Origin of the sequence: Defluviitalea raffinosedens (assembly GCF_016908775.1) — a bacterium.
Lineage (GTDB): Bacteria > Bacillota > Clostridia > Lachnospirales > Defluviitaleaceae > Defluviitalea > Defluviitalea raffinosedens.
Map to the genome: position 1 here is coordinate 1 of NZ_JAFBEP010000006.1, position 57,671 is coordinate 57,671.

The following is a 57,671-nucleotide window of genomic DNA, read 5'->3' on the forward strand; positions in this document are numbered from 1 at the left end:
TACTTTTGCCCTTTTGCCATTGTAGACACTTCCTTCCCTTTTTATATTTTAAGGTGTTCGGCTTTTTGTGTCTACACTAATATACTAACACCACAGCCAACTCTTCAGCATTTGGATTAGGAACAAGTCCTGCATCACTAAATACAAATATACCATTTGATCCAAAATCACAATCAGGAACAACCATTACAAAAAATGAAGACACTAATTTTGTATTTGGAGCAGTTTTTAATATTTGAAGAGATGGTCTAAGTACATTAGCAGTAGAGTTCACAGCACCAGCTACCATTCCATCGGCGATACCTTTTTTAACCATCATTACTCCAAAATAAAGAGGATCTTTAAGAAGTTTTTCGGCCTGTTCTCTAGTCAATCCTTTGCTTTTTCTTAATTCTACTAAAGTATCAACAAAATCGTTCATACGATCATAATGTTCTGGATCGACAATGTTTGCACCAGAAATATTCAAGCCTTCTGCTTTTTCTAATATCGCTGCTTCATTTCCAACTAAGATGATATTGGCTAATTCTTCTTGTAAAATAATTTGAGCAGCTTCCAAAGTCCTTCTTTCTAACGATTCTGGTAAAACTATGGTTTTTTTGCAAGCTTTTGCTTTTTGCTTAATAGATTGTAAAAAGTCCACAATATTACTCCTTTCAATATTATTCTTTTATCTATTATAAACAACTTGCTTATTGTATACAATAGTCTTATGCAAAGTTTAGCATTTTTTTGTTTTTACATCCCCATTGACATGCGTTATTATGCATAGATAATAAAAATATAAGTAAAAACATTAAAAACAATAAAATGAGGAGTATTTCAATGAAAATTGTAGGCTTAATTACTGAATATAATCCTTTTCATAATGGACATTTATACCATCTTCAAAAATCTAAAGAAGCTACCGGGGCACAATATACCATTGTAGTTATGAGCGGTAATTATGTACAACGAGGTGAACCGGCAATCGTTGATAAATGGACCAGAACCAAAATGGCTTTAATATGTGGTGCTGACCTGGTTATTGAACTGCCGGTTGTATATGCAACTGCCAGCGCAGAATTCTTTGCATTTGGCGCTGTATCCATCCTTCATAATTCTGGCATTGTAGATTCCATTTGCTTTGGAAGTGAACATGGAGATTTAATGTTATTGTCACAAATAGCTAATTTTTTATACGATGAATCTGAGGATTTTCAAAAAAATCTCAAGATCTTTTTGTCTCAGGGCTTTCCTTTTCCAACGGCAAGAACCAAAGCTTTATTTAGTCTTTTAAGTCAAAATAATTCCCTTAAAAAAAGTGAGGATGAATTAAAAGAATTCTTAACCTCTCCGAATAACATTTTAGGAATTGAATATATTAAGGCACTCAAAAATCTGGGCAGCTCGATTAAACCTTACACCATTCAGCGAAAAGGCGCTTCGTATCATTCAAAAGACATTGAGTCTTCTATTGCATCGGCAACAGCCATCAGAAATGCTTTTAAAAATGAATCTGTTCATGACTTAAGTCAAGCTATGCCTAAAGAATGTTTTGATTTATTTATGAGAACTGTAGATTCTGGGACAGCCCCCATTTACTTTGATGATTTTTCACCAGACCTTCAGTATATACTGAGAACGACAACTCAGGAAAATTTACGTAGTATTAGAGAAATCTCTGAGGGATTGGAAAATAGAATTATAGAATATGCTTCTGGCAATTTCTTAATCAGTGAACTCACTAAAGCTGTCAAAACAAAAAGATATACTCTGACCAGAATTCAAAGAGCCCTAATGAATGTTATTCTTCAAATCTCTTCCAAAGATTTCTGGACATTTCAAAATAACGGAGGCCCTCAATACATACGAATATTAGGCTTTAGGGAAAGTGCACGTCCATTATTAAAAAAATTAAAACAGCGCTCCAGTCTTCCTGTTGTTTCAAATTTTAAAAAATCTTATTATAAACTGGATGGACTTCCTAAGAAAATGCTTGAAATAGAATCCATGGCTACAGATCTATACAGGCTTCATACACCTAATCCTTCCCAAAGATTAATTGGAACGGAATTTTCTACTCCATTAATTATTTTGGAGCAATAAAAAAACATATATATAAACAAGTTTAACATATTTATTTATTATAGTATGTGAAAATGCTATGGGGGAAATTCTATGGGATCTACAAAAAATGCTTTAAAAAGGTCTAAGCTTTTTTTTATTGCTATTGTAATTTTTACTGTTGGAGGAATTATTCTTTTTCCTCAAGAAGTATTTAATGCTTCAAAAAAAGGACTCTTGCTGTGGTTTAATACAGTATTTCCTTCTTTATTTCCCTTTATGATAGGTACTTATTTGCTGATTGAATTAGGGATCGTTCGTTTTATTGGAGTATTGTTTGAGCCCATTATGCGTCCTTTATTCAATGTTCCGGGAGTTGGAGCTTTTGCATGGATTATGGGGCTGACCTCAGGCTATCCAGTGGGTGCTAAAATTACAGCCGATTTACGGGCTAAAGGACAAATCACTCAAGTAGAGGCCCAACGCCTAATTGCTTTTTCAAATAACAGCGGCCCCCTGTTTATCTTAGGAGCCGTATCCGTAGGGATGTTGTCCAATCCTGAGGTAGGAATGTTTCTTTTAGGAATCCATTATTTGTCTTCTCTTTCAGTAGGTCTTTTGTTTAGATTTTACAAAAGAGAGGCTACATGTAAAAGCAATAGCTATAAACATCTTTTTAAAAGAGCCATAGAACAGCTTATTCAAGATCAAAAAATGCAATCTAAAAAAATAGGTTTTATTTTAAAAGAAAGCATTATTCATTCTATGGATTTAGTTACTCAAATAGGGGGATTTATTATATTATTTTCTGTAGTGGCCGAATTGTTAAAAATTTTTTCTATAATGGATTTGCTTAGCAAATTATTGCATCCGGTTTTCTTATTTTTAGGTTTTGACAAAAGCTTAATAAATGGGTGGATTCTTGCAATCATAGAAATAACAAATGGAATAAATATGATGGGTTCATCCTCTACACCCTTGATTCAACAATTGATTTTAATCAACTCAGTCATAGCATGGGGAGGTATATCCATCCTGATGCAAACTGTCAGTGTCATCAGTCATTCAGATATCAATGTTTCAGTATATGCTTTGGCCAAATTCATCCAAGCCATTTTCGCTATGATCTATACGATGCTTCTGTACCCCCAGATTAAAAATTTTCAAACCTATTCAGTTTTTAATACTTTTCAATACTTTCATCCGCACAATCCTTTATTGCAAACTTGGACCTACGTTTGCAGCAGTTTATGTATTTTATTCATCATACTAAACTTTATTATAAGAAAAAAAGCGTGCAATAAACGCACGCATTACTAATTACTTTTGTGTATTTCCTTTAAGTTCCTGACGATTTTCATAAATAGTGTTAATGGTTTGGCCTAAAGAATTTTCTAATTCAGATGTTTCCTTATGAATCTTTTCTAAAGCCTGTTTAATGTTATTTTCTACTAAAGACAAAATTTCATCTGCATAATCTATAGCGCCTAAACGCATTTGCTTTGAATTTTCTTTAGCATGTTCAATAATTTCTTCTGCCTGCTCATAAGCTCTCTTAGTAATCTCATTTTCATCAACTAACTTAGCTATTCTTTCGTCTGCTTCTTTCATGATACTTTCTGCTTCTTTCTGAGCATCAATAAGAATTTTATTCCTTTCTTCGATGACCCATTTGGATTGCTTAATTTCATTAGGCAACTTTAAGCGGATATCTGTAATAATTTCTAAAAGTTCATCTTTATCTACCATTACTTTCCCTGTAAAAGGAACAGCACTGCTGCTGTCTAAAATATCCTCCATCACATCTAATAATTGTAAAATACTATCCATATTCCCCCACCTCACATATATTTTGTCCGCAAATATTCTGCAACTTTCGGTGGAACTAAAGCATCGACATTTCCACCAAATCGTGCAATTTCTTTAACAACACTGGAACTTAAAAATGAATACTGTACATTGGTTGCAAGAAAAATTGTTTCAATATCACTGTTTAAATATTGGTTTGCCTGTGCCAATTGGAGCTCATATTCAAAGTCAGTAACAGCTCTTAATCCCCTTATAATGACATTGGCATTTTTTTGTTTTGCAAATTCAACCAAAAGTCCTGAAAAAGATTCTATGCTAATATTGGGCAAATCATCTGTTACATTTTCTAAAAGCTGAATACGTTCTTCAAGAGTCAAAAGTGGTTGCTTCCTGACATTACACAGTACCCCAACAATCAAATAATCGACAACTTTTGAAGCTCTTTTTATAACATCAAGATGTCCATAAGTAACTGGGTCAAAAGTACCGGGATAGATTCCGATTTTCATATTTAGTCCTCCAACAATCTTAAGAATGTCATTGTAGTAGTCTTATAATTTTTTTCTTTCCATAATTGGAACTTGTCCAAATTTGAAATACTTTTTTCTGATGCATGTTCAATAATAATATAACCTGAATCATTTAATAATCCATAATCAGCAATTTTCATTATTGTCTCATCTATAACATCTTCAGCGTAAGGAGGATCCATAAAAATGATATCAAAGCATTCATTCCGCTCTTTTAAAAGATCTAATCCTGCATTTACACTGCACTGATATACGATTCCTAAATGATTTAATTTTGTATGTAAAAGATTTTCTTCAATTATTTTTTTACATACTGGAGATTTATCAATAAATACAGCCTTTTTTGCTCCTCTACTTAAGGCTTCAATCCCTATGGCACCTGTCCCGCTGTATAAATCAAGAAAAGAGCAATCAAATAAATCGGGAGCAATAATATTAAATAAAGATTCTTTTATTTTATCTGTCGTAGGGCGTGTTTCGAATCCTTTTGGAACTTTTAACTTATGTCCCTTCGCACTGCCTGCAATAACTCTCAATATGGTCCCTCCAATAATCAACTGATCGTAGTTGATTTGATTTACAAATATCAACAAAAAAATCATTTTTACTTATAATTATAATTTTATAATAAACTGAATAAATGTCAATTATGATGTACATAATATTATTGAATCCCCTTAATATTCTTCTTTTATTTCTCCTCTCCCTTAAAATGCACTGATTATTTATTAATCGGTGTATTTTTTATTGTATATATTGAAAAAGGAATGACAAATGTCATTCCTTTTTCAATATTTTATCTTAAATTTATTGATTAAAGAGTTGTACTACCTGCCATTTGTTGTTCTTGTTGTTCAATCATTTTTTTAACCATGTATCCACCGATAGAACCAGCCTGAGCAGCTGTTAAGTCACCATTATATCCTTGCTTTAAAGGTACTCCAATTTCATTTGCAACTTCATATTTGAATTGATCTAAAGCTGCTCTTGCTTGAGGAACTACTTTTCTATTTCTGCTTGCCATGATATAATCCTCCTTTTAAATTTAGAGATGATGTTGTACCAATATATGTGGTACACTAGTATTATGTGCAATTTTTTGTCGAATATAATTGTTAAAATTTAGAACTATTACAAGGATATCTCTTTTATTTTTTCAGAAAAAAGTTGATGAATCCTGCTCTTTAATAATTGATGTTCTTCCTTTTCCAAATTAGGATCCATATTTAATACTTCAATACATGCTTCCTGAGCTTTTTTTAAAATAGAAATATCTTTATATAAATTAGCAATTTTCAAATCCGGAAGCCCGTGTTGCCTTGTCCCAAAAAATTCTCCTGGTCCCCTGATTTTTAAATCGGTTTCTGAAATTTCAAATCCATTATTCGTCTTTTTCATGACTTTCATACGTTCCATTGTAACTTTACTTTTAGAATCTGTTATTAAAATACAATAAGATTTAAATTGACCTCTACCAACTCTCCCTCGCAGCTGATGAAGCTGTGCCAGTCCAAATCGTTCCGCATTTTCAATGAGCATGATGGTTGCATTGGGTACATTGACGCCAACTTCGATTACTGTGGTGGATACCAATATGTGTATTTCTCCTTTTAAAAATTCTTCCATTACTTTTTGCTTTTCTTTAGGTTTCATTTTGCCGTGCAAATAACTTATATTATATTCTTCAAACTCATGTTTTATTTGATCTGTGTACGAAATAACTGACTGAAGTTCTTGATCATCAGATTCTTCAACCATGGGACAAATGATATATGCCTGTCTTCCACTCATCAATTCTTTCTTGATGAACTGGTAAACCCGATGTCTGTAAGAAGAGTTCACACTGTATGTATCAATTTTTTGCCTTCCGGGAGGCAATTCATCAATAATAGAAATATCTAAGTCACCATACAGTATAAGGGCTAAAGTTCTTGGAATTGGAGTGGCTGTCATCACAAGAACATCCGGATTGCTTCCTTTTTCTGAAAGTATTGTTCTTTGTCTTACACCAAAACGATGCTGCTCATCTGTAATCACTAATCCCAATGCTTTAAACGCAACATTTTCTTGAATAAGGGCATGGGTTCCAAAAACAATATCAATTTCTCCCTCTTTGATTTGCTTTAAAATATTTTCTTTTTGCTTTTTTGTGAGAGAACCTGTAAGCAAACCTGTTCTGATATTAAATTGATTTAAGATAGGTGCCAAACCTTGGTAATGCTGTGTTGCCAGAACTTCCGTAGGCGCCATCATAACCCCTTGGTAATTATTTTTAACAGCTATGAACAAGGCAATTGCAGCAACTATGGTTTTCCCTGAGCCAACATCTCCTTGTACCAGTCGATTCATTACCTTTTCACTGATCATATCTTTTTTTATTTCTTCAACTACTCTTTTTTGAGCACTGGTGAGTTCAAACGGCAAACTCCTGATAAATTCACCTAATTCACTTATGGATTTAAAAGCAATACCTTTTCTTTTTTGATCCATTTGATTTTTAATACTCATGAGACCCATCTGAAGCAAAAAAAGTTCTTCAAAAACTAAACGGTTTCTGGCAATAAAATAACTTTGATCAGATTCTGGAAAGTGTATATTGTTCATCGAATAATTGTAGTCAGCTAATTGGTATTTTTTACGAATCCATAAAGGTAAAAATTCTATCAACTGATTTTGAGTTTCATCCAATGCATTACGAATGAGCTGTCTTATTATCTTTTGAGATAACTTATATGTGCTGGGATAAATAGGAATAATGGGCCTTGCAAAAATATTTTGATCCTCTGCCACCTTCTCATAATCTGGTGATTCCATTTGAATTTGACCATATTTAAACGTCACTTTTCCAGAGAAAAGATAGGTATCATTTAATTGAAACTGCTTTTTCAAATAAGGTTGTCCAAACCAAACAGCAAATAAACTGCCGCTATCATCTCTTAAATTGACTTTTGTAAGAATTTGACGACCTTTTTTAAGGTTTTGAGGCAGTGTACCTATTTTAGCTAATATTGTATTCACTTCATTATATTCAATTTCACTAATTTTTCTTATTTTAGATCTGTCTTCATATTCTCTTGGAAAATGATATAAAAGATCACCAACTGTATATATATTTAATTTATTAAGCTTTTTTAAGGTCTGTTCTCCCACTCCCTTTATAGATTCTACAGGATCTGAAAGATTCATAAAAAACTCCTTTCATTAAGAAAAGGCTAAAGAAATGAATATAAATCTCTAGCCTTTTATACAGTATAAATTTTAAAATGTAACCTCTGCTTAGATCATCTATTATTCAACTGAAAAAATATAATAGTAAAGAGGTTGACCACCAAAATGCACTTCTACTTCACAATCAGGATAATTTTCTTCAATATATTCTTTAGCTTTAATGGCCTCTTCTTCTTTAACATCTTCTCCATAGTATATACTTACGATTTCACTGTCTTCGTCCACAATTTTATCAATCAATTCATATACTGCTTCTTCTAAGTTATCAGAAACTACTTCAATATTTCCTTCATCCATTCCAAGTATATTTCCCTTTTTAATCTCTCGATCCCCAATAACGGTATCTCTGACTGCAAAAGTAATTTGGCCAGTCTTAACATAAGACATACTCTCATTCATGGATTCTAAAGTTTCTTCGATCGAATGATCAGGCTCATATCCAATCATCGCAGCTATTCCCTGAGGAATCGTTTTAGAGGGGACAACAAAAATTTCTTTGTCTTTAGACAATTGTTGAGCTTGTTCTGCAGCTAAAATAATATTTTTATTATTAGGAAGTATAATTACTTTTTCTGCATTTACCTTTTCAACAGCAGTTAAAATGTCTTCTGTACTAGGGTTCATAGTTTGCCCACCCTGAATAATATAGTCAACACCTAGACCTTTAAAAATCTCCTGAATGCCTTCACCGATTGAAACAGCTATAAAACCTATTGGTTTCTTTTCTTGAGGTTTTGATTCTTTGATTTCTTCAACTATAACTTTATTACTATGCTGTTCGCGCATATTATCAATTTTCATATTCGTTAATGAACCAAAAGTCAATCCTTTTTCAATCGCTTGTCCCGGGTGGTCTGTATGTACATGTACTTTGATCACCTCATCGTCCTCAACGACTACTATGGAGTCACCGATTGAATTCAAGAATTCTCTTAGTTCACTAATTTGTGACGGATTATTTTCGGAACGATTAATAATAAACTCTGTACAATAACCGAATGTAATATCTTCATTACTTATGGTAGACAAAGCACTGTAAGAACCTTTACTGATTCCTGCAGAAACACTTTCCTCCAAATGAATATCCTCTTTGCTGCTTAGAGCTTTTAAAGCACCTTCGATAATGTAAAGAAGCCCTCTTCCTCCTGCATCAACTACTCCTGCTTGTTTTAAAACCGGAAGCATGTCTGGCGTTTTTTTCAAAACAGTATGGGCGTAGGAAAGTACTTCTTTCAAAAATTCTTCTATATTATCTGTTTCCAATGATAATTGCAATGCTTTTTCAGTTGCTTCTCTGGCCACAGTTAAAATTGTGCCTTCTTTTGGTTTCATAACTGCCTTATAAGCAGTTTTAACGCCTTCTTCAAAAGCCTCTGCCAAGGCAACAGTGTCTATGGTACTATGAGTTTGAAGTCCTTTAGAAAAACCCCTAAAAAGTTGGGATAAAATAACTCCTGAATTACCTCTTGCACCTCTTAAAGAACCAGAAGCGGCTGCCTTTGCAATTTCAAATACATCATTTGAATCAGACTTTTCAACTTCTCTGGCTGCCGCTAATACCGTTAGAGACATATTTGTTCCTGTATCTCCATCTGGAACTGGGAAGACGTTCAATTCATCTACAATTTGCTTGTTTTGTTCTAAATAATTTGCTCCTGCTATGATCATTCTTTTTAGCGTAGAACCATCTATAGATAAAATACTCACTTTGCTGCCTCCTTTGTATCCATTAATTGTCTACTCGAACACCTTCGACAAATATATTGATTTTTTCTACTTTTAGTCCAATAAATTCTTCAACTTTATATTTAACGGTATTAATTAAATTGTCTGCCACAGCAGAAATCTTAGTACCGTATTCAACGATAATATGAAAATCAATTGTTACACCATTTTCGTTAATATATACCTTAATACCTTTAGTGAGGCTCTCTTTTCTTAACAACTGTACTAAGCCATCAGTAACGTTTTTTGTTGCCATTCCTACGATTCCATAGCATTCCATTGCTGTTAATCCGGCAATACGCGCAATGACTTCCTCTTCTATAAATATATTTCCATATTCATTCATTAAACTACCAACCATAGCGTAACCTCCTGCATCATCATTTTTTCATCACAATATCACTATAGAGTATGCTATTATATATTATATCATCTTTTCTAGTTTTTCAAAATAAAATTGTCAATAATAAATATATAATAAAAATATATTTTCCCTTGCATTATGATATAGTATCTGATAAAATAGTTTTGTTGTGTCACGGTGATGGAATTCAAAGGAGGTGTTGTGTGATGGCAAAATGCGATATCTGTCAAAAAGGTATTCACTTTGGTATTCAAGTGAGCCACTCTCATAGAAGATCCAATAAACAATGGAAACCAAATATTAAAAGAGTAAAAGCTGTAGTGAATGGAGCAAATAAGACATTAAATGTATGTACAAGATGCTTACGTTCTAATGCAGTTGTTCGTGCAAATTAAAAAAACAAAGTTCTTTTTAGAACTTTGTTTTTTTATTGCATAGAAAACCCATAAAGAAGCTAGTCTTCTTATTTCAAAAAACGCTCAATCCCATTCTTATCTTAACTAGATTTTATACCGCATAATTTTTTTAATATGGAACCAAGAAATTTTGGCATTTTGACTACCATGATTTTCACTTCTTCCACCTCCGTTAAAATTTTATGATAAAAAAATATAACCTAGCAAAATAAGTATTATAGACAAAATAATAATAAATGTAGTCCCAGGAAGAAGAAAAACAAGAAGCATGCCAATTCCCATTGCAATAAATATTAGCCCCAATACTCTTTTTTTCATTTCCTTCTCCTTAATCAATAATATTGCTTATTATAGTCTATTCCATATATTTTTAATGTGTGCAAAGCAAAACGGACTCAACATATGATCTGTCGAGTCCGTTTTTTAATTGTCCTTGGCCTGAATGATTAACAACAATCCAGATTGGAGCCTTATACGGGCTTTTGAAGAAAGCATTACGTTACTTATACCATAGGAGCTGCCAGCAACTAATGTTGCATCTTTAAGTGTATAATAAAGTCCCTCAGTACATACTCCCTTTACTTCCATCGTAAAAGGTATTAAAGATACAATATCATTTTTATTCCCATAGATTATTACTTCCCGATCTGTTAAGTAAATTTGATTATGCTCATTTATAAGTGTTGCTGCTACATTTTGCTTTAGCGCTGAATAAAGCAAATGAACATTTCCCAAGGTATGGTCAAAGCGAGTTCCTATTCCGCCAACAATCCATATATGAGAAGGTCTTTTTGCAATTGCATATTCCAAAGCAATTTCAGTATCTGTTTTATCTTTTTCTGAAGGAAAGGTCTCAAAAGGAACATTCTGATCTTTAAAGAATAATATAGTTTCCTCAGAAGCTGAATCAAAATCTCCAATAATGAGATCTGGAGTTAAATTTAATATTCTTGCGTGTTCCATTCCTCGGTCTGCACAAATAATAAAATCAGCCTCATCAACGTATTTTTTATAAAATAAATAATCTTTTATTTCTCCGCCGGCCAAAATTAATATATTCATTATTACTCTCCAAATTTACTAAATACTTTTATAAATTCTTGTATCGTTTCAACAGGATTAGGTGTATCATAGACTGCTGAGCCGGCTACTAAAATATTTGTTCCTGCTTTAATAATTTCTTCTGCATTATCTAAATTGGCTCCTCCATCTATTTCTATTTCTACAGGCAACTGATTTTCTTGAATATACTTAGACAATTCTCTAATTTTATCTAAACATTGAGGAATGAATGTTTGTCCCCCAAATCCAGGATTAACAGTCATAATAAGAACCATATCTATATCAGGGAGTATATATTTTAAGACACTTAAATCTGTTGCCGGATTTAAAGCAACGCCTGCTTTCATTCCTAATTTCTTAATCTGTTGAACGGTTCTATGAAGATGTGTGCATGCTTCAGCATGAACAGTCAAGATATCAGCCCCTGCTTCATGAAAGCTCTCCAAATACTGATCCGGATTGGAGATCATTAAGTGAACATCAAACGGAAGCTTCGTATGTTTTCTTAAACTTTTGATGACAGGGGGTCCTAAAGTTATATTAGGCACAAAATGTCCATCCATCACATCAATATGAACAAGGTGTGCTCCCCCTTTATCCAGTATTTGTACTGCATCTTTTAATTGAGAAAAGTCTGCCGATAATATGGAAGGAGCCAATTTTATCATGTCTTACCATCTCCTTTGCTTTGCTGATTCAAGTTCGTTATAAATGAATCTATAGCGCTCGTATCTTCCTTGATCAATCATACCTTCATTTAGCTTTTGCTTAATCATACATTGAGGCTCGTGAATATGACTGCATTCAGAAAATTTGCAGTAATCCCTGTATAAATTAAATTCTTTAAAATACTTTTGAAGTACATCAGGAGAAATATGCTCTAGGGAAAGAGAGCTAAAACCCGGTGTGTCTAAAACAAAACCTCCCTCGCTTAAAGCAAGGAGTTCTACATGACGTGTCGTGTGTTTCCCTCTCTTTACTTTTTGGCTAATATCTCCTGTTTTCAGTTTTAAGTTGGCATCTACTTTATTTAATAATGATGACTTACCTACTCCGGAAGGACCTGCAAAAACAGAGGTTTTACTCATTAATTCTCTTTTTAATTCTTCAATTCCTATATTTGAAACCGTACTTGTTAAAATGACTTTGTAACCTGCTCTTTCATATACAGACTTAATCTCTTCATAATCTTTTTCAATATCTAAATCGATTTTATTGATACATATACAGATATCTAAATTTTGCTCTTCAATCAATACTAAGAATCTGTCTAAAAGTTGGAGATTGGGATCCGGACTTTTTGCAGCAAAAACAATAATCGCTTGATCTATATTTGCAACTGGCGGACGAATTAAGAGATTTTTTCTTGGTAATATTTCAATAATACTTCCAGTCAACTGACTCTCATCAGGAATAATTTTTACGATATCACCTATGTAAGGAGTAATGTTAGTATTTCTAAATTTACCCCTTGCCTTACATTCATATATTTTGTCTTCTGCTTTAACATAGTAAAATCCGGCAATCCCTTTAACAATAGTTCCAGTGATCATATTACCTCCTTCATATTACTCAAAATCAATGGATTCTCTATAATATATATCATCATTCATATATACCTCAATATACCCTGTCCCTTCACCGGTTACAGCAATATCTAAAGGAAAATCCGAAATTGAATGAGTTTGCTCATAAATAAAATTATTTTCTCCATTTAATCTTACTCTAACGTGGAATGTATCAGTATTCGAATCAAGGGGAGCCAATATGGTAATATGTTTTTCCACTGGCCCAGTTGATGGAGATTCATTTGGATGTTGACTTTCTGATGGTTCTTGCTGTTCTTCTTTTCCTTCACTGACAACGAAACCAACTTTATAACCTTCTTTTACGGTTTCTCCAGCTTGTATGCTTTGACTCACTACATATCCCTTTGCAACATCACTGTGAGGTATATATGTAATCTGTCCAATGCCAAGTCCTGAATTTATTAATTGATTCTTTGCAGCTTGTTCAGTTAAATTGAGAAGATTAGGAACAATGACTGTTTTTATTTCAGGTCCTAAACTCACAGTTAATATAACCATTTCACCAGCTTTCAGCATAGTGCCTGCTTTTGGCTCTTGAGAGATCACAATATTTTCATCTACTGAATCATTATATTGAGCATCTCTTCTTATATACAGACCTAAATCTTCTAACATACTTTTCGCATAAGCATAATCTCTATTTTCTACATCAGGTACTTCAACGGTTTGTACACCTTTGCTGACTACTACTTCAACTTCTGAGTTTAAATTGATAATCGTACCTTCTTCCGGATCCTGCATGATGATTTTTCCTTCAGGAATCTCGTCATGATAAGCTTCATCGCTTACTTTCAGAATCAATTCTTTTTCTTCCAATAGTGCTTTAGCCTCTTCAATATCCAGATTAACAAGAGAAGGCACTGCAACCACTTTCGGTTCTAAATAACTTTGAATAAATTTAATGCCTATTGCACTTATAACAAAAATAAGAATAAAAGCTGTAAAAACAGCTCCTGCTGTAACCCATTTTTCTCTGGGATCTTTTTCTTCAGGAACTTGTTCCTTCTTATCCACTTCTTCCTTATTTTCATTAATACTATTTTTCTTATCGCCTCTTAGCAATTTCATATCTTGTTCAGACATTTGAATAGTCGGTGAATTTTCTATATCAGGTATTTTTACAAAACTACCGTTAGGATGTTGTAAAGATTGTTCCATGTCTTTAATCATTTCATCAATATTCCTGTATCTGTTTTCAGGCTTCTTTTGGGTAGCTTTTATAATAATATCTTCGAGACTTGTAGATAACTCAGTGTTATAACTTCTTGGTGAGGGAATATCTTCATTTATATGTTTTAGGGCAACCGTAACAGGACTTTCTCCTTCGAAGGGAAGCATTTTGGTCCCCATTTCATACATGACAATCCCTAAAGAGTAAATATCACTTGTCTTATCTATATAACCACCTCTGGCTTGTTCCGGTGAAAAATAATGTACAGAACCAATTGCATTTCCTGTGGTAACAACTGTTGATGAGTCTACCGCTCTGGCAATACCAAAATCTGCAACTTTTAATACCCCTTCATCTGTAATCAATATGTTTTGTGGTTTTATATCTCTATGGATAATATTTTTTTTATGGGCATGTTGTAACGCTGATGCGATATCCATTGCCACACTAAGAACTCTTTCTGACGTAAAAGGTGCTTCTTCCTCAATAATTTGCTTTAAAGTTTTACCATGAATGTATTCCATTACAATATAATGAATATGATCTTCATATCCAACATCATAAATACTTACGATATTAGGATGAGATAAACTGGCAGCCGATTGTGCTTCCACTCTAAAACGAGAAACAAATTCTTCATCAGAAGCAAATTCCTCTCTTAATACTTTTATTGCTACATATCGATGGAGTTTATTACATTTTGCTTTATAGACGATGGACATACCGCCAGCTCCGATTTTTTCGATGATTTCGTATCGATTGCTCAATATTGTACCACGTTGTAGCATTGCTTCACCTTCCTTTCGTCCCCCTAATAATAATGACGGAAATGTTATCTAGTCCTCCGTTTTCATTGGCTTTATCCACTAAAGTCTGCGCAATTTCATCCAAATTATCTTTAATTTTAACAATATGTATAATTTCTTCATTATTTAACATGTTGGATAAACCATCTGAACACATAAGAATAATACTTTCTTCTTCGATTTTTGATGTATATACATCAACATCCACAGTGGGATTTGTACCAACAGCTCGAGTAATCGCATGTCGCTTAGGATGATTAAGAGCTTCTTCTTCGGAAATCGTGCCCTTACGGACCATTTCCTCAACAAAAGAGTGATCTAATGTAAGCTGATGTATTTCGTCTTTACCAATAATATAAAGCCTGCTATCCCCAACATGGGCAACATGTATGATGTCCTCCATCAAAACAGCTACAAGAAAAGTTGTTCCCATACCTTTATAAAGTTCATTTTGCATAGCCTTCTCAAATACTATATTATTAGTATGTGCAATAGCATTTGTCAAAAATTCTTGAATATTGTCATTGGATATTACATCGTTTCTATGCTCATGGACGTAATCACAAAAACTCTGAATTGCTAAAGAACTGGCATATTCACCTGCCCGATGTCCTCCCATTCCATCTGCAACGATATAAAGGTTCGGAAGGCAACCAAATTGACTGTCATAAATAAATATGGCATCTTCATTATTTTCTCTATGTTTTCCTTTATCACACCTTCCGGCAGAAATCATACCTTCTCACCTCATTTCTTCTCCAAATATCTCCTTCTAAGCTGACCACAAGCAGCATCAATATCACTGCCAAGTTTTCTTCGAACGGTAGTTTGAATGCCATAAGACTGCAATGTATCCTGAAAATCCTTTACTGAACTTGATGTGCTTTCTTTAAGACTCGACTCTTTAACCGGATTCATAGGTATCAAGTTAACATGACAAAGCATTCCTTTTAATCTTTCACCTAATTCCCGGGCATGCTCTATTCTATCATTCACATGATCTATCAGTGCATATTCAAAGGTAATTCTTCTGTTGGTCATTTCGATATAGTGATGGCATGCTTCAAGAATCTCTTCAATAGAATATTTCTTTGCAATCGGCATCATTTTTTCTCGAATAGTATCATTTGGAGCATGGAGTGAGACTGCCAATGTAATCTGAAGCTTTTTACTGGCCAGTTCATACATTTTATCAACCAAACCACAAGTAGATAACGTAATATGTCTTTGTCCTATGTTTTGTCCCTTTGGATGATTGATTAATTCGATAAACAAGAGAATATTATCTAAATTATCCAGTGGTTCTCCGCTGCCCATGATTACTATGTTTGATACCTTTTCATTACTGTCTTTTTGAATTTGATAAATTTGCTCTAACATTTCGCCGGCTGTTAAATTTCGAATGAGTCCATCTAAAGTTGAAGCACAAAAAGCACAGCCCATTCTGCACCCTACTTGTGATGAAATACAGGCTGTATTACCATAGGTATAATGCATCAAAACACTCTCTATTATATTATTATCTTTTAATGCAAACAAGTATTTTGTCGTTTTATCAATATTTGAAACTGCTTTCTGTTCCAGCTTAAGTTTGTTCCATTCAAAATTTCTTTTTAATTTTTCTCTCAAATCTTTTGGAAGATTCATCATTTCATCAATTTGGTCAACATTTTTTTGATGAATCCATTGAAAGATTTGAACGGCACGAAAACTTTTTTCATCGAATTCTTCCATTATGTTTGATAACTCATCTATTCTTAATGATAAAAGATCTCTACTTTTCATTTTCTTTACCTCTTTCGCTTCAATCGGGCAATAAAAAAGCCATCGCAGTTGTGAACATTCGGAAACAATTGAATATACCCCTTTTTGGATGTATCACAATAAAGCGTTTCAGGAATATAGGGTTCAACAGTATCCAAATCAAAATCAAAGTTTTGGATAAACCAGTTGATATTTTCTAAGTTTTCCTTTTCTGAAATAGTGCATGTACTATATATTAAAACGCCTCCAGGTTTAACATATTGTGAACACACAGATAATATTTTTCTTTGAATACTAACCAATTCATCAATATCCTTACTGGACTTTTTCCACTTTATATCCGGCTTTTTGCGAATAATACCAAGTCCTGAGCACGGAGCATCTATCATCACTCTGTCCATTTGGCATACTTTTTCCTTATCCAAAATTGTTGCATCATAAAGTTCTGTTGTAATGATCTCAATACCCAGTCTTTTAGCAGAATTTCTTATTAAAGTCAATTTATGTTCATGAATGTCCCTGGCAAAAATTTGTCCCTGATTATTCATTAATTCTCCGCAATGGGTCGCTTTGCCTCCAGGTGCTGCACACACATCAAGAATCTTTTCTCCCGGCTTTGGATCAAGAATATGTCCAACTAACATGGAACTTTCATCCTGTACTTGAAATAATCCCTGATTAAATGAAGCCAAATCATTAATTGCAGAAGTCTGCGAAATATGAATAGCTTCCGGTAAGAAAACACCAGGGGATACCTTAACATTCTCTTTTGCCAATAACTCCATCAATGTATCTTTATTGGTCCGTAAAAGATTACATCGGACAGTAATTTGGGGATTTTTATTGGAGGCACTGCATAATTCTTCAATAAAATCAATAGAATAATATTCCAGCCAGTACCTTATAATCCATTTGGGGTAAGAATATTTTACACATATATATTCTATGGGATTTTTGCTTCGATCAGGGTAAGAAATATTATTCATATTTCTTGCTATAGTCCTTAAAACGCCGTTAACAAAACCAGATAACCCGCCTAATCCTCTTTTTTTTGCAATTTTTACTGCTTCGTTACAGGCAGCTGAAACTGGCACTTTTGACATAAATAAAATCTGATAAACTCCCACTCGGAGAATGCTTAAAATCAAAGGCTTCATTTTATTTGTTTTTGTAATGGAAAACTGGTTGATCACATAATCAATGTGACTCATATGTCTAACCGTTCCATTGACCATTTCTGTAATAAAGGCTTTATCCAATGTATTTAAATGAGTATACTGAGAAAAATGTTCTTGGAGAGAAAAATTGCTATATGCCTGATCGTCATTGATTTCACATAGGATCTTTACAGCAATTTCTCTGGGGTTTAATTTTGTCATTTAATTCCTTCCTTTATTTAAAATGTTCTTTTAATATTTCTTCAATAAAGAGACTTAAACTTTTTAAAAAGGCGTTACTAAGTAACGCCTTTTTAAAAGCTTTAATCATCTCTTCGTCCACCAAATACGGTTATAAGATGCAATAAGTTCGCTATGGCAACAGCTGCTGATGCAACATAGGTAAGAGCTGCTGCGCTAAGTACTTTTTTCGCAGGACCAATTTCATTAGCTGCTAAAAATCCTTCATTTTCTAATATGCTTATTGCTCTTCTTGAAGCATTAAATTCAACCGGTAAAGTTATTAATTGGAAAAGAACAATTCCCGAAAATAAAAGTATTCCTAAATTGACTAGGAATGAAGAAAAAATAAGCCCTAACACAATTAAAGGCATCGCCATTTGGGAACCGATATTGACAACAGGAACAATGGTATTTCTTATGGTTAAAAACATATATCCCTTATTATGCTGAATGGCATGACCTACTTCATGGGCTGCTACGCCTATAGCAGCAATACTATGACTATTATATACGGTACTTGATAATCTTAAGGTTTTACTTCTTGGATCATAATGGTCCGTTAATTGTCCGGGAATCATCTCAACTTGAACGTCATAAATTCCGGCAGAATGCAATATAGCTCTTGCTGCTTCTGCCCCGGTATAACCGCTTATGCTTGCAACCCTCAAATATTTATTAAACGTAGTATTAACCTTTGATTGAGCATACATGGTCAATAATATAGCCGGGACAACAAGAAAAATATATGAAGGCTCGATATACATTCCTGGTAACATGTCATCACTCCTTATTATTTACATCAATATATCTTATTATAACATCCTCAATCTCTTGCACATTTATAGTCGTATTGAAACATGGACCATTGGGAAGCTGATTTAAAATACCATAAATAGGTATAGTGTTTACATCAAGAATTCCATTCACCAAATCTCTTTCACAGGCAACAGCGATAACATATTTGGGATGCGTTTCCACTACCGCTTTTCTCGCCAAAGTCCCTCCCGTAGCAATGGCTATTTTGCAATTGAATTGCTCTTTTAAGTGTTTTAAATCAACTATTTTACATTGGTTGCATTCTTTACAAGCTAAAAGATTAGATGTAATTTTAATACCGCATTGTGAATTCTGAACGCAATGAGGTATTAAAATCAGTATGTCCTCAGAAGTTCCTCTTAGCTTCATGGAATCAACACAAATATTATTCATATAAATAAAAAATTGATTAACAATACTTTTATTTGCATGAAAAAAGTTTACTATAGCTAAAGCCAGAGGATACATCCATCTAAGAGTAGAAAGCAACATTTGGGGAGAAAATATAAATACCTTCCCTCTTTTATAAACTGCAATCAGAAAAATAGATGCTGAAATAAAAATGATGCCTATTATTAAAAAGAATAAAGTTAATAAGGAAAACAGTAATTTATAAAAATAAATCGGAATAAGCTTATAAGCAGTTAATAAAATAATGCAAATACCTAAGAAAAAAATGGTAGTTGCCACAAGTATTTTAGTAAATTGCTTTACCCATATATCCACAGAAACCTCCTAGAAATGGGACCCCAAAATAATATTTTGTTCTATGTCATGGCCTCTTAAATATTCTTCTACTGTCATTCGCTTGCCATTGGGCGCCTGTATTTCAGTAATAAGAAGACTAGAATCTCCCGTTTTAACGATCAAACCTTTATTCTTTATAACTTCTACAATTTCTCCTATGGCATTAAATTCATAAATTTTATCGTAAACCTCAGCTTTCCATATCTTAATCATCTGGTCTTTATAAAATGTGTAAGCACTGGGCCAAGGAGATAATCCTCTGATCAAATTAACGATTTTATATGAAGGCTGGGACCAATCAATTAATCCATTTTCTTTTTTCAGCATTGGTGCATATGTAGCTTCGTTTTCATCTTGCTTTTCTCTCTTTATGTTTCCTCTGATCAGTTCATTCAATGTTTCTTTTAAAAGTTCTGCGCCGACAGGGGCCATGATATTATGAAGATCTCCTGCCGTATATTCAGGTTCTATGAAAATTTCTTTCTTTAAAATCATATCTCCTGTATCCATTCCTTCGTCCATAAACATCGTCGTTACACCGGTAATCTTTTCTCCATTGATTATTGCCCACTGAATAGGTGCAGCTCCACGATATTTAGGAAGTAAAGAACCATGAACATTTATGCAACCGTATGTTGGGATGTCTAAAATCTCTTTCGGAAGAATTTGCCCAAAGGCGATGACAACAATCAAATCCGGTGCGATAGATCGGAGAACTTCAATAAATTCAGGACTTCTTACTTTTTCTGGCTGAAATACCGGAATATTATATTTTTCTGCTAACTCCTTTACTGGAGGAGCAACCATCTTTTTCCCTCTTCCTTTGGGTCTGTCAGGCTGAGTTACTACAGCAGCGATATAATATTTTTCATCAATTAGTTTTTGCAGACAAGGAACAGCAAAATCTGGTGTTCCCATAAAAACAACTTTCATTTTTTTCCTCCTTTTTGCTATTCATTCACATAGCGAATCACTTTATCAGTAAACAATACTCCGTTTAAATGATCTATTTCATGGCAAAAAGCTACTGCAAGAAGACCTTCGCCTTCCAGAATAATTTCTTCGCCATGTCTGTTTAAAGCTTTTACTTTTACTCTTTGGGGACGTTTAACCTCTCCTGATAAACCTGGAATGCTTAAGCATCCTTCTGCACCAATTTGCTCTCCTTCTTCTTCGATAATTTCCGGATTAATCAATTCAATGATTCCGTCTCCTACATCTATAACAACTATTCTTTTTAAAACACCTACCTGAGGTGCTGCAAGCCCTACGCCTTCTGCATGATACATTGTTTCTGCCATATCGTCTAATAAAGTTAATATTGATGGGGTAATTTCTTTTACTTCTTTAGATTTTTTCCTTAAAATTTCGTCCCCATCTTTTCTAATTTGTCTTAACGCCATTACATTTCCTCCTTATTCTATCATAATAATTTTCTTCTTTTCAGTTTCAATTTAATACATCATCAATGGATCTATGTCTGATTGAATCTGTATTTCTTGGGTATTTAAAATACTTCTAAATTTGCTGATGCAGTAAAAACTATATTTCATTAGAAGATCTCTGTCATCACATTTTACAATAATTCTCCAGCGGTATTTATTTTTTATCTTGGATAAAATTGCAGGGACAGGTCCGAACAACTCAAATTTATCCTTCTTATTCAAGTATTTCATAATTTCCATAAGCTTATAAGCACTGGAAATAACAAGTTTTTCGTTAGTACCGGTTATAAGGATCAAAAAAATATGTGTAAAAGGAGGATAATTAAGTTGCTTTCTTAACTCTATCTCCTTTTGATAAAAGGACATATAATCATGATCTTTTGCTGTTTCAATGCTGTAATGACTAGGATCATAGGTTTGAACCAGTACTCTTCCGGGAAGTTCTCCTCTCCCGGCTCTTCCGCTTACTTGTGTAATAAGCTGAAAAGTTCTTTCTGCAGAACGAAAATCCTGAAGATGGAGAGTTAAATCTGCAGCCAGGATTCCAACCAACGTCACATTGGGAAAATCATGTCCCTTCGCAATCATTTGTGTTCCGATCAAGATATCTGCCTTATGAGATTTAAACTGATCCAATATTTTTTCATATCCATATTTACCTTTTGCTGTGTCTAAGTCCATCCTTAACACCCTGGCATCAGGAAAGTGTTTTTTTACCTCACTCTCTACTCTTTCCGTTCCCACACCAAAATATCGTATATGGGATGAACCACACTGGGGACATATAGATGGAACCTTCAGTTTATCTCCACAATAATGGCATTGAATAGAGCGATTATATGCATGGTAGGTGTATGAAATGCTACAATTCTTGCATTTCAATACATATCCACATTTTCTGCAGGAAACAAAATTTGAAAAACCTCTTCTATTTAAAAATAGTATAGTCTGTTCTTTATTTTTAAGGTTTTTTTCAATTTCTTCCTTTAAAGCAACACTAAAAATAGATCTGTTGCCTAATTCCAGTTCTTTCCTCATATCGATGATCTCTACTGACGGAAGTTTACTTTCATTTGCACGATGACTTAAAGTTAAGAGTTCCATCTTTCCCTGTTCACATTCAAAATATGACTCCAAAGATGGCGTTGCAGAAGCTACCACACATACGCCTCCAACCATTTCGCATCTTTTTCTTGCAACATCCCGGGCATGAAATTTGGGAGATATTTCTGATTTATAGGTATTTTCATGTTCCTCATCCAATATAATAAGTTTTAATGATGTAAAAGGAGTAAATACAGCCGATCTTGGCCCGATCATAACTGATACTTTGCCTTCTTTTGCCTTTTTCCACTGGTCATATCTTTCCCTTAAAGAAAGTTTACTGTGAGTAACAGCAACCTGGTCTCCAAAACGTCCTTTAAATCTTTCAACCGTTTGAGGAGTCAATGATATCTCCGGGACAAGTACAATGGACTGTCCGCCTCTTTTGATCACTTCTTCTATCAATTGAAGATATATTTCTGTTTTTCCGCTTCCTGTGATTCCATGAATGAGAATTGAATCTCCTTTTGAATGATCCAATTTACTTATGATATATTGTATCACATTTTTCTGTTCTTGAGTAGGAAGAAGAGGCTTTGCTGATTTAAAATCCATATGACTATATGGATCTTTATGAATTTCTACTTCCTCAATTTGAACAATGTTTTTATTCGCTAAAGACAGTATTGAAGAATTTGAGACTTGAAGAGCTTTTTTGAGTTCATTTACCGGTATCCAATCATTGATCATCAGCATGGATAATATTCTTGCTTGTGCATGATAGTTTTTCTTACTTTGATAGAGCTCTACAATATCTTCTAACTCTTCTAAATCCAAATCTTTATTAATAGAAATATATTTAATCGTATAACTCAATTCCTTAATCTTATCTTCTTCTTGTATCTCAATAATTCCTTCTTTAGAGAGTTTTTTGATATATTTGCTTGATTCTTTTCCAAATATATCATAAACATCTTCTAAGAGAATATATTTTTGCCGGCTCATTAAAAAAGAAAGGATTTCTGTTTCTTCTTTACTTCTTCTTTTAAAATCCAACAAACCAGTTTCTCTCAACTGAGGAGCTATTCTTATAAAATATTCACTTTTGATTTTCATGCTGGAAGGCATTATAGTACGGAGGCAGTCAATCATCCTGCAGCCATAGTACTCTTTCATCCACTTTGCCAACTCGAGTAAATGTTCATCAAAAAATGGTACTTGATCTACTATGGAATAAATTTCTTTCAATTTATTAGAATCAATGGATGTTGTATTGCATAGTCCAATTACGAAACCTTCAACTTTTTTATTACCCTTTCCAAAAGGAACCAAAACTCTTATGCCTATCTCAATTTCATTTTCCATAGTTTCAGGAATGATGTAATGAAATATTTTATCCAGGCTTTCATGAGAAATTCCTATGATCACTTCTGCAATCATTTTTTCACCCTTTACTTTAACAAAAACACCCTTATGGGTGTTTTTGTAAATCCAATACTTCATCTAAAATTTTATGCGCTAACTCAATTTTAGTCATCAGAGGAAGCATCCTTTGCTCACCAGATTTTTTTACAATTTCAATTTGATTGGTATCATGTCCAAAACCAACATGATCTTTGAGTATATTATTAATGCAAATCATATCCAGATTCTTTTTTTCTAATTTTTCTTTTCCATATTTCAACTCATGATCACTTTCTGCCGCAAATCCTACTAAAATCTGATGTTTCTTTTTCTTGCCAAGTTCTTTTAATATATCCGGGTTAGAAACAAATTCAATTGTCATTGCTTTATCGCTTTTTTTAATCTTAGTAGGCTGCACTGTTTTAGGTCTATAATCACTGGGTGCAGCAGCTTTGATTACAATATCACAAGAGTCAAAGTATTCCAGTACTTTATGATACATTTCCTCTGTCGTTGTAACATGTATAACATTACAACTTGGTGGCGGTGTCAAATGAGTTGGCCCGGTAATTAAAGTCACATTTGCACCTCTTTTTATAGCTGCTTCTGCGATGGCATACCCCATTTTTCCAGTACTATGATTGCTGATATACCTTACAGGATCAATGGATTCTCGAGTTGGTCCCGCTGTAACAATCAGATTTTTTCCTTTATAATCCATCTGTCTTGAATTAAGAATTTGCTGAACTTCTTCAATAATTACATCAACATCTGCCAATTTTCCTATTCCTACATCTCCACAAGCCAGCCTTCCTTCTGAAGGATTGATGAAATAGTATCCTAATTCCTTTAAAGTTCTTATATTTTTTTGAACAATCTTATTGAGATACATAGCTGTATTCATAGCAGGAGCAAACACTACAGGCGCTTTTGTAGCCATAATGGTGGTTGAAAGCATATCGTCCGCTATGCCGTTGGCCACTTTACCAATAATATTTGCTGTTGCAGGGGCTATTAAAAATAAGTCTGCTTTTTGAGCCAAAGAAATATGTTCAATATCCCAGCTAGAAGGCTTCTCAAACATATCCGTTATCACCGGCTGATTTGACAGAGACTGAAATACTAAAGGTCTAACAAACTCTTGAGCTGATTTAGTCATTACAACCTGAACATTTATATCCTGTTTGATTAGACGACTGACGATCTCGCAAGATTTATAAGCAGCAATTCCACCTGTGACGCCCAGGATAACTGTTTTTTTACTCATATTGATCTCTCCTTGCGCATTTGTCATTGGAGTAAAGACAATTCTTAAGAATAAAATCGCCCTTTGGGGCGATTTCAGGTATATTATTGCTCATAATCACTATATTGGTCATTGTCAATTACATTATTAGTATTAACCATTTCGTTTTGGTTTTCAATATTTGCTGAAAGATCAACTTGATTCGTTTTAGTTTTAATAGTAACTTTTCCTTGATACAATTCTTCAACAGCAATTGAAACAGGCTTATTCACCTTTGTATTCACTAAAACTTTATCACCATCAACAATTTGTCGAGCTCTTTTAGCAGCTGCAATAACGATGGAATAACGGCTGGGTTTATATTCATCAGAACTGTTCTGTTTTATTTTTTCCCTTAACTGGATATAAGATGGGTAAAGCATTAAAATCCCTCCATTTTAATTTTCTCTATTAAATCTAAATTTCTATTTGCTTTCAAATGTTCCGCCTCTACAATAGTATGAATCTTTTCTGCTGCATCCTTTATTGAATCATTGACTACCAAATAGTCATATTTCTCAATCATATCTAATTCTTCCAAAGCTCTTTTAAGACGCTTTTCAATAATTTCTTCCTTCTCTGTACCACGACCCACGAGTCTATTTTTTAATTCAGTTAAACTGGGTGGAACTATAAAAATCAAAACAGCCTCAGGATTCGATTCCTTTACTTTTAGAGCCCCCTGCACTTCGATCTCCAATATTACATCCTTTCCTTCTCTCAACATTTTTTCAACATAAGATTTTGGCGTACCATAGTAGTTCTCGCAAAATTCTGCCCACTCAATTAACTCTCCCTTATGTATCATTTCTTCAAATTCCTGTTTAGACTTGAAAAAATAATGAACGCCATCTTCTTCTCCTACTCTTGGGGAACGAGTAGTTACTGAGATCGATAAAGCATATTTGTCATATTTAATCATTTCTTTTACAATGGTGCCCTTTCCTGATCCTGAAGGCCCAGAAATAATTACAACAATCCCCTTATTATTATTCATTTCTAATCCCCTTTATTATTCATCGATTTCATCTTGTAAGCTATCTTGTTCTTTAAATGATAATCTATGAGCTACTGTTTCAGGTTGTACAGCAGACAAAATAATATGGTCACTGTCTGTAATAATTACTGCCCTGGTTCTTCTGCCATATGTAGCATCAATAAGCATTCCTCTGTCTCTGGCTTCTTGTATTACACGCTTAATAGGCGCTGACTCAGGGCTAACAATAGCTACTAACCTATTTGCAGAAACAATGTTTCCAAACCCAATATTAATCAGTTTTATGCCCATCATATTCCTCCTTAGTTTGGCTTATTCAAGATTTTGAATCTGTTCCCGTATTTTCTCAATTTCACTTTTTAGCTCCACAACTGAATGTGTAATTTGAAGATCATTGGCTTTAGACCCTATAGTATTAACCTCACGATTCATTTCCTGAGCCAGAAAATCTAATTTTCTGCCTACCACATCTTCAGTAGTTATTATATCTCTAAACTGAGAAATATGACTTTCTAAACGAACAATTTCTTCATCTATACTACATTTGTCTGCAAATAGCGCAACTTCTACTGCAATTCTATTCTCATCCAGAGAATGATTGGGAAGAATTTCCTGAAGTCTTTTTTCTAATTTGATTTTATATTCTTGTACCAAATAAGGACTTCTCTCTTTTATAACGGATAAGTGTTCTTCCAATTTTAAGCTTTTTTCCAGAAGATCCTTTTGAAGTTTACTGCCTTCTTTTTCACGCATTAAAATAAAAGCATTAAAAGCTTCAATTAAGGACTTTTCTAATAAGCCCCATAAAAAGTCCTTATCATCTTCTTTTTTATTTATTGTTATTACATCGGGAAATTTTGAGATCAGAGATACAGAAATATCGTCAATAACATCATTATTTTCTTTTATTTTCTTTAAAGCTTTAACGTAAGCTTCTGCCAAAGATTCATTTAACGATATTTCATAATCATCGCCCGAAGTACTTTCAAAAGAAATAAAAACATCAATTTTTCCTCTGGATATTCTATCCTTTAGAAAATTCTTTACATTTTCTTCTAAATAATTCATGGTTCTAGGTATACGAATATTAATATCACTGTAACGATGATTAACCGAACGTATTTCAACAGTAAATTTTTTCCCGTTTAAAACAGCCTCTCCTAAACCATATCCTGTCATACTACGAATCATTATTTTCAACTCATTTCTAAAAAACTTTCCTTTCTATATTTTTGTATTATATCGCACGATTTTATGTAAGTCAATAAAGTGAACTTTAATAGAATAATCCTCCTTTTAAAGTAAAATATTTAATGATATACTATCTGTGATATTCAAAGGAGGAATAGATTGATGGCACTGGACGGAATAGTTATTTCTAATATCGTTTATGAATTAAAAAAGCTTTTATTAGGAGGAAGAATTGATAAAATCTATCAGCCGGAATCCGATGAAATTGTTTTACATACAAGAGGAAAAGGGAGCTCTTATCGTTTATTGCTTACTTCCCATAGTAATCATCCAAGACTTCATATTACAAATCATAATAAGAAAAATCCCGAGTCTCCTCCAATGTTTTGCATGCTCCTTAGAAAACATTTATCCGGAGGAAAAATCGTTGATGTGATTCAGCCTGATTTTGAAAGGATCGTAGAATTTCATATAGAATCTTTAAACGAAATGGGAGATTTATGTATCAAAAAACTTATTATTGAAATCATGGGGCGACACAGCAATATTATCTTAACTGACAGTGATAACCGTATACTCGATAGCATCATCCATGTATCCAAAGATAAAAGTTCCGTAAGAGAAGTATTGCCCGGAAGAATTTACGTCAGGCCCCCTTCTCAAGATAAATTGAATCCTTTATTGGTGCCCGACAATGATTTCGGGAAATTTTTAAAGGGTACGAACGGAACAAAGCTTCAGCAAGCCATTTATAAGTCTTTTTCGGGAATCAGTCCTGTTGTGGCATCTGAAATATGTTACAGGGCTCATCTTGATCCCTCGCTTTACTTAGAAGAATTAACGGATGAAAATAGAAATGCTTTATCCAATGTGATGCAACATTTATTTAGTCTGATCAAAAATAATTCTTTTACGCCTCAAATCATTCTTCATCCGAATACCAATGAACCTGTAGATTTTTCGTCTATAGAAATGACTCAATTTCTTGATTACAAAAAGCAATCATTTGATTCCATATCAGAAGTAATCGAACTATATTATGCCGAAAAAGATAATTTATCAAGAATTAAGCAAAAATCCAATGATATTCATAAAATCATTCAAAATAATCTGGAAAGATGTTATAAGAAAAAAGATTTACAGCTTCAAAAGTTAAAGGAAGTTTCCGACAGAGAATATCTTCGGGTTTATGGCGAATTAATTACTGCAAATATTTATGCCATTTCAAAAGGAATGAATTCTTTTGAGACAATTAATTTTTATGAAGAGGAACAACCCCTTGTTACGATTCCATTAGATCCTATGCTTACTCCATCAGAAAATGCTCAACTCTATTTTAAGCAATATAATAAAGCTAAGCGTACCCATTTGGCGCTTATAGAGCAACTTAAGCAAACAGAAGAAGAGATTCAATATTTAGAATCCTTATTAACTGCTACAGAGTCCAGTACTGATGAAAGTGACATTAACGATATACGCTATGAATTGAAAGAACAAGGGTACATAAAAATGAGAAATCCAAAGCAGTCAAAGAATCAAGTCAAATCCAAACCTCTGCATTTTTATTCCAGTGACGGCTTTGATATTTATGTAGGAAAGAACAATCGTCAAAATGACGAGTTGACTCTTCGTTTTGCTTCTCCGTCAGATTTATGGTTTCATACAAAAGATATTCCTGGCTCCCATGTAATTATAAAAACTCAAAATAAAGAAGTTCCTCATACTACCATTTTAGAAGCTGCAAATCTTGCTGCATTCTATAGCAAAGCTAAAACTTCAAGCAATGTACCCGTGGACTATACACTCAAAAAAAATGTTAAAAAACCTAATGGCGCTAAACCAGGAATGGTAATTTACGATCATTACAATACGATTTATATTACTCCTGATAAGCTAAAAATTAAAAATCTCACTGCAAAAGAATAAACTTATAAAAACATAAACCACAATTCCAAGGGCAGTACCCTCTGAATTGTGGTTATTCTTTTAAACGACCAATTTCATCAATATATTTAAGCACAACATTCTTGTTAATAAGTAAACTAATGGATGTCATTTCTGAAATAATATGAAGAATAATAAGCAAAACAATAATTGGAATTTTATAATTCATATTGAATGAAATGGCACTTGTAAATCCAAGAGTATACCCCAATATGTTTGCGCCTACGTCTCCCAGCATATATTCTTCTCTTAAATCTCCTTTTATAATAGTCAATATGCTTCCAATCAATATAAGTGTCAGAAATCTGTCCGGTGCTTTTGAAAATATCCAAATCAAAATACTTATGATTATAAATATTTTCAATGCTCGTCCCGGCCTGACATCAAATAAATTCATAGTATTTATAAAAAACAAGATGATCAGTGTATTAAGCAATAAATCCATTAGGCTTATTGAAAAGGAAAAAGACACATATAAAGCAGTTAATCCTCCAATAATCGCTTTTAGTCCACCGGATGTCAATTCTCCTTGATACATTTTGGACAAATGGCCTTTTAAACCTTTAATTTTGTCTTCTTCCACCAAATCATCAAGGATACCTGCAAAACCAATAAATGATAATCCAAATAAATACACATAATACATCATTGGTTGATCCGTAAAAAAAACAATAAAAGAAGATGAAACAACTGAAGATAATAACAGCAATATCCCTATTCCTATAGGTATTTCTTTTTTATTATAATTAACCACTTTTATATCATGATTATTTAAAAATTCAATTACAAAAGATTTCCATAAAATTGAAACAAAAAAAGCTATAATACCTCCTAATACATAAAGTATCATATGTCACCATCGATCCATTACAGTTTTGTATTTATAATATTTTTTTGCTAAAACACAGACAATGTCTATTAATTCTTTTCCTCTGTGAATGAATCCCTGAAGGTCTCTTCTGGTCTCTCTATGTTCCATCAATACAGGAATTTCTTTTATTTGTAAATTTTGATTTAACAGATCAATTGTCATTCCTATTTCCACACCAAAGCGATCCGGTATTTCAATGTTGGAAAGGACACTCCTAGCAAATACCCTTTGGCCGCAAATAGGATTTTGAATACTTTTCCCTGTCAAAAGTTTTACTCCAGTTTGAGCAACCTTCTTGACTATACCAAATCCACCTTTTATTTTAGGATCTGGGAAGAGGGCTATTGTGACATCCGCTTCATCATAATACACAGGTTCAATCAATTTCATAACTTCCTTTGAAGTATATCCTATATCTCCGTCTAAAAAGGCTATAATCGGATACTTAGCAATTTCCAAGCCTTTTCTTATAGCAGCTCCTTTTCCAGAATTCTGAGGCAAAGAAATACATATAACACGTTCTGATTGAACATCCATTACTTTTTCTCTTGTTTGATCCTTTGAGCCATCATCAACCACTATAATTTCTCCAATTATTTCCATTTTAGACTCAATAAGTCCTTTGAGGGTTGCCTGGATTCTTTCCTCCTCATTATAAGCTGGTATAATCACAGATACCTTTTTGTGCAATCCTTTCCCCTCTTTCTAACATAGTCTGAAAAAACCCTTTGCATCGATTAATTTAGAACCTACTAACATTCTTGTTAAAATAGTGCTGGACATTCCTTTTCTGTTTTTCTCCAGGAAGTCTATAATATTGTTATGACTGCCTACAGTTACGATAAATGATGCACCCATAAAATATGTCATCAATATAGCCGCATCTTCACTGGTTCCAAAGCAAAAATACTTTTCATACTCAAGATCAAGTTGCTTTAGACGTTCTTCTCCCGGACATATACCATCCCAATACCCATGAACAACAATATTTTTAACTTTTCTTAGCGTATCATCAGATACACTATCCATATCTCCAAAGACAATATCCGGTATACAGTTGATTTCTGCAAAGCCATCTGCCCCACCATCTACTCCGATCAAAACCGGATGACTTTTACTGATAAAATTTTTAAGTTTGACTAAATCGTCCATATAATGATGTCCTCTAATAACAATGAGTACAGGTCTATTACATATTTTCACATTAAGTTTTGGAGTCTTTCGTGGTAAAAATAATTGATTTTTTTCCTTCTTCATGTACTCTAATGTATTATCTATAAAAGAACTCATTTGATTCTGTATGTTTTTTTGAGATAATCGTTGATATATGTCACATTGACTTTTTGTAAATGGTTTTAATTGTATCTTTACTTCATTTTTGACTAATACATTTTTTTTAATGATAATTTCATCATTTTCTTTAATATATTTAAAAATATTATGATCTGTATTTTCATAGATAGGAATTTTTGCATCCAGAAGTAACTTAGGTCCCCGATTGGGATATCTCCCTGATATGAAATTTGACATATTAATAACAGCTTTTACCCTTTTGGAAGCTAAACTATACGCACAGGCATAATCTAAATCTTCATGATCAATAATTGCGATATCATTGGGCGTAATTCTCTGAATTAAGTTTTTTGTTTTGTAATCTATTTTCGCAACACCTACAATACTCATTTACTCACCCACTTTTTTTCTCGTCTTTATTTAGTATGGGTGATTTTAAAATAAATATAACAAATAAAAAAAGCTTTCCTGCTTTTAAATATAAAGTTTAAAAACAGGAAAGCTTTTTTTATGTATTATCCTACTTGCAATTCTAATCGCAAGCGATCAGCAATCAACGCGATAAATTCACTATTCGTAGGTTTACCTTTTCCATTATTGATCGTATATCCAAAAAGCTTATCAATTGTATCCATTTTCCCCCTGCTCCAAGCCACTTCGATGGCATGACGGATCGCCCTTTCTACTCTGCTGGGAGTAGTATTATAATTCTTAGCAATAGATGGATATAATTGCTTTGTTATTGAATTCAAAATATCCATATCATTAATAGCCATTATAATTGCATCTCTGAGATATTGATACCCTTTAATATGCGCAGGAATCCCAATTTCATGAATTACATTAGTTACTTCAGTTTCTAAGCTATGAGCAGAAGGAGCATAAGAGCCTTTATTGGAGTTTACACTGATGGATTTATTTTTTATAATTTCATGGTGTCCCTTTAACTGGCGTATGCGAGTAATAAGAGTTTCCATATCAAAAGGTTTTATAATATAATATTCAGCACCTAAATTTAATGCCTTTTCAGTAATTTTATCCTGTCCAACTGCTGAAAGCATTATATACAAGGGTCTTTTGGACATAGAAATAGAATTCAATTTCTCCAATACACCTATTCCATCCAAGTGAGGCATGATTACATCTAAAATAGCAACATCTGGTTTTTTCTCTAAAATAATGTCACATGCCTCTAAACCATTCGTAGCGATCCCAATAACTTCCATGTCACTTTGTTTGTTTAAATATTCTTCTAAAATATCACAAAAGTCTTTATTATCATCTGCTAACACAATTTGTATTTTACTATTCAAACAAATCCCCCCTTTTTTATTGTAAAGACTTTAGCCTCTAACTCATAGCCCTTCTCTGGACAATATACAGTTCATTCCTATTATAATGAATTGACAGAATAAAATCAAGATTGATTATTCACAAAAATATGCTCACAAATAAAATAGAGTATATTATTCAATTTTATTCCATTAAATCTTCCTTTTTAAGCATACTTTCAATAAAAATACCATAGCCTTTAGTAGGATCTTGGACAAAAACATGGGTAATAGCGCCTATTAATTTGCCGTCTTGTAAAATAGGACTACCACTCATACCTTGAACAATACCATTGGTTTTGTCAAGTAAGCGAGGATCTGTGATTTTTACAATCATACCTTTTGAAGCATCTTGATTAAATTTTGAAATTTTTTGAATATATATATCAAACTCTTCAATTTTATTCCCCGAAATATTGGAACGAATAACTGCTTTTCCTTCATGAATTTCATGCTGAAGACCAATAGGAACCGTTTCATTTGGAAGCATATCACTTTTATGCGGATCAATTTTCCCAAAAATGCCTTGTGTTGTATTGAGCTCAACACTTCCAATTCTTGATTCTTCTGTATCATAAATAGCTCCTGTGAGCTCTCCTGGAATGCCTTTTTGACCTTTTTTTATAGAAGTAATTTCTGCTTTCATAATTTTACCACTTTTAATAGGCATAAGCTTTTTTGTATCGATATCAGTTATACCATGGCCTAAAGCTCCGAAGGAATTTGAATTGGGATTATAATAAGTTATTGTTCCAATACCCTGGGTTTGATCCCTAACCCAAGCACCGATTTTAAATCGTTTATCTTCTTGGCTTTTAATAGGCTGAATACTGGCTTCAATGATTTCATCTTCTCTTTTTACTTTCATTTTCAATTTCTTATTATTACTGTTTTCTATAAAATCAATGAGCTGCTCTTTATTTTCTAAGGGCTTCCCATTAACTTCTAAAATTAAATCTCCTGATTCCAATACACCTTTACTTGGTTCATATACTTTTCCATCAATTCCATTTACATTTCCGGTTCCCAAAACCATAATACCATCAGTAGCTACATTCACTCCCACTGTCATTCCACATGGAACAACTTCCATAGGAGAAATGACGTCCACTTTAACGGTTTTAAGAGGAAGAACTCCCAGAAGTTTCAGTTTTACATCTAAAGTACCTTTTTCATCGGACTGAATAGAAAAAGGCTCCTGTAAACTAATATCGATATCCTTTTGGTCGATAGGTCTATTATTTACTTTTAGAACACCTTGCTGATCTGATACTATTTTAGCCTGAAGAGGTACATTGAATTTAAATTCATGTTCTCTTCCTGCCACTAATTGAATTTCTTCAGGAATATATAAAAATGATGCAATAAATGGGCTTATAAAAGCAATAAGAAATATAAATAATATACCTATTTTCAACGATTTACAATGTTTTTTTTTCCCAAATTTCAAGGTTCACACCTCGCCAGCATAAGTTAAGTTTAAAAGATTAATTTATTTATAATGGTTTATAAGCATAAATTAACCTTTTTAAATTGTTCTTATACCAGCCAAAAACTATTAAAAAAACCAAAACACAAAAAAACGTGCAAAAATTGCACGTATCTATAAAATACAAAATTTCAAAAAAAGGCTAATGTGAACTAAGTCATTTTATCCAAAATTGACTTTAAGTTCATCAGCCATTTTTTTCATTTCTTCAGCATTCTTTAAAGTAATATCTGTGATTGACGCACCACTGGTCAACCTTGCAAGTTCTGTGATGATTTGCTGATTGTCTAGAACTTGAACAGAAGAAATAGTTTTTTCATTCTCTACCTTCTTTTCAATTCTGTAATGCTGATCCGCCATGGCCGCTATTTGAGGTAAATGCGTAATGCAAATAACTTGATGCTTTCTGGAAATAAAACCCAGTTTTTCAGCTACTTTTTGCGCTGTTCTTCCACTAATTCCGGTATCTATTTCATCAAAAATCAATGTATCTATTTCGTCGATATCTGCCAAAACACTTTTTAGAGCAAGCATAATTCTAGACATTTCTCCTCCGGAAGCAATTTTTGAAAGGGGTTTTATGCCTTCTCCTGGATTGGTAGAAATCATGAATTCCACTTGATCCCAACCATTATCATTAAAATGTTCTTTTTGTGAAAAATGAATAGAAAACTTTGCTTCTTTCATTTCCAGCTCATGAAGCACTTTTTCTATACTGTTTTCAATGATTTTCGCTTTTTCTTTTCGTATATCAGATATCTTTTTACATAGATCAGTTATTTTCTTTTCTAACTCCAAATACTCTTTATGGAGTTGCTTTCGCTTTTCATCGCTATTAATTATAAAATTTAATTCTTCTTCTATTTTTCCCTTATATTCAAGAATTTCATCAATAGTATTTCCATATTTTCTTTTTAAATTATAAATTAAATCCAGTCGCTTTTCTGCATCTTGCAGTTCTTCAGGATTATGATCAATTTTTTCTCTATAGTTTCTTATATCTCTTGAGAGGTCTTCTAATTGAATAAGAAGGTTTTCAGCAGTTTCGTATGCAGGCAATAACTCTGAATCTATCCCTGACAAATCTTTTAAGATTTTTGACACTTCTCCTAAGTTATCATACGCTGATGAGCCTTTAAATGCATTATCGTATAAAAGAGTATAAGCATGATCAATGCCCTTAGTCAGTTTTTCTGAATTATACAGTATCTTTAGCTGGGATTGTAATAGCTCATCTTCATTTTTCTTTAATTTAGCATCTGAAATCTCATCAATCTGAAATTTTAAAAGATCAATTTTTCGCTCTTTTTCTTTTTCATCTACGATCAAGTTTTCCATTTGCTTTTCAATGGCTTTATATTCTTTATAATATTGACTTAGACGATTTTTATAGTCTTTTAATACATCTTTGCAAAACTCATCCAGCAATTCGATATGTTTTCCTACATTCAAAAGGGATTGATGCTGATGCTGGCCATGAACATCAATCAGCAAATTGGAAACTTGACGTAACATTCCAAGGGTTACTGTCTGCCCATTGATACGGCATATGTTTCGTCCCGTTTGATTAATCGATCTTGATATAAGTAAATATCTGTCTTCTTCCAAATGAATTCCCATATCTTTTAGTAAATCCACCGCTTCATCTTTTCTTAAAAAGAAAAGAAGTTCTACAAGGGCATTGCTTTCTCCGGATCTGATCATTTCTTTAGAAGTTCTTTCTCCTAAGGCAAAATTAATAGAATCGATTAAGATAGACTTACCCGCACCTGTTTCACCAGTCAAAATATTCAAACATTCATCAAAATCCAATGTTATTTCATCAATTAAAGCTATATTTTTTATATATATGTGTATGAGCATGAAATTCCTCCTTAGTCCGAATTAAGGATACGATTCAGCTTCTCCATTAATTTAATTGTTTCATCTTCGGATCTTACCGCACAGAAAATGGTATCATCTCCTGCAATGGTGCCCACAATTTCTTGATAATGAAAAGCATCCATAGCTGCAGCTACTGCCATTGCCATTCCAGTAAGAGTTCTGATGACAAGAATATTTTGTGCCCGATCCATGCTCACAAATCCATCTCTGAAAACTCGTATAAATTTATCCGAAATTTGCTGCTCATTTTGAGTAAGAACAGCATACTTTTGAGTTCCATGAGGTGTTGGCACTTTAGTAAGTTTTAGTTCACGTATATCTCTTGAAATGGTTGCTTGAGTGACTTCATAACCTGCTTCTTTTAATTTTTCAGCTAATTCCTCTTGCGTCTCAATAGAATTGCTTCGAATCAATTCGAGAATTTTCGATTGACGCTTCACTTTCATATCTTTCACTCCTAGTTCCAACTATTTTTTTTCGTAATATATCGAAAAAACTATAGTTTGAGGTTTTTATCAAACTTGTTTGATATTGAGATTTTTGAATGGTTACAATATCATTACTTTTTAAGTGATATCCCATTTGTCCGTCTATGGTCAAAATGACATCACAGCCAAAATTTTCGCCAATCTGAACCTTTATGATATCTCCATCGGACACAACAATGGATCGAGCATACAGGCTGTGAGGGCAAATAGGAGTAATTACCATCATATTTGTATTAGGATCAAGTATTGGACCTCCAGCAGACAAATTATATCCAGTGGAGCCTGTGGGAGTAGAGATAATAATTCCGTCAGCTGGATAGTCATCTACAAAATTGTCATTGATAAATATCTTTAAATCTATAATCCTTGAAAGAGAACCTCTCGTGATCCCGATATCATTTAAGCAAATAAATTTCCGCTCGTCATTATGGCAGTCGTAGACGCTGGCCTCTAGCATCATTCTTTTTTCAATGCTGTATTCTCCATTTAAGACTTTTTGCAACGCTTCTAAAGAAGATCTTTTTTCTACTTCTGCAAGAAATCCCAAAGTCCCCAGATTAATTCCAAGTATAGGAGTATCATAAAGAGCTGCATTTCTTGCAGCGCCTAAGAAAGTTCCATCTCCCCCCAGAACGACTATAAAGTCAGAATCTCTATATAATTGATTTTCATTCTTGGCTAAATCAGAGCGTTGGAGAAGTTGTGCAGGAACTTCTAATAAATTGATCGTACAATTCTTTTTTTCGAGCCAGTCAAGAATCATCGCAGTATTAACTAAGCCAATATCCTTCTCAACATTAGGAAGTAAGCCTATCCTTTTCATTTCATCACCACATTTAGTTTAATTCATTATGTGCTTCTTGAACTGTCTTATTGATCAGCAATTCAACATTCTCAATCTGATCATCTATGTTATGTTTGCTAAAATGTGCCAAATATTCAATATTTCCCTCAGGTCCTTTTATGGGAGAAAAGGAAAGTCCTTTTAAATAAAGATTTTCTTTCATTCCATAATGAATTACATTTAAAATAACTTCTTCATGAATTTTAGGGTCTCTTACTACCCCTTTTTTTCCTACTTTATCCCTTCCTGCTTCGAATTGAGGTTTGATCAAACATACGATCTCACCAGAATTGATTAATAAATTTTTGACAGGTGACAAAACTTTTGTAAGAGATATAAATGAAACATCTATGGATGCAAAATCCCCCAATTCTTCTAAGTCGTCTTTGGTTACATATCTGATATTGGTCTTTTCCATGCAGACAACTCTTTCATCTTGCCTTAGTTTCCATGCAAATTGGCCGTATCCTACATCAATAGCATATACTTTTTTTGCTCCATTTTGAAGCATGCAATCTGTAAATCCTCCAGTAGATGCTCCAACATCCAGTGCAATCTTATTCTTAAGATTAATTGAAAACACCTCTATTGCTTTTTCCAATTTAAAACCGCCACGACTTACATATTTCATAACTTCTTTTACTTCTATATTGGCATTTTCATCTACTTGCATTCCTGCCTTAACTTCTTTCATACCATTTACTAAAACTTGACCCGCCATAATACTGGCTTTTGCTTTTTCTCTAGATTCAAAAAAACCTCGTTTTACTAATAGAATATCTAGGCGTTCTTTATTCGTCATTCGCTGATCATCCTTCAACTAATATGTTCTTTATTGTCTTCTGCATACTGTCTGCATCTAAGTGATATGCTTTATATAATTCACTGCAGCTACCATGTTCTATAAATTGATCTGGAAAAGCAAAAATTTTAACGAAAACATCTTTAATGTTATGTTGGGCGAGAATCTGCAAAACATTGGAGCCAAATCCACCTGTAATAACATTGTCTTCCATAGTGAAAACAAACTTATGTTTAGCGCAAAGATTAAGAATCATTTCTTCATCTATAGGCTTAATGAATCTGGGATTAATTAAAGAAAGTTCTATTCCTTCTGCTTTTAAATTTTCTACAATGGTTTTTGCAAATTCCATCATTTTCCCAACCGCAAGGATAACTCCGTCTTTTCCATCAAAAATAAGCTCACTTTTTTGATATTGAATAGGTATTCTATCTGAAGTCAATACATTTAGGGCTTTACCTTTGGGATAGCGAATGGCTACTGGCCCTTTTACTGTAAAAGCGAATTTCAGCATTTCTTCCAGTTCCATTTTATCGCAGGGTGCCATAATCGTCATATTAGGCATATGCGATAAAAAGGACAAATCAAAAATCCCCTGATGCGTTTCTCCATCCGGGCCCACAATACCTGCTCTATCAATTGCAAATACAACAGGAAGATTTTGAATGCATACATCATGAATAATCTGATCATAGGATCTTTGAAGAAATGAAGAATAAACTGCAAAAACAGGATGAAATCCGCTGGAAGCCAAGCCTGCTGCAAAGGTTACAGCGTGCTGCTCTGCAATCCCAACATCAAAAAATCTTTCGGGATATTTTTCCTGAAACCCTTTAAGCCCGGTACCGTCAGGCATAGCCGCTGTGATCGCAACAATTTTTTTGTTTTCATTGGCTAAACGAACTATTGCTTTTCCAAATACATCTGTATATGTTTCTTCCTTTGATATACCCAAAGCTTTCCCAGATTTTACATCAAAAGGTCCAACCCCATGATATTCACAGGGAAGCTTTTCAGCATGAGAATAACCCTTTCCTTTAATCGTTTTTACATGAAGAAAAATAGGCCCTTTCATCTTTTTTATCTTTTTTAGTACACTGACAAGAGATTTCATATCATGTCCATCAATTGGACCAACATAAGTAAAACCGAGCTCTTCAAACAAGGTTCCCGGCACTAATAAGTATCGTATGCTTTCTTTTGTTCTTTTTACTGTTTTTGCAACACTTTTTCCTATACCGGGTATTTTCTTTAAAATCTGATCAATATCTTCTTTTACTTCAAGATATACGGGTTCTGTTCGAATATTATTTAAATACTTAGAAAGGCCCCCTACATTGGGAGAGATAGACATTTGATTATCATTTAATATGACGATCAAATTGGTGTTGGATCTCCCAGCATTATTCAAAGCCTCAAATGCCATTCCCCCTGTTAAGGAACCATCTCCAATCACGGCAATAACCGAATAATTTTCTTTATTCAGATCTCTTCCTGCAGCCATGCCTAAGGCTGCCGATATAGATGTAGAACTGTGTCCCGTTTCAAATATATCGTGGACGCTTTCTTTCCTTTTGGGGAAACCGCTAAGACCTCCTTTTTGCTTTAATGTCGCAAAGCTATTTTTTCTGCCTGTGAGAATTTTATGAACATAACTTTGATGTCCTACATCCCAGATGATCTTATCCTGGGGAGAATTAAAGCAATAATGAAGTGCTAAGGTTAATTCTACCACTCCAAGATTAGAAGCCAGATGCCCACCTGTTTGGGAAAGTGTATTAATTAAGAAATTTCTTATTTCTCTTGCAACAATATTAAGTTGATCTATGCTTAATTTTTTTAGTTTTTCGGGTGAATCAATTATATCGATGAATTGCTTCAAACTGCTCCCTTCTTTCTTTAAGTAACAATTTTATGTTTTGTCTTATTTTAACCTTTTACCATAGATGATTTCAAGCATAGAATCATAATTAAGAAAGAATAATGGGCGAACAATGTCCGCCCCTAACTACATACGAATCAATGCAATTACTATACCTAGGATCGCTCCCACAAGGACTTCGATAGGGGTGTGACCTAAAAGTTCCTTGAGCCTTTCTTCAAAATGTAATTCGTCATGCTCAATTTCTTCGATGATTTTATTTAAAACAGCTGCCTGTTTCCCAGCAGCTCTTCTCACCCCTGCTGCATCGTACATAACAATAAGTCCAATAACAAGACATGCCCCAAAGAAAGCAGAATCATAACCCATTTGCTCTCCCACTCCCACACACATGGCCATTACAAAAGCAGAATGAGAACTAGGCATCCCTCCTGAGCCAATCAATCTTGAAAAATCCATTCTTTTACTTTGGATAAGTACCAGAATCATTTTAGATAATTGGGCAACAAACCATGCTAAAATAGATGTTCTTAAAACTTCGTTTCTGAATATAGATTCAACTGCATACAAAGCTAATCCTCCTCAATAAGTGCGAGACATTAAATATTCTGACAACCAGAATAAAAACTGCCCTTTCTCTTTAAAAATTTCTAATTGATGTGCAGCATCTTGGGAAAGCAGTTTCACATATTCTTTTGAGGACTCTAATCCTTTTAAAGATACAAAGGTTGCCTTTCCATTTCTTTCATCGCTTTTAATAGGCTTTCCTAATTCCTCCTGGGTACTGATGACATCCAGTATATCGTCTTGAACTTGAAATGCCATTCCTAAGCAATATCCAAATCTCTCCAAGGCTTTAATTTCTTCATTTGATCCTTGCCCTAAAATTGCCCCTGCTTTTAAAGCAGCTTGAATAATTGCAGTAGTTTTATTCTCATGGATATAATGAAGGATATCTTCATCTATATTTTTATTTTCAGAAATTAAATCAACAACTTGTCCACCAATCATTCCTTTTACTCCTGCGGAAGATGCAATAATATCTATTGCATCAATAGCTTCCCAGGATTTATGTTTTTTCGCCGCTTTAATCATGATCTCAAAAGCTAGATTCAGGAGTGCATCTCCAGCCAGTATGGCCAATCCTTCACCATACACTTTATGATTTGTTAATTTTCCTCTTCTATAATCATCGTTATCCATTGCTGGAAGATCATCATGGATTAAAGAATATGTATGGATCATTTCTAAAGCGCAGGCAAATGGATAAATAATCTCTCCAACGCCTCCAACAGCCTCAAAAGCCGACATCATTAATACTGGCCTAAGTCTTTTCCCTCCTGCAAAAGAACTATATCTCATGGCATCATAAATCACTTTTGCATATCCTTGAGGTTGTGGAAGGAATTCTTCTAAATATTTATTAGTAATTTCTACTTTGTTATCCAGTTCCTTTTTAAAATTCATTGTTATTCTCCTCTATTTGATAAGGCTTTTCTATAAACTTTCCTTCAGCATTTTTTTGCAGCATCATAACCTGTTTTTCAGCTTCTTCCAGTTCTTTTGAACAAAGAGAAGCTAACTCTATTCCTTCTTTATAATAATTTAAAGATTCTTCCAAAGAAATATCTCCATTTTCCAGTATATCGACCAATTCTTCCAGTCGTTCTAAGCTCTCTTCAAAAGTTAAGCGTTTTTTCCTAGGCATTATCCTTCTCCACTTCCTTCCGGGTTCCTTTAACACATGCCTGAATGAATCCATCTTTCACTCGAATATTGACATCTTCATTGATTTTAACATCTTTAACGGATGAAATGGTTTGTCCATGATGATCCATAATAATAGAATACCCCCTGGTTAATGTATTTAAAGGGGACAAAGTCTCTAAAGTATTTATTGTGTGAATCAGATGAGTTTTATAGGTTCTTAATTTATTATTGATATTTTTATGAAGTGCTTGCTCTAAATCATCTAAGTCTTGCTGCCTGCGATAAATTAATTCCATAGGCTTTTTAAATATTACACGATTTTGCATGCCCAAAAGTCTGTTAGAATATAAAGAAATTCGTCTATCTATTAGCTGATTTAAGCTTCTCACAATATTGGAAACTTTAGAGATATATTCAATTCTTGAAGGAACAGCTAATTCTGCAGCAGCTGATGGGGTTGGGGCTCTAAGATCAGCTACAAAATCTGCAATTGTAAAATCTGTCTCATGCCCAACTGCAGAAATGATGGGAATCTTAGACTCATAAATCGCTCTTGCGACAACCTCTTCGTTAAATGCCCAAAGATCTTCAATAGATCCTCCACCTCTCCCAACAATTAACACGTCAGCTTGTCCCCATTCATTCATGGCTTTTATTGCTTCCGCTATACTTTTTGGTGCTTCTTCTCCCTGAACCAAAACAGGATAAATGACTAAATCTATATTAGGATTTCTTCTTTTTGAAATTTGGATAATATCTTTTATAGCTGCACCTGTCGGAGATGTAACTATTCCTATACATCTTGGGAAAGGAGGAATTGGTCTTTTATGCTCTTTTTCAAACAAACCTTCAGCTTCCAAATCTTTCTTTAGCTTTTCAAAGGCTTCATAAAGAGCACCTATACCTTCTCTTTCCATTTTATTGACATAAATTTGATATTGTCCGCTTCTCTCATATACAGAAACTGCCCCTTGAACCATTACATGTATACCGTTTTTAGGTTCAAAATTTAGGGAGTAAACACTGCTTCTAAACATAATACAAGAAATAGCACTGTTTTGATCTTTTAAAGTGAAATACATATGTCCAGAAGTATGTCTCTTAAAATTGGATATTTCTCCTTGCACCCAAATATTATTCAGAATATAATCCATGTCTATAAGGGCTTTAATATATTTATTGATATCAGATACGGTAAAGACTTTATTATTCCTCATAGGCAACAGCTTCCACAGAAGAAGAAATCTTTCCTAATACACCATTAATAAAACCTGGCGCTTCATCACTGCTGTATTTTTTCGCCAGTTCAATGGCTTCATTGATTGCTACACTTTTGGGAATATCATCTCTATAATACATTTCATAGATAGCAAGCCGAAATATAGCTAAATCCACCTTTGACATTCTTTCGATTTTCCAGCCTTTTGAATAACTGGATATCAGCTGGTCGATCGGTTCCAAATGCTCAGAAATTCCTTGAAGTTCATCTAAAATATATTTTTTATCATGTTCTTTTATATGAGAATGTTGCTCAAAATATAAATCTATTCTTTCCTGCTCCTCATCAGGCTGTGCAAACTCTTTTTGAAACAATAAGGTAAAAATATGTTCTCTCACTCTACGGCGGTTCATTTTGTTCCTCCTCGAAGTTATTTCTGTATTCTCTGTCTCTACACTTAAATTAACCCTTAAATATAATTATATTTAAGGGTTAATTTTCCATTCCTTATTCAAAAAATTCATTTTCTTTATCTGAATTACCAGGTTTATTTTTTTCAAAATGAACACCTGTAATATTAAGATTTACTTCTATAACGGAAAGTCCGGTCATTGTTTCAACAGCATTCTTAACTCTTTTTTGAACATTAGCAGCAACTTCCGGAATCTTATATCCGAATTTGATTACAAGAGATAAGTCAATAGATACTTCACTTTCTCCAACTTCTACTTTAACGCCTTTTGACAGGTTCTTTTTTCCCAAAACTTCTGCAATGCCTCCAGCAAAATTACCAGACATCCCTGCAATGCCTTCCACTTCCGTTGCAGCTAATCCGGCAATAATTGCAATAACTTCATCGGCAATCTGAATTTGCCCAACTTGATTTATATCATTCATCGAATAAGTACTTTTCTCGTCCATTTCGATTCCTCCTACAGCAAAAGTAGATAAAATTCAAATGGTGAATTTTTCTTAAAACCATTATAACAGATTTATCTACATTTGCAAATTGGTTTTATTGTTATTTTAGCGGAATAATTTGAATTTTATCCGCGTCAAATCCTGTAGCATTACGAACTATTTTTTCAATTTGAGCTAGCTCCTGCTCTGTTAATTTTTCTTTATTCACTACAACATCCACACCATTATCATTGATTCTTACATAAACTTCTTTAAAACCTTTCGCTTCAATCATAGCTTCTGTTGCTGATTCTTTTTCTATACGTTTTTGAAGGTTTAACATTTCTTCAGCTGCTTTAGACTTTTTGTCTTTTTCTAAATCTTTATTATTTAATAATTGGGTCAAAATTTCTTTTTCTTGAGCTCTTGCTTGTTCTCTATCTAATTTAGCCTGTGCAAAATAAGGTGTATCTGTACTGCTGTTTACAAATACTGCAGCTCCTGGATCTTCGTTGTCAGCTGTTTCTTCTCCAGATGCCACCGCCAGAGAATCTTTATCAGTACTTGCTTGCTCAAAGTCATCCAATGCTAAAAGTTCAGGATCATTCGTTAAAGCTTCTCCAATGATTCCATCGGAAGGATCCGTTGTCTCCATTGTTTCCATAATCATAGCATCATCGGGAATACTGGATGTAACATCTAATTCTTCATCATAAACAACTTCTGCATCCTTCATTCGGCTGCTGTCTGTATAGTTGAGATATCCTGCAATTGCAATCATAGCCACCAATGCTGTAACAATAATTTGATTTCTTTTAAATACGAACATAATTAATCCCCCTTATTTATTATTCATTTTGAATACCTGTACTTTATGTGCAGGAACGCCAAGTAAAGTTTCTGATGCTGCTGTTAATTGCTGCTTTATCCTCGGATCGTCACCCCCCTCAGCTAAAATCAGAATCCCTTGAATTTCTGGTTGTTTTTCTTTTAATACAATGGGCTGGGTGCTTCCTGATCCTGTACTTTGCATAACAATTTTGCTTTGTACATCTTCGTTTTTTACTTCCCTGCGACCTCCCTGCTGATCTTCTTCATTGGTAATAGAATAAGTAGAATTAACATCTTCGGCGATATGTACTTCTCTTCCATAAGATATGGTAATCATAACTTTTACTTTACCTACTCCTTCCATCTTGGAAAAAATGTTTTCAATTCTTTCTTCCATAATTTCCTCATACGACTTATTCTCTTCGTAGGATTGATTGGTTTCATTGATGATTCTACTCGTATTGCTTGATTTATTTTGCATTCTGGATATGGTTTTTGGAATATCTGTAAATATTGTATTCCCTAAAACAATAAACAAAATTCCCATCCCTGTCAGAAAAAGAATATTGGAAATAATCTTTTTATTCTCTTTATGTAAAGATTTCAGCCACTCTTTTATTTTTTCCATTTGATTCACCTCTGTTATTTCTTTTGTACAGTAATATGTATATTATCACCGGACAAATTATAGAAGCTGATTAATAAATTTTTTATATTTTTTTCCAATTCGTCTTCTTTGCGGGTCTGTTTTTTATTTTCCTTATCACTATGATCTATATTAATTTTTATGGGTTGAATGGGTTCTATTTCAGCAGTTGTTGAACCAGTTTCTTGATTTTTTATTATTGTTAGTTCTACCTTTTGAAGAATGCCATAGCTCTTATCGCTTTTATCTTCATTGACATAGAGTTTGATATTTCCAACGTCGACATTGGTATTGCTTTCAATCAATTTTTCAATTTGCTCCCCAAGATTGGATTTATATGTATCCAAAATAAGCTCTTCTTGTTTTGATTCAATAATACTGCTTTGCCTTGCAATACTCTGTCGTTCCATCTCCAGCTGATTGATCTCAACTAAATTGATAAATGTATCCTTATTGTCAAAAAAAATATAGGTGATCGGTCTAATAAGCATAAGCATTAAAACAAATCCCAAGATCATATGAATATATTTTCTAAAATGACTTTCAGGCATTAATATCTCAATAAGCGCTGAAAAAATAACAAAAAGTGCTATCTTTCTTATCCATTCTCCAATTAATGTAATCATCCAACCACCTACCTCAGCATTGCAATCATACTTCCTACTCCAACTAATATAGTTATTGAAACAATGAATAAAATATTAACAGTAAAAATACACGTAAATAATCTTTTACAGGCTTCTCCCATGTCAGAAATGCAGTTTACGATTCTTTTATCCGATATGGGTTCAATAAGGGCTGCTGCTATTTTGTATGCAAACAGAAACGAAAGTATTTTGATCACCGGTATGATGCAATAAATGCATAACAATATAATGGCCCCAACACCAATAGCATTTTTTATGAGAAGCGAACAGTTCATAACCACATCTACAGCTCCACTCAATGCTTCTCCAACGATGGGTACAAATGTACTCACAGCAGATTTAGCCGCATTATTGATGATTCCATCTAAAGCTGGGGCCGTAAGCCCATGTATACCCATAATTCCAACAAATAACGCAGCAATTCCTTTAAGAATCCAATCCGTGATTTGCTCAAAAAGTTCTTTCATTTTTTTCAGAACTTCTTTGCCTGAAAGAGAATTTACAACTCCGATAACAGCTATTAAAAAAATAGTTGGAAGAATAATGCTTTTTACAAACATTGAAATCGTCTGAACAGAAAATAAAATAATAGGTTCAAAAATAGTTCCAGAGGATACTCCTCCTGATGTCATCATTAAAGTTAGCAGTATGGGCAGTACGGACTGCATAATTAAAACCATATTCTCAATAGTGGATTGAGAAACTTCCATGGCGATTTGAAACGACTGCAAAAGAAGAATGATAAGAACGATATAACACACATAAAATCCAATTTGTGATGTGGATTTATTCTGAAAAGATTCAGCTATATTATTCAGTAAAGCACACAATATGGAAATTATAAGTAATTTTCCTATAAGACTCATGAATCCCTTTATTTCTTGAAAAAAAAGTTTCACTACTACTTTTGTTACACTGAGGATCGAAAAATCTATTTCTCCTTTAATAATTTTTCTTATTGTCTCACTAAAATCAAATTCCTCAAGATATGAATTGTCCGATTGCTTCTTAATCCTGTTGACGACTTGTTCAATGGATGAAAAATCTACTGTGTCCAATTGCTTGGTCCATATCTCTTCAACAGGTTTTGCGTAAATTGTTTGGGAAAAGATTAGCCAAATTAAAAAAATAATGATAATCTTTTGTAGGATTTTCATATTCACAACCCCTATGGAATAATTCTTGTTATGATATCCATTAAAGCAAGCATAACTGGTGCCGATACAGTTATAATCAACACCTTTCCTGCAAATTCAATCTTTGATGCTATTGAGGATTCTCCTGCATCTTTACAGAGCTGTGCGCCAAATTCAGAGATATAAGCAATTCCTAAAACTTTAAAAACAATTTCAATATAAATAATATCAATATCAATTTTTTCACTCATTCTTTTTACGATCTCCAAGACAATACCTAAACGATCAATAATGACTGCAAAAATAATAATTCCTGCTGCGATCCTAATATACATGCTCCATTCAGGATTTTGCTTACTCAGTATAAGACCTAAAATAACTGAAATGAGCCCAATAGCCACGATTTGACCTATTTCCATATCTTCATCCCCTAAAGCTGAAACAATGTTTGAACGGTTTGAAACAAATCACTGATATATTGAATAATCCAAAAAAGAACAACAATAAGGCCTGCTAATGTTGTCAGCATTGCTTGTTCTTCTCTTCCAGATCTTACCAATACCTGGTTGAGCACTGAAACTAATATCCCGACGGCAGCAATTTTAAATACTACTGTAATATCCATAAGTCTCCCTCCTATTTTTTTAATAGAGCAGTATAACAATTAATAATCCGCTTAAAATTCCTAAACTTTTGTATAATCTTCCGTTTTTTTGATGGTGCAAATCTAACTTTTTCATCTCATCTTCTAAATATAAAATGCATAGGTCAATACTGTTTTTCTGCGTTTCTTTATCCAAATATCCCAACGCACTGCCAAAAGATAATAATATGGCTTTGTCTGATTTAGACAGATATGTATCTTTTATATGGAGTTCCACAGCATTTTCCCATAATTCTGCTGCATTAAATCCAGTTTTTTTACTCATTAACTGTCCTGCGCAAGCAAAAATTTTTCCAATATTGGAACCAATTCTTTTTCCCACTATTTCCATTGCCACAGGAAGAGGCGTAATCATATAATCTATTTCTCCTTTTAAAAAAATAAATGCCTTTTTCAGCGCTTTTAAATCATTCATTCTATATACTTCTAACTGATCAAGAAGAAATCCTATACAAGTAGTGCCAATGACAGTACATATAGCTCCTATAAATTTAATCAGCATAAAAATTGTCAACTCCCCGTTAATGATTTTAATGAACCTGCATCAATAATATTTTCAATAGTTCCCGGACCATTTCTATAACTTAGAATTACCATACGCTCAAAGATCTTTTTATCAATTAATTCTTTTAAAACTGGTTTTCGTTGAATATCTAACAATGAGCTGCCATGTACTGTGCAAATTAGTTTTACTCCTGCATTCATAGCATCTTCTATAGCATAAATCTCCTCTGATTTTCCAATCTCATCCACTGCAATGATATCCGGTGACATTGAACGAAGAAGCATGCGCATACCTTCAGCTTTTGGACAGCAATCCAAAACATCGGTTCTCATGCCTATATCATTTTGAGGAATACCTTGATAACAGCCTGCAATTTCCGAACGTTCATCCACTACACCCACTGTAACACCATTAAACTTGGGAGGAATTCCATTGCTGATTTGCCGTATAACATCGCGGAGTAAGGTAGTTTTTCCACACCTGGGAGGCGAAATAATTAATGTGTGAAAGACGGTTTTTTCATTGAGTAAATAAGGAAGTAGTTTGCTGGCGCAGCCAATCACCTGGTGTGAAATTCGAATGTTCATTCCACCTATATATCTCATAGTTTTTATATATCCGTTTTCCATGATCACTTTGCCTACTATTCCTACCCTGTGCCCCCCTTGAAGAGTAATGTAACCATTTCGTATTTCTTCTTCAAATGCATAAATGGAATAATCACTCATCATTTGTAGGGTGTCGGCTAAATCTCTGGGATCTGTTCTAAATGCTTGTTCAATATCTTTACTTAAATGTCCACCTAGTGTAATAAACCAAAATCCACTATCTTTTACAATCATAACAGGCTGGTTAGCTCTAAGTCTTATTTCTTGAATCCTTTGAAACTCCTGTTCAGATATTTTACAAAATAAATTTTTCAATCGAATGCCTAATGCAGACAAAATAATTTCTTTCGTGTTCATTGGATTCCTCCTTTGTTTGATCTTTACTTAATTGTATGAAGGGATGTCCATAAATATGACTTTTCAATGATTCATTGCAAAAGAAAAAGCCTGCAATAACTGCAGGCATATTTGAAATAGTAATTTGATTTTTTCATAAAAAAAGTCCATGGTTCTCACCATAGACTTTTGGTTTTCTTATTCTTCAGGATCTTCGTCATAATCAATTGCAACTTTAATAGGTTCATTACATTCCGGGCATATGAGCTGTTCGCCATTTTCTATCAATTTTTCCTCTATATGAATTAGCTCTCCGCAATTTGGACATTGATATTGGCAATCTTCATCAGAGTCCATTTGACATTCATCGTAAAGCTCATCGGTTATATCTTGAATATCTTCGATGGAATACGCTATATCCTCTAAGATATCAATCATCTCTAATAAAAGACGATTTTGCTTTACAGAAGTATCCAGCTCCATGCCGTCCGCAAGGCCTTTTAAGTATGCAACTTTTTCATTTAATGATCTCATGGCGAAGCCTCCTTACTATAAATCTCTCCACTATAGCATTTACTAAACTCTAGAGAGATATTCACCCGTACGAGTATCTATTTTAATTTTGTCCCCTATCTCTACAAATAAAGGAACATTTACAGTTGCTCCTGTTTCTACTATAGCAGGTTTCGTTGCTCCTGTAGCAGTATCTCCTTTAAAGCCAGGCTCAGTACTAGTTACTTCTAATTCAACAAATAATGGCGGTTCTATACCGAATACTATTCCTTTATGGGATAGAATCTTAACCATATCGTTTTCTTTTACAAACTTCAATGAATCACCTAACTGATCTTCATTCAATGCAATTTGATCATAGGTTTCAACATCCATGAAGTGGTATAATTCTCCGTCATTATACAAATACTGCATATCTTTTCTTTCAATATGAGCCTTCGGTACCTTTTCTGTAGGACGGAAAGTTTTTTCCACTACTCCTCCGGATTTTAAATTCTTCAATTTAGTTCTTACGAATGCCGCACCTTTTCCTGGTTTTACATGTTGAAACTCAATGACAACATAAATTTCCCCTTCATATTCAATAGTTACACCATTTCTGAAGTCTCCAGCTGAAATCATATTTTTCCTCCTTAATTTGTTACTAAAAAACAACTTATATAATATATCTTGTATAGTTTAAACTAAAATTCGATTTTTTTCAATTATTTTTTTCCTTATACTTCAATTAGATCTTTTGGAGACCTTGTGAGATTCTCTATGCCCTGCTCTCTTACTACTACTAAATCTTCAATTCGTACTCCTCCAAAATCAGGAATATATATTCCAGGCTCTACTGTAATCACTGTACCTGGTTCAATAATCCCTTCTTCTGTCACAGAAAATCTTGGATTCTCATGGATTTCCATACCTACAGAATGCCCTAATCCATGGCCGAAATACTCTCCGTATCCTTGACTTGCAATATGATCTCTTGCGATCTTGTCAATTTCTTTACCTTTCACAAAAGGTTTTATTCCTTCTAAAGCCATTTTCTGAGCCATTAGGACTGTTTCATATATTTCTCGGTGCCTGTTACTTGCTTTTCCAATTACAACTGTTCTCGTCATATCTGAACAGTAACCTTTATAAACACACCCAAAATCCATGACAAGAAAGTCACCTTTTTCCAGCTTTTTATCCGTCGGTACTGCATGGGGTAAAGCAGAAAAAGCTCCAGATGCTACTATGGTACTAAAAGATAAATCAGAAGCACCACTTTTTTTCATAAAAAATTCCAATTCTAAGGCAACTTCTCTTTCGCTTACTCCTTCTTTTAAAAAAGGAAGGATATGACTAAATGCCTGATCTGCTATTCTGGCAGCTTCTCTAATTAAAGCAATCTCATTTTCATCTTTAATTGCTCTTATTTTCTCAACGATTTTACTCGTTGGAATCATTGAAACAGATAAATTTTTCTCATATTCCTTATACTCATTAAATGTGACAGTTTCACTTTCAAAACCAAGGGTTTTAATATTTTCCTTCTGAATTAATTCATTAAGTTCTTTATAAAGTCCCCTTGTAGTATGATTTACAATTTGAAAATCAGGAGCCTGCTTTTTGGCTTGCTCTATATAGCGGAAATCAGTAAATAAAATAGAAGATTCGTTAGAAATAAATAAAATTCCTGCAGAACCACTGAATCCACTTATATATTTTCTGTTAAAGGGGTTTTGAATCAAGATTCCATCCAAATGAAGTGCGCTTATTTGATCCTTTAATTTTTTAAGTCTTTCATTCATACAGATTCTCCTTAGATGTCTATTTAATATTTAATTTTTTACTTAACGCCTGCATTCCTAAAATATAACTATATGCTCCAAACCCTGCAATCTGACCTATGCATACAGGGGCAGTCACAGAGGTATGACGGAATTCCTCTCGTTTATGAATATTGGAAAGATGGACCTCTACGGTAGGAATATTGATCGATGCGATAGCATCTCTAAGCGCATAACTATAGTGAGTATATGCTCCCGGATTAATAATAATGCCATCTACTTCATCGTAATAAGCTTGCTGTAATCTGTCGATCAGATCCCCTTCACAATTCGATTGAAATATTTCCAAACTTATACCCATTTCTTCTGCAGTTTTTAACAGATAATCATTCAGCTCATTAAACGACATCTCACCGTAAACACCTTTTTCACGAATCCCTAAAAAATTGAGGTTAGGTCCATGAATAACAAGTATTTTTTTCATATTGCTTTTCCCCTCATTCGTTCCAAAATAGAGACTACAACTTCATCTATAGATTTATTGTCTATATCTATTATAATATCAGAAGCACTTTCATATAAAGGACTTCTTTGCTTTAATAAACTTTTTATTGTTTCTAATTTGTTTTCAGTATTTAATAACGGCCTTGTAGTATCATATTTTAACCGCTCAAAAATATGTTCCGGAGATCCTTTAAGATAAATTATGATACCATTGCTTTTTAAATTCAAAATATTATTAGGATTTTTAACAATGCCACCGCCTGTGGCAATTACTGTATTTGAAGTCAATGCAATTTGTGAGATGATATCTTCTTCTAATGATCTGAACTGATCTTCACCATATTGTATAAAATAATCCGATATAGACATTTTGATTTTGCTTTCTATGAACTCATCAGAATCAATAAAAGAATAATGAATTCTCTGAGCAAGGACTTTTCCAGTGGTGGATTTACCGCTTCCCATAAATCCTATTAATACAATATTTTTGCTCATCTTAATTTTGCTCATGGCGTGGATTCATTTTTACAAACATGGCTGCCTTTGTAATCGCTGAAAGCACATCTACATCAAATTGCTGCTGAAGTGTATTGAGTTTGGTATAAAGACGACCTTTTGCTGTAACAACATAATGAGGCTTTAATGAATTTAAAGCAATAGCGGCAATATCCATTCTGCATTTTTCGCAGCCACATGCACCTACATCTTTTACTACTTCATCTAATTGTGCAAAAACTAAATCCTCCATATAGTTTTTAATTTCCAACATTATAATTCCCCCTTATATTTTTCCCAAAATATTTTATATGATTTATGAATTAATTTTCAAACTTATCCAAATTAAATTTTTGCTTTTCAGTTAACTTTCTGTATTTCATAGATTTTAACCCTACCTGTGCCCGGCATGACAGTTATCTTAACTTTAAAATTCTTAGATTTTAAATATAGATGTCCTCCTGAACCGGTTGTTCCTTTTACTGTAAATTTTATTTCTTTAGGCGTCGAAAATACAATCTCTTCCATTTTAATGTCAGGACTTAATTGTACTCTTTTTAAAGGAGTACCAAAAGCATTTGAAGATATAATATATAAATTCTGTGAATCATAAAATCTCAGCCAATATTTTTTACCATCTTGAATGGCTCTTTTTTGAGTGTAACGTATACTCATTTTTAACTCCTGAGCGGCATTCCTAAGTATCACTCTTTCTGGCAAATGAAAAGAAGGCATAACTATGCAGAGTAAAATAGAAAGAATACTTACAACTATGATCAATTCAATTAAAGTAAACCCGTTTTCTCTTTTCATATACTCCTTCTTTCTCAGGAAAGCAGGTAATCTAAAGGTTTAGTTCTTTTTTTAAACTTTGAAATAATAGATCAACGTAATTTTGAGGTACTATGATTTCGTTCCAAATTTCGTACGCTTTTATTGCCTGATAAAAAAGCATACCAAATCCATTAACAGTTTTACATCCTGCAGCCTTTGCCATTTTTAGAAACAATGTTTCCGAAGGATTATAGATCAAATCCACTGCAGCTTGTACCTGAGTAAAAAAAGTCTCGTCTGTAACTGGAGATTGGTCTTCTCTGGGGTAAAGCCCAACAGAAGTAGTCTGAATGCACACGTCAACTGGGAAATCCTGAACAATGAAATCAAGAGAGCCGGATTTAACGGGAACATTATAATAGCGAGAAACTGCCTGCGCAAGCTCTTGTGCCTTTTCTTGGGTACGATTAACAATCAAAATTTGCTTAGGATTTTGGGAAGCCGTAACCATTGCTGCAGCTCTGGCTGCTCCCCCTGCTCCAATGATCATTATGTTTTGCCCCCTGATGTTAATATCATTTTGCAATAAAGATTGAAGCAAACCTTCTGCGTCGGTATTATATCCAATATAACCATCTTTACTTCTCTTTAACGTATTCACTGCTCCTATTTGGTCGGCATATCCTTCTAATTTCAAAAGAAAGGGAATGACTTCTTGTTTATATGGAACAGTGACATTTAATCCCTGAATATTTAACTGATACGCACCAACTAACGCTTCTTTTAATCCACCAGAAGGAACCTCAAAAGGGACATAAATCATGTTATTCCCCAGCATATTTGCCAAGGTATTATGAATAATAGGCGATAAAGTGTGCTTTATAGGATGCCCTATTAAACCATATACTTTTGTACTTCCATTTATCTGATCTACATACTTCATTTTACTTTCTTCCTTTGACGCTCGTAAATTTTAATTACAATTCTTTCTAAACCTCTTTTAATTTTAGTAACCCATTCATCTCTTTCACTAACGGGAACAACCAGAATAGTTTTAATTCCTGCTTTATTCCCACCCCATACATCAGTAAATATTTGATCTCCAATCACTACAGTGTTATCTTTATCAGTATTCATTAATTCCATAGCTTTTTTAAAACTTCTGCTCTTAGGCTTTGAAGCCTTGTGAATAGCAAAGAGCTTCAGCTTTTCATTGAATTTGATTACCCTTTCCTCTGTATTGTTTGATACCAGACAGACTTTAAACCCATTGCTTTTTAATTCTTCAAAAAAATGAATGATTTTATCATCAGGATGGGCAACATCAAAAGGCACCAGGGTATTATCAATATCAAAAATCAGCCCTTTAATGTGATGCCTTTTTAATTCACTTATATTCAAGTCAAAGATAGACGGTATGTAATCTGTAGGAAATAACTGCTTTAACATTATGCACCTCTACTTATTATGTTTTAGTTTTCCTCAGCATTTTCTGCATTTTCATTGGATTTAATTTCTATAAACGATGTATTGGAATCCATAAAAAGATATTGAATTCCTTTAATCTTCGCTCCCTGTTCTCCTTGATCCTCTATAACAACCAGATATCTATAAATTATATCGGAATTCGTATAATCAGACAATCGTACCTTTGCAGGAAAATCAGCAAAATATTTTCTGATTTTTCTAGACGTATCAGGATGTACACTAACTTTTATATCCTCTTTATTCATACTTATAGATATTATATCGTCTTTAGCCGGTATGGTCGTTTTAGGAAATTGTTCCTTATATTTTCCCTTTTCCAACATAACGTAATCTTTTAAATCTAAATCTGACAACATCTGCTCAAACATATTATAACCTGTATCATATGCATATTGAAAGTATTGATATGAATCTTTATCCTGATTCATAAATTGATTGAAAAATAATTTAATTAAAGCTTCATCTGAAACTTGAGGACTTTCCAGATAAGGTACTCTTTGAAGAAAATCATTATTTAGAATATTCCTTCTATTTTCTTCTGAAATGTATATTTCTCCATTTTCTTTTAAACTCATCAAAGAAACTTTTTCATCTTTATTCACCAATTCTAAAATGTAAGCACATTTTACTTTTATTTCATCCTGATCTGACTCTTCTAGTATGGATTTATTTTCCTTTCTTGTATAGTAGTTTTTTTCAGCATTATAATTATATAATTGTATAAATTTTTCTTTAGAAATGACTTCCCCTTTTACAATAACATCTGTTAGAAGAGTATATCTGGGCTTATCTTCTTCAATGATTTCATAATTAACATCTTCGACATCAAGATATTTTATGATCACTTTTCCATTGACTTCAATGAAACGAGGGAAATGAATATTTGTTGTTAAAAACTGGTTTTCAAATTTCTCCTCTAATTCAGGCGCCATATATCCTTTTAAAAGTTTAAAAACATATTCTTTAATTAAAGCATATTCATTCCAATATTCATCATTTAATTTTTTGGGGTAGGCATTGAGTACAAGGATTTCTTCTTCCGAAACACTAAAAAACTGCCTGAAAAATTTTATCAGTTCATTTTTCAATAAATCAAATTCATTACCATAATCGGCAAGAAAATTTTCCTCATTATTTTCTTCCTCAGTGCTTTCTGAATTCATTATATTACTTATTTCCCTGGAAGAGGTACCTAAAACACTACAACCTGCAAAAAGGGCCATCATCAGAATTACACTTACCCATAGTTTCACTGTTCTCTTCAATACTTTCACTTCCTTCATTCATCAATTTGCCTTAAAGTTTTCATTTCGAAACGAACGCCTTTGTAGGCTTGAGTATTTTTAATATCAATCACCGATTTAGAACTAAAATCCACCTTTTGAATGTTCTCAAAATCAATACTGGGTTTTAAAATCTGCACAACATCACTGGTATTCCCTAGATAATTTGTGAATCCTAAATAATCTAAAATCACTCTTTTCATTGAACGGTCCTGACATCTAATATCAAAAAAGACATTTGGATCGTATTCGATCTTTAAATCATTCTTAATAAGGATCCCTGCATATGCTCCCTTTGCTAATTCTTCTGTAAAAATCTGTTCTTCCATACCATCTCCATTCGCATCCTTTATTCTGCCTTTTGAAATCATGACGCCTGTAAATTTTTCTACTCCGTCAAATACTACTCTTCCATTAGAAATAATAAGACCATAAAATTCTTTTTTACTCGAAGTGTCTGCTTTAAGAGTAAGAGTTCCCGATCCTTTATCTATGATTACGGTTTTAATTGGTTTATGACGCTTATCATAAAAACTTCCTATATCCAATTCTTTATTTTCATAATAATCGCTATTGTATATATAAACAGGCTGATCCTCTTTCCATCCCATAATGGGGTCTAAAGCGTCCAATGGTTGTAATTTATTTACCACATCAGAATGATTACTAATGATATCACCATGAAATATCATTTCTACAGGAAGTGGGTGATCGGCAGAACTTGCATCAATACCTTTATAAAAAATATCTCTTTTAATAAACATATATCCTTGAATACCACGATAATTGCTCAGCAAATCGTAATTCGTTATTCCATCAATAAAATAATTCCTTTTATAAGGATTAATAGTTCTATCCTCACCTTTTAAAAATTCTAATCCGTTGCTTATGATTTTTTTAATCGTATAGCTGCTGCCTGCAAATATTTTTTCATTCCATTTAGAATTAATAACTCCAAGCGCACTTTCATCTACCTTTCCTCTATTGAACAAATTTTTCAATTCTTCAGGATCATCAAATAAAGAATGGTTCCTTATTTTTTCCGGGCTATAATTTTCAAGCGATGGATCAGGATTACCTCGATAAACTTTTCCTTCTGTATCCGAAGCATTCATTGCACTAATCATATATGGAGCATAAAAATAATTTCCTGCTGACTCCTTTAAATTCAATCTAATTCTGTTAGTATTAATAGAATTTTTGAATAATTTAAGATAAATTGGATCACTGTCAGGTGGAAAGGCATACGCATCTATACTGTTCACTTCTTCATAAGGTGCACCTACACTTTCATATAATGCACTAAAATTTTCCCCTTCATCAAAACTTATAAAAGCATTTCCATGAATAAATACATTCTTTCCTATGGAGATTTGAGTATTTTCTCCCATCGCATAGATCCCACTGGACTTATTTGGATCAGGATCTGAAGAATGAATATCAAAATTAGTGATGCCAAAGACACTTCCTGTAATCGTTATATCTGCCTCATTACCATTTCCTTTAACGTAACGGTCAATGGCAATATCATTATCAATGTATACATCTCCATAAATATTAATCTTTTGTCCTTCTACTCTATCCTTTAAAAATCTCTCAGTATTATACTTCCCGGCAGAATTAATGTACGGATAATCATCTTCAATCACAACAGAATTAGCAAATACATCCCCATGAACTGTAATAGCCGTGTCTCCATCATTTGGTTTCTTAATTGTATGAAGATTGGACAGTGTAATTACATCTCCATAAACAGTTAATCTGCCTCCGTGAGATACATAGATGCCTCCGTATTCCTCTAATTCTGGGTATACTTTTTTGCCGTTGCTTCTTACTACTTTATGGGGAGGAATATACCCTTTTGCCCGAATATCTCCCTCAATTATAACTTGTGCATCATTTGTAATAACCAAATCTCCAAAAGTTAATATTGGGCTTCTAAATGTATTAGGGATTAAGTTCTCATCCATCCATCTATATTC

The 57,671-nt window shown here is 33.4% G+C and carries 65 protein-coding genes (1 of these 65 running past the window's edge); 4 read left to right on the forward strand and 61 right to left on the reverse strand.

Annotation, left to right across the window (positions count from 1 at the left end; translation table 11 throughout):
* Positions 1–76: 76 nt before the first annotated feature.
* Positions 77–643, reverse strand: a complete 567-nt coding sequence (locus tag JOD07_RS06110; RefSeq protein WP_204612864.1) for a phosphate acyltransferase — start codon at positions 641–643, stop codon at positions 77–79.
* A gap of 182 nt (positions 644–825) precedes the next feature.
* On the opposite strand from JOD07_RS06110, the gene JOD07_RS06115 reads away from it, so the two are divergent.
* The gene (locus JOD07_RS06115; protein WP_158739098.1) at positions 826–2,088 is read left to right on the forward strand and encodes a nucleotidyltransferase; all 1,263 of its coding nucleotides are present in this window, start codon (positions 826–828) and stop codon (positions 2,086–2,088) included.
* Between the two features lie 72 nt (positions 2,089–2,160).
* Complete coding sequence (gene ylbJ / locus JOD07_RS06120) at positions 2,161–3,366, forward strand: sporulation integral membrane protein YlbJ (protein WP_158739099.1); 1,206 nt, start codon at positions 2,161–2,163, stop codon at positions 3,364–3,366.
* Here ylbJ and JOD07_RS06125 read toward each other — a convergent pair whose 3' ends face one another.
* The 7 genes from JOD07_RS06125 to JOD07_RS06155 all read right to left on the reverse strand — a co-directional run bounded on the left by JOD07_RS06125 (position 3,367) and on the right by JOD07_RS06155 (position 9,699).
* Positions 3,367–3,876 (reverse strand): ATPase, encoded by a 510-nt coding sequence (locus tag JOD07_RS06125; RefSeq protein WP_158739100.1) that lies wholly within the window; start codon positions 3,874–3,876, stop codon positions 3,367–3,369.
* An 11-nt stretch (positions 3,877–3,887) separates the two neighbouring features.
* A complete protein-coding gene (coaD, locus tag JOD07_RS06130; RefSeq protein WP_158739101.1) occupies positions 3,888–4,364 on the reverse strand; it encodes a pantetheine-phosphate adenylyltransferase in 477 nt (158 codons plus the stop codon).
* A gap of 2 nt (positions 4,365–4,366) precedes the next feature.
* Positions 4,367–4,921: a 16S rRNA (guanine(966)-N(2))-methyltransferase RsmD gene (gene rsmD / locus JOD07_RS06135; protein ID WP_158739102.1), complete on the reverse strand. Its 555-nt coding sequence runs from the start codon at positions 4,919–4,921 to the stop codon at positions 4,367–4,369.
* Positions 4,922–5,199: 278 nt separating this feature from the next.
* Positions 5,200–5,409, reverse strand: coding sequence for an alpha/beta-type small acid-soluble spore protein (locus tag JOD07_RS06140; protein ID WP_158739103.1), 210 nt, complete (start codon positions 5,407–5,409; stop codon positions 5,200–5,202).
* A 107-nt stretch (positions 5,410–5,516) separates the two neighbouring features.
* Positions 5,517–7,571, reverse strand: a complete 2,055-nt coding sequence (gene recG / locus JOD07_RS06145) for an ATP-dependent DNA helicase RecG (RefSeq protein ID WP_158739104.1) — start codon at positions 7,569–7,571, stop codon at positions 5,517–5,519.
* A 102-nt stretch (positions 7,572–7,673) separates the two neighbouring features.
* Entirely contained in the window at positions 7,674–9,320 is a 1,647-nt protein-coding gene (locus JOD07_RS06150; RefSeq protein WP_158739105.1) for a DAK2 domain-containing protein, read from the reverse strand.
* Positions 9,321–9,342: 22 nt separating this feature from the next.
* Entirely contained in the window at positions 9,343–9,699 is a 357-nt protein-coding gene (locus JOD07_RS06155) for an Asp23/Gls24 family envelope stress response protein (protein WP_158739106.1), read from the reverse strand.
* Between the two features lie 209 nt (positions 9,700–9,908).
* Here JOD07_RS06155 and rpmB point away from each other — a divergent pair, with 209 nt between their 5' ends.
* Positions 9,909–10,097, forward strand: a complete 189-nt coding sequence (gene rpmB / locus JOD07_RS06160) for a 50S ribosomal protein L28 (protein ID WP_158739107.1) — start codon at positions 9,909–9,911, stop codon at positions 10,095–10,097.
* Between the two features lie 201 nt (positions 10,098–10,298).
* Here rpmB and JOD07_RS06165 read toward each other — a convergent pair whose 3' ends face one another.
* The 18 genes from JOD07_RS06165 to JOD07_RS06250 form a co-directional block, all read right to left on the reverse strand.
* Complete coding sequence (locus JOD07_RS06165) at positions 10,299–10,436, reverse strand: hypothetical protein (protein ID WP_180322427.1); 138 nt, start codon at positions 10,434–10,436, stop codon at positions 10,299–10,301.
* 105 nt (positions 10,437–10,541) lie between these two features.
* Positions 10,542–11,180, reverse strand: coding sequence for a thiamine diphosphokinase (locus JOD07_RS06170; RefSeq protein ID WP_158739108.1), 639 nt, complete (start codon positions 11,178–11,180; stop codon positions 10,542–10,544).
* Positions 11,181–11,182: 2 nt separating this feature from the next.
* Positions 11,183–11,848, reverse strand: a complete 666-nt coding sequence (gene rpe / locus JOD07_RS06175) for a ribulose-phosphate 3-epimerase (protein ID WP_158739109.1) — start codon at positions 11,846–11,848, stop codon at positions 11,183–11,185.
* A gap of 3 nt (positions 11,849–11,851) precedes the next feature.
* Complete coding sequence (gene rsgA / locus JOD07_RS06180; RefSeq protein ID WP_158739110.1) at positions 11,852–12,733, reverse strand: ribosome small subunit-dependent GTPase A; 882 nt, start codon at positions 12,731–12,733, stop codon at positions 11,852–11,854.
* 15 nt (positions 12,734–12,748) lie between these two features.
* Positions 12,749–14,728 (reverse strand): Stk1 family PASTA domain-containing Ser/Thr kinase, encoded by a 1,980-nt coding sequence (gene pknB / locus JOD07_RS06185; protein WP_158739111.1) that lies wholly within the window; start codon positions 14,726–14,728, stop codon positions 12,749–12,751.
* Positions 14,729–14,732: 4 nt separating this feature from the next.
* Positions 14,733–15,482, reverse strand: a complete 750-nt coding sequence (locus JOD07_RS06190) for a Stp1/IreP family PP2C-type Ser/Thr phosphatase (protein WP_158739112.1) — start codon at positions 15,480–15,482, stop codon at positions 14,733–14,735.
* A gap of 11 nt (positions 15,483–15,493) precedes the next feature.
* The gene (gene rlmN / locus JOD07_RS06195; RefSeq protein WP_158739113.1) at positions 15,494–16,531 is read right to left on the reverse strand and encodes a dual-specificity RNA methyltransferase RlmN; all 1,038 of its coding nucleotides are present in this window, start codon (positions 16,529–16,531) and stop codon (positions 15,494–15,496) included.
* Between the two features lie 5 nt (positions 16,532–16,536).
* Complete coding sequence (gene rsmB / locus JOD07_RS06200) at positions 16,537–17,889, reverse strand: 16S rRNA (cytosine(967)-C(5))-methyltransferase RsmB (protein WP_158739114.1); 1,353 nt, start codon at positions 17,887–17,889, stop codon at positions 16,537–16,539.
* Between the two features lie 101 nt (positions 17,890–17,990).
* Positions 17,991–18,686 carry a zinc metallopeptidase gene (locus JOD07_RS06205; RefSeq protein WP_201800565.1) on the reverse strand — a complete coding sequence of 232 codons (696 nt, stop codon included), beginning with the start codon at positions 18,684–18,686 and terminating at the stop codon, positions 17,991–17,993.
* Positions 18,687–18,690: 4 nt separating this feature from the next.
* Positions 18,691–19,452, reverse strand: coding sequence for a DUF116 domain-containing protein (locus JOD07_RS06210; RefSeq protein WP_158739115.1), 762 nt, complete (start codon positions 19,450–19,452; stop codon positions 18,691–18,693).
* A gap of 9 nt (positions 19,453–19,461) precedes the next feature.
* Positions 19,462–20,406 (reverse strand): methionyl-tRNA formyltransferase, encoded by a 945-nt coding sequence (gene fmt / locus JOD07_RS06215; RefSeq protein ID WP_204612866.1) that lies wholly within the window; start codon positions 20,404–20,406, stop codon positions 19,462–19,464.
* A gap of 17 nt (positions 20,407–20,423) precedes the next feature.
* Entirely contained in the window at positions 20,424–20,876 is a 453-nt protein-coding gene (def, locus tag JOD07_RS06220; protein WP_204612868.1) for a peptide deformylase, read from the reverse strand.
* A gap of 51 nt (positions 20,877–20,927) precedes the next feature.
* On the reverse strand, positions 20,928–23,465 hold the full coding sequence (priA, locus tag JOD07_RS06225; RefSeq protein ID WP_204612870.1) for a primosomal protein N': 2,538 nt from the start codon (positions 23,463–23,465) through the stop codon (positions 20,928–20,930).
* The gene (gene coaBC, locus JOD07_RS06230) at positions 23,434–24,633 is read right to left on the reverse strand and encodes a bifunctional phosphopantothenoylcysteine decarboxylase/phosphopantothenate--cysteine ligase CoaBC (RefSeq protein WP_204612872.1); all 1,200 of its coding nucleotides are present in this window, start codon (positions 24,631–24,633) and stop codon (positions 23,434–23,436) included. The genes priA and coaBC overlap by 32 nt, the downstream gene beginning before the upstream one ends.
* Positions 24,634–24,716: 83 nt before the next feature.
* Positions 24,717–25,034: a DNA-directed RNA polymerase subunit omega gene (gene rpoZ, locus JOD07_RS06235; protein ID WP_204612874.1), complete on the reverse strand. Its 318-nt coding sequence runs from the start codon at positions 25,032–25,034 to the stop codon at positions 24,717–24,719.
* Positions 25,034–25,648 (reverse strand): guanylate kinase, encoded by a 615-nt coding sequence (gmk, locus tag JOD07_RS06240; RefSeq protein ID WP_204612875.1) that lies wholly within the window; start codon positions 25,646–25,648, stop codon positions 25,034–25,036. Before gmk ends, rpoZ begins: the two co-directional genes overlap by 1 nt.
* 15 nt (positions 25,649–25,663) lie before the next feature.
* Positions 25,664–25,939 (reverse strand): extracellular matrix/biofilm regulator RemA, encoded by a 276-nt coding sequence (gene remA / locus JOD07_RS06245; RefSeq protein ID WP_158739121.1) that lies wholly within the window; start codon positions 25,937–25,939, stop codon positions 25,664–25,666.
* Positions 25,940–25,960: 21 nt separating this feature from the next.
* On the reverse strand, positions 25,961–26,839 hold the full coding sequence (locus JOD07_RS06250) for a YicC/YloC family endoribonuclease (protein WP_204612899.1): 879 nt from the start codon (positions 26,837–26,839) through the stop codon (positions 25,961–25,963).
* 162 nt (positions 26,840–27,001) lie between these two features.
* Between JOD07_RS06250 and JOD07_RS06255 the strand changes: the two genes are divergently transcribed.
* The gene (locus JOD07_RS06255; protein WP_204612902.1) at positions 27,002–28,765 is read left to right on the forward strand and encodes an Rqc2 family fibronectin-binding protein; all 1,764 of its coding nucleotides are present in this window, start codon (positions 27,002–27,004) and stop codon (positions 28,763–28,765) included.
* Positions 28,766–28,817: 52 nt separating this feature from the next.
* Here JOD07_RS06255 and JOD07_RS06260 read toward each other — a convergent pair whose 3' ends face one another.
* The 35 genes from JOD07_RS06260 to JOD07_RS06430 form a co-directional block, all read right to left on the reverse strand.
* On the reverse strand, positions 28,818–29,633 hold the full coding sequence (locus JOD07_RS06260) for a phospho-N-acetylmuramoyl-pentapeptide-transferase (RefSeq protein ID WP_158739124.1): 816 nt from the start codon (positions 29,631–29,633) through the stop codon (positions 28,818–28,820).
* Positions 29,634–29,636: 3 nt separating this feature from the next.
* Entirely contained in the window at positions 29,637–30,344 is a 708-nt protein-coding gene (locus JOD07_RS06265; RefSeq protein WP_158739125.1) for a glycosyltransferase family 2 protein, read from the reverse strand.
* 15 nt (positions 30,345–30,359) lie between these two features.
* The gene (gene steA, locus JOD07_RS06270) at positions 30,360–31,337 is read right to left on the reverse strand and encodes a putative cytokinetic ring protein SteA (RefSeq protein WP_158739126.1); all 978 of its coding nucleotides are present in this window, start codon (positions 31,335–31,337) and stop codon (positions 30,360–30,362) included.
* A 125-nt stretch (positions 31,338–31,462) separates the two neighbouring features.
* The gene (gene spo0A / locus JOD07_RS06275; protein ID WP_158739127.1) at positions 31,463–32,260 is read right to left on the reverse strand and encodes a sporulation transcription factor Spo0A; all 798 of its coding nucleotides are present in this window, start codon (positions 32,258–32,260) and stop codon (positions 31,463–31,465) included.
* 163 nt (positions 32,261–32,423) lie between these two features.
* Positions 32,424–33,728 carry a SpoIVB peptidase gene (gene spoIVB, locus JOD07_RS06280; protein ID WP_204612904.1) on the reverse strand — a complete coding sequence of 435 codons (1,305 nt, stop codon included), beginning with the start codon at positions 33,726–33,728 and terminating at the stop codon, positions 32,424–32,426.
* Between the two features lie 201 nt (positions 33,729–33,929).
* Positions 33,930–35,630 carry a DNA repair protein RecN gene (gene recN, locus JOD07_RS06285; RefSeq protein ID WP_158739129.1) on the reverse strand — a complete coding sequence of 567 codons (1,701 nt, stop codon included), beginning with the start codon at positions 35,628–35,630 and terminating at the stop codon, positions 33,930–33,932.
* A gap of 11 nt (positions 35,631–35,641) precedes the next feature.
* Complete coding sequence (locus tag JOD07_RS06290; RefSeq protein ID WP_158739130.1) at positions 35,642–36,097, reverse strand: arginine repressor; 456 nt, start codon at positions 36,095–36,097, stop codon at positions 35,642–35,644.
* On the reverse strand, positions 36,042–36,962 hold the full coding sequence (locus JOD07_RS06295; protein WP_204612906.1) for an NAD(+)/NADH kinase: 921 nt from the start codon (positions 36,960–36,962) through the stop codon (positions 36,042–36,044). Before JOD07_RS06295 ends, JOD07_RS06290 begins: the two co-directional genes overlap by 56 nt.
* A gap of 13 nt (positions 36,963–36,975) precedes the next feature.
* Positions 36,976–37,785: a TlyA family RNA methyltransferase gene (locus JOD07_RS06300; protein WP_204612908.1), complete on the reverse strand. Its 810-nt coding sequence runs from the start codon at positions 37,783–37,785 to the stop codon at positions 36,976–36,978.
* Positions 37,786–37,792: 7 nt separating this feature from the next.
* Positions 37,793–39,667, reverse strand: coding sequence for a 1-deoxy-D-xylulose-5-phosphate synthase (gene dxs, locus JOD07_RS06305; RefSeq protein WP_207756849.1), 1,875 nt, complete (start codon positions 39,665–39,667; stop codon positions 37,793–37,795).
* Positions 39,668–39,793: 126 nt separating this feature from the next.
* A complete protein-coding gene (locus tag JOD07_RS06310) occupies positions 39,794–40,237 on the reverse strand; it encodes a divergent PAP2 family protein (RefSeq protein ID WP_158739133.1) in 444 nt (147 codons plus the stop codon).
* A 12-nt stretch (positions 40,238–40,249) separates the two neighbouring features.
* Positions 40,250–41,134: a polyprenyl synthetase family protein gene (locus JOD07_RS06315; protein WP_204612910.1), complete on the reverse strand. Its 885-nt coding sequence runs from the start codon at positions 41,132–41,134 to the stop codon at positions 40,250–40,252.
* A complete protein-coding gene (locus tag JOD07_RS06320) occupies positions 41,124–41,375 on the reverse strand; it encodes an exodeoxyribonuclease VII small subunit (protein ID WP_158739135.1) in 252 nt (83 codons plus the stop codon). The genes JOD07_RS06315 and JOD07_RS06320 overlap by 11 nt, the downstream gene beginning before the upstream one ends.
* Positions 41,368–42,594 carry an exodeoxyribonuclease VII large subunit gene (xseA, locus tag JOD07_RS06325; protein WP_158739136.1) on the reverse strand — a complete coding sequence of 409 codons (1,227 nt, stop codon included), beginning with the start codon at positions 42,592–42,594 and terminating at the stop codon, positions 41,368–41,370. Before xseA ends, JOD07_RS06320 begins: the two co-directional genes overlap by 8 nt.
* The gene (nusB, locus tag JOD07_RS06330; RefSeq protein ID WP_204612912.1) at positions 42,584–43,009 is read right to left on the reverse strand and encodes a transcription antitermination factor NusB; all 426 of its coding nucleotides are present in this window, start codon (positions 43,007–43,009) and stop codon (positions 42,584–42,586) included. The genes xseA and nusB overlap by 11 nt, the downstream gene beginning before the upstream one ends.
* Before the next feature lie 94 nt (positions 43,010–43,103).
* Positions 43,104–43,523 carry an Asp23/Gls24 family envelope stress response protein gene (locus JOD07_RS06335; RefSeq protein WP_334296494.1) on the reverse strand — a complete coding sequence of 140 codons (420 nt, stop codon included), beginning with the start codon at positions 43,521–43,523 and terminating at the stop codon, positions 43,104–43,106.
* Positions 43,524–43,617: 94 nt separating this feature from the next.
* Positions 43,618–44,325: a SpoIIIAH-like family protein gene (locus tag JOD07_RS06340; RefSeq protein ID WP_204612914.1), complete on the reverse strand. Its 708-nt coding sequence runs from the start codon at positions 44,323–44,325 to the stop codon at positions 43,618–43,620.
* A gap of 12 nt (positions 44,326–44,337) precedes the next feature.
* On the reverse strand, positions 44,338–44,955 hold the full coding sequence (gene spoIIIAG, locus JOD07_RS06345; RefSeq protein ID WP_158739140.1) for a stage III sporulation protein AG: 618 nt from the start codon (positions 44,953–44,955) through the stop codon (positions 44,338–44,340).
* 14 nt (positions 44,956–44,969) lie between these two features.
* Positions 44,970–45,599 (reverse strand): stage III sporulation protein AF, encoded by a 630-nt coding sequence (gene spoIIIAF, locus JOD07_RS06350; protein ID WP_158739141.1) that lies wholly within the window; start codon positions 45,597–45,599, stop codon positions 44,970–44,972.
* 8 nt (positions 45,600–45,607) lie between these two features.
* Entirely contained in the window at positions 45,608–46,777 is a 1,170-nt protein-coding gene (spoIIIAE, locus tag JOD07_RS06355) for a stage III sporulation protein AE (protein ID WP_204612923.1), read from the reverse strand.
* Between the two features lie 11 nt (positions 46,778–46,788).
* Positions 46,789–47,175 carry a stage III sporulation protein AD gene (spoIIIAD, locus tag JOD07_RS06360; protein ID WP_158739143.1) on the reverse strand — a complete coding sequence of 129 codons (387 nt, stop codon included), beginning with the start codon at positions 47,173–47,175 and terminating at the stop codon, positions 46,789–46,791.
* A gap of 11 nt (positions 47,176–47,186) precedes the next feature.
* Positions 47,187–47,381, reverse strand: coding sequence for a stage III sporulation protein AC (gene spoIIIAC / locus JOD07_RS06365; protein WP_158739144.1), 195 nt, complete (start codon positions 47,379–47,381; stop codon positions 47,187–47,189).
* Between the two features lie 19 nt (positions 47,382–47,400).
* Positions 47,401–47,922 (reverse strand): stage III sporulation protein AB, encoded by a 522-nt coding sequence (locus tag JOD07_RS06370; RefSeq protein WP_158739145.1) that lies wholly within the window; start codon positions 47,920–47,922, stop codon positions 47,401–47,403.
* Positions 47,923–47,930: 8 nt separating this feature from the next.
* Positions 47,931–48,890, reverse strand: a complete 960-nt coding sequence (spoIIIAA, locus tag JOD07_RS06375) for a stage III sporulation protein AA (RefSeq protein ID WP_204612924.1) — start codon at positions 48,888–48,890, stop codon at positions 47,931–47,933.
* A 177-nt stretch (positions 48,891–49,067) separates the two neighbouring features.
* Entirely contained in the window at positions 49,068–49,403 is a 336-nt protein-coding gene (locus JOD07_RS06380) for a CD1247 N-terminal domain-containing protein (RefSeq protein ID WP_158739147.1), read from the reverse strand.
* 42 nt (positions 49,404–49,445) lie between these two features.
* Complete coding sequence (efp, locus tag JOD07_RS06385) at positions 49,446–50,003, reverse strand: elongation factor P (RefSeq protein ID WP_158739148.1); 558 nt, start codon at positions 50,001–50,003, stop codon at positions 49,446–49,448.
* 95 nt (positions 50,004–50,098) lie between these two features.
* Positions 50,099–51,166, reverse strand: coding sequence for a M24 family metallopeptidase (locus JOD07_RS06390; RefSeq protein ID WP_204612927.1), 1,068 nt, complete (start codon positions 51,164–51,166; stop codon positions 50,099–50,101).
* A 19-nt stretch (positions 51,167–51,185) separates the two neighbouring features.
* The gene (gene aroQ, locus JOD07_RS06395) at positions 51,186–51,629 is read right to left on the reverse strand and encodes a type II 3-dehydroquinate dehydratase (RefSeq protein ID WP_158739150.1); all 444 of its coding nucleotides are present in this window, start codon (positions 51,627–51,629) and stop codon (positions 51,186–51,188) included.
* A complete protein-coding gene (locus tag JOD07_RS06400; protein WP_158739151.1) occupies positions 51,626–52,159 on the reverse strand; it encodes a shikimate kinase in 534 nt (177 codons plus the stop codon). Before JOD07_RS06400 ends, aroQ begins: the two co-directional genes overlap by 4 nt.
* Positions 52,146–52,418 (reverse strand): late competence development ComFB family protein, encoded by a 273-nt coding sequence (locus JOD07_RS06405; RefSeq protein ID WP_158739152.1) that lies wholly within the window; start codon positions 52,416–52,418, stop codon positions 52,146–52,148. The genes JOD07_RS06400 and JOD07_RS06405 overlap by 14 nt, the downstream gene beginning before the upstream one ends.
* Before the next feature lie 86 nt (positions 52,419–52,504).
* Positions 52,505–52,957: a competence type IV pilus minor pilin ComGD gene (gene comGD / locus JOD07_RS06410; RefSeq protein ID WP_158739153.1), complete on the reverse strand. Its 453-nt coding sequence runs from the start codon at positions 52,955–52,957 to the stop codon at positions 52,505–52,507.
* 31 nt (positions 52,958–52,988) lie between these two features.
* A complete protein-coding gene (gene aroE / locus JOD07_RS06415; protein WP_158739154.1) occupies positions 52,989–53,861 on the reverse strand; it encodes a shikimate dehydrogenase in 873 nt (290 codons plus the stop codon).
* Complete coding sequence (locus tag JOD07_RS06420; protein WP_158739155.1) at positions 53,858–54,367, reverse strand: YqeG family HAD IIIA-type phosphatase; 510 nt, start codon at positions 54,365–54,367, stop codon at positions 53,858–53,860. Before JOD07_RS06420 ends, aroE begins: the two co-directional genes overlap by 4 nt.
* 23 nt (positions 54,368–54,390) lie before the next feature.
* Complete coding sequence (locus tag JOD07_RS06425) at positions 54,391–55,689, reverse strand: hypothetical protein (protein WP_204612929.1); 1,299 nt, start codon at positions 55,687–55,689, stop codon at positions 54,391–54,393.
* Positions 55,686–57,671 carry the 3' portion of a hypothetical protein gene (locus JOD07_RS06430; protein WP_204612930.1) on the reverse strand. It continues 693 nt past the right edge of the window, so the window shows 1,986 of its 2,679 coding nt (coding positions 694–2,679); the start codon falls outside the window, past its right edge — the gene reads right to left on this strand; it ends in the stop codon at positions 55,686–55,688. The genes JOD07_RS06425 and JOD07_RS06430 overlap by 4 nt, the downstream gene beginning before the upstream one ends.

What these genes read in the sequence shown, in the direction of transcription:
- JOD07_RS06115 (WP_158739098.1), top strand. Translation starts at nt 826, where the DNA reads ATGAAAATTGTAGGCTTAATTACTGAATATAATCCTTTTCATAATGGA.
- ylbJ (WP_158739099.1), top strand. Translation starts at nt 2,161, where the DNA reads ATGGGATCTACAAAAAATGCTTTAAAAAGGTCTAAGCTTTTTTTTATT.
- JOD07_RS06125 (WP_158739100.1), bottom strand. Translation starts at nt 3,876, where the DNA reads ATGGATAGTATTTTACAATTATTAGATGTGATGGAGGATATTTTAGAC.
- coaD (WP_158739101.1), bottom strand. Translation starts at nt 4,364, where the DNA reads ATGAAAATCGGAATCTATCCCGGTACTTTTGACCCAGTTACTTATGGA.
- JOD07_RS06140 (WP_158739103.1), bottom strand. Translation starts at nt 5,409, where the DNA reads ATGGCAAGCAGAAATAGAAAAGTAGTTCCTCAAGCAAGAGCAGCTTTA.
- recG (WP_158739104.1), bottom strand. Translation starts at nt 7,571, where the DNA reads ATGAATCTTTCAGATCCTGTAGAATCTATAAAGGGAGTGGGAGAACAG.
- JOD07_RS06155 (WP_158739106.1), bottom strand. Translation starts at nt 9,699, where the DNA reads ATGGTTGGTAGTTTAATGAATGAATATGGAAATATATTTATAGAAGAG.
- rpmB (WP_158739107.1), top strand. Translation starts at nt 9,909, where the DNA reads ATGGCAAAATGCGATATCTGTCAAAAAGGTATTCACTTTGGTATTCAA.
- JOD07_RS06165 (WP_180322427.1), bottom strand. Translation starts at nt 10,436, where the DNA reads ATGAAAAAAAGAGTATTGGGGCTAATATTTATTGCAATGGGAATTGGC.
- JOD07_RS06170 (WP_158739108.1), bottom strand. Translation starts at nt 11,180, where the DNA reads ATGAATATATTAATTTTGGCCGGCGGAGAAATAAAAGATTATTTATTT.
- rpe (WP_158739109.1), bottom strand. Translation starts at nt 11,848, where the DNA reads ATGATAAAATTGGCTCCTTCCATATTATCGGCAGACTTTTCTCAATTA.
- rsgA (WP_158739110.1), bottom strand. Translation starts at nt 12,733, where the DNA reads ATGATCACTGGAACTATTGTTAAAGGGATTGCCGGATTTTACTATGTT.
- pknB (WP_158739111.1), bottom strand. Translation starts at nt 14,728, where the DNA reads ATGCTACAACGTGGTACAATATTGAGCAATCGATACGAAATCATCGAA.
- JOD07_RS06190 (WP_158739112.1), bottom strand. Translation starts at nt 15,482, where the DNA reads ATGATTTCTGCCGGAAGGTGTGATAAAGGAAAACATAGAGAAAATAAT.
- rlmN (WP_158739113.1), bottom strand. Translation starts at nt 16,531, where the DNA reads ATGAAAAGTAGAGATCTTTTATCATTAAGAATAGATGAGTTATCAAAC.
- rsmB (WP_158739114.1), bottom strand. Translation starts at nt 17,889, where the DNA reads ATGACAAAATTAAACCCCAGAGAAATTGCTGTAAAGATCCTATGTGAA.
- JOD07_RS06205 (WP_201800565.1), bottom strand. Translation starts at nt 18,686, where the DNA reads ATGTTACCAGGAATGTATATCGAGCCTTCATATATTTTTCTTGTTGTC.
- fmt (WP_204612866.1), bottom strand. Translation starts at nt 20,406, where the DNA reads ATGAAAGTTGTTTTTATGGGAACACCAGATTTTGCTGTTCCTTGTCTG.
- def (WP_204612868.1), bottom strand. Translation starts at nt 20,876, where the DNA reads ATGGCGTTAAGACAAATTAGAAAAGATGGGGACGAAATTTTAAGGAAA.
- priA (WP_204612870.1), bottom strand. Translation starts at nt 23,465, where the DNA reads ATGAAGTATTGGATTTACAAAAACACCCATAAGGGTGTTTTTGTTAAA.
- coaBC (WP_204612872.1), bottom strand. Translation starts at nt 24,633, where the DNA reads ATGAGTAAAAAAACAGTTATCCTGGGCGTCACAGGTGGAATTGCTGCT.
- rpoZ (WP_204612874.1), bottom strand. Translation starts at nt 25,034, where the DNA reads ATGCTTTACCCATCTTATATCCAGTTAAGGGAAAAAATAAAACAGAAC.
- gmk (WP_204612875.1), bottom strand. Translation starts at nt 25,648, where the DNA reads ATGAATAATAATAAGGGGATTGTTGTAATTATTTCTGGGCCTTCAGGA.
- remA (WP_158739121.1), bottom strand. Translation starts at nt 25,939, where the DNA reads ATGGGCATAAAACTGATTAATATTGGGTTTGGAAACATTGTTTCTGCA.
- JOD07_RS06250 (WP_204612899.1), bottom strand. Translation starts at nt 26,839, where the DNA reads ATGATTCGTAGTATGACAGGATATGGTTTAGGAGAGGCTGTTTTAAAC.
- JOD07_RS06255 (WP_204612902.1), top strand. Translation starts at nt 27,002, where the DNA reads ATGGCACTGGACGGAATAGTTATTTCTAATATCGTTTATGAATTAAAA.
- JOD07_RS06260 (WP_158739124.1), bottom strand. Translation starts at nt 29,633, where the DNA reads ATGATACTTTATGTATTAGGAGGTATTATAGCTTTTTTTGTTTCAATT.
- steA (WP_158739126.1), bottom strand. Translation starts at nt 31,337, where the DNA reads ATGAGTATTGTAGGTGTTGCGAAAATAGATTACAAAACAAAAAACTTA.
- recN (WP_158739129.1), bottom strand. Translation starts at nt 35,630, where the DNA reads ATGCTCATACACATATATATAAAAAATATAGCTTTAATTGATGAAATA.
- JOD07_RS06290 (WP_158739130.1), bottom strand. Translation starts at nt 36,097, where the DNA reads ATGAAAGTGAAGCGTCAATCGAAAATTCTCGAATTGATTCGAAGCAAT.
- JOD07_RS06295 (WP_204612906.1), bottom strand. Translation starts at nt 36,962, where the DNA reads ATGAAAAGGATAGGCTTACTTCCTAATGTTGAGAAGGATATTGGCTTA.
- JOD07_RS06300 (WP_204612908.1), bottom strand. Translation starts at nt 37,785, where the DNA reads ATGACGAATAAAGAACGCCTAGATATTCTATTAGTAAAACGAGGTTTT.
- JOD07_RS06315 (WP_204612910.1), bottom strand. Translation starts at nt 41,134, where the DNA reads ATGAATTTTAAAAAGGAACTGGATAACAAAGTAGAAATTACTAATAAA.
- JOD07_RS06320 (WP_158739135.1), bottom strand. Translation starts at nt 41,375, where the DNA reads ATGCCTAGGAAAAAACGCTTAACTTTTGAAGAGAGCTTAGAACGACTG.
- xseA (WP_158739136.1), bottom strand. Translation starts at nt 42,594, where the DNA reads ATGAGGAATAATAAAGTCTTTACCGTATCTGATATCAATAAATATATT.
- nusB (WP_204612912.1), bottom strand. Translation starts at nt 43,009, where the DNA reads ATGAACCGCCGTAGAGTGAGAGAACATATTTTTACCTTATTGTTTCAA.
- JOD07_RS06340 (WP_204612914.1), bottom strand. Translation starts at nt 44,325, where the DNA reads ATGTTCGTATTTAAAAGAAATCAAATTATTGTTACAGCATTGGTGGCT.
- spoIIIAG (WP_158739140.1), bottom strand. Translation starts at nt 44,955, where the DNA reads ATGGAAAAAATAAAAGAGTGGCTGAAATCTTTACATAAAGAGAATAAA.
- spoIIIAF (WP_158739141.1), bottom strand. Translation starts at nt 45,599, where the DNA reads ATGATTACATTAATTGGAGAATGGATAAGAAAGATAGCACTTTTTGTT.
- spoIIIAE (WP_204612923.1), bottom strand. Translation starts at nt 46,777, where the DNA reads ATGAAAATCCTACAAAAGATTATCATTATTTTTTTAATTTGGCTAATC.
- spoIIIAD (WP_158739143.1), bottom strand. Translation starts at nt 47,175, where the DNA reads ATGGAAATAGGTCAAATCGTGGCTATTGGGCTCATTTCAGTTATTTTA.
- spoIIIAC (WP_158739144.1), bottom strand. Translation starts at nt 47,381, where the DNA reads ATGGATATTACAGTAGTATTTAAAATTGCTGCCGTCGGGATATTAGTT.
- JOD07_RS06370 (WP_158739145.1), bottom strand. Translation starts at nt 47,922, where the DNA reads ATGCTGATTAAATTTATAGGAGCTATATGTACTGTCATTGGCACTACT.
- spoIIIAA (WP_204612924.1), bottom strand. Translation starts at nt 48,890, where the DNA reads ATGAACACGAAAGAAATTATTTTGTCTGCATTAGGCATTCGATTGAAA.
- JOD07_RS06380 (WP_158739147.1), bottom strand. Translation starts at nt 49,403, where the DNA reads ATGAGATCATTAAATGAAAAAGTTGCATACTTAAAAGGCCTTGCGGAC.
- efp (WP_158739148.1), bottom strand. Translation starts at nt 50,003, where the DNA reads ATGATTTCAGCTGGAGACTTCAGAAATGGTGTAACTATTGAATATGAA.
- JOD07_RS06390 (WP_204612927.1), bottom strand. Translation starts at nt 51,166, where the DNA reads ATGAATGAAAGACTTAAAAAATTAAAGGATCAAATAAGCGCACTTCAT.
- aroQ (WP_158739150.1), bottom strand. Translation starts at nt 51,629, where the DNA reads ATGAAAAAAATACTTGTTATTCATGGACCTAACCTCAATTTTTTAGGG.
- JOD07_RS06400 (WP_158739151.1), bottom strand. Translation starts at nt 52,159, where the DNA reads ATGAGCAAAATTAAGATGAGCAAAAATATTGTATTAATAGGATTTATG.
- JOD07_RS06405 (WP_158739152.1), bottom strand. Translation starts at nt 52,418, where the DNA reads ATGTTGGAAATTAAAAACTATATGGAGGATTTAGTTTTTGCACAATTA.
- comGD (WP_158739153.1), bottom strand. Translation starts at nt 52,957, where the DNA reads ATGAAAAGAGAAAACGGGTTTACTTTAATTGAATTGATCATAGTTGTA.
- aroE (WP_158739154.1), bottom strand. Translation starts at nt 53,861, where the DNA reads ATGAAGTATGTAGATCAGATAAATGGAAGTACAAAAGTATATGGTTTA.
- JOD07_RS06420 (WP_158739155.1), bottom strand. Translation starts at nt 54,367, where the DNA reads ATGTTAAAGCAGTTATTTCCTACAGATTACATACCGTCTATCTTTGAC.
- JOD07_RS06425 (WP_204612929.1), bottom strand. Translation starts at nt 55,689, where the DNA reads ATGAAGGAAGTGAAAGTATTGAAGAGAACAGTGAAACTATGGGTAAGT.